The sequence below is a fragment of the Phycicoccus jejuensis genome (assembly GCF_000720925.1).
In the GTDB taxonomy this organism is placed as follows: domain Bacteria; phylum Actinomycetota; class Actinomycetes; order Actinomycetales; family Dermatophilaceae; genus Phycicoccus; species Phycicoccus jejuensis.
The window spans coordinates 112,543-168,899 of sequence record NZ_JOEE01000004.1 but is presented as its reverse complement, the minus strand read 5'-3'; the positions used below and the strand labels follow the sequence as shown (position 1 = coordinate 168,899).

The 56,357-nt window shown below is 74.0% G+C and carries 55 protein-coding genes (1 of these 55 running past the window's edge); 25 read left to right on the top strand and 30 right to left on the bottom strand.

Annotated elements, in window-relative coordinates:
* Window positions 1-23: 23 nt before the first annotated feature.
* Both IG69_RS22510 and IG69_RS22505 read left to right on the top strand, forming a co-directional pair.
* Window positions 24-239, top strand: a complete 216-nt coding sequence (locus tag IG69_RS22510; protein WP_169742050.1) for a hypothetical protein — start codon at window positions 24-26, stop codon at window positions 237-239.
* The gene (locus tag IG69_RS22505; protein ID WP_030527885.1) at window positions 185-808 is read left to right on the top strand and encodes an FUSC family protein; all 624 of its coding nucleotides are present in this window, start codon (window positions 185-187) and stop codon (window positions 806-808) included. The genes IG69_RS22510 and IG69_RS22505 overlap by 55 nt, the downstream gene beginning before the upstream one ends.
* Here IG69_RS22505 and IG69_RS0109270 read toward each other — a convergent pair.
* Genes IG69_RS0109270 through ilvD form a run of 3 tightly spaced genes read right to left on the bottom strand, consistent with a single transcriptional unit; the run spans window position 793 to window position 4,838 of the window.
* Window positions 793-2,364 carry a hypothetical protein gene (locus tag IG69_RS0109270; protein ID WP_030527884.1) on the bottom strand — a complete coding sequence of 524 codons (1,572 nt, stop codon included), beginning with the start codon at window positions 2,362-2,364 and terminating at the stop codon, window positions 793-795. The genes IG69_RS22505 and IG69_RS0109270 overlap by 16 nt on opposite strands.
* A gap of 7 nt (window positions 2,365-2,371) precedes the next feature.
* Window positions 2,372-3,145 (bottom strand): ABC transporter ATP-binding protein, encoded by a 774-nt coding sequence (locus IG69_RS0109265; RefSeq protein WP_036829637.1) that lies wholly within the window; start codon window positions 3,143-3,145, stop codon window positions 2,372-2,374.
* Window positions 3,138-4,838, bottom strand: a complete 1,701-nt coding sequence (gene ilvD, locus IG69_RS0109260) for a dihydroxy-acid dehydratase (RefSeq protein WP_084696702.1) — start codon at window positions 4,836-4,838, stop codon at window positions 3,138-3,140. Before ilvD ends, IG69_RS0109265 begins: the two co-directional genes overlap by 8 nt.
* A 172-nt stretch (window positions 4,839-5,010) precedes the next feature.
* On the opposite strand from ilvD, the gene IG69_RS0109255 reads away from it, so the two are divergent.
* A complete protein-coding gene (locus tag IG69_RS0109255) occupies window positions 5,011-5,601 on the top strand; it encodes a fasciclin domain-containing protein (protein WP_030527882.1) in 591 nt (196 codons plus the stop codon).
* Window positions 5,602-5,674: 73 nt separating this feature from the next.
* On the opposite strand, the gene IG69_RS0109250 is transcribed toward IG69_RS0109255, so the two are convergent.
* The 4 genes from IG69_RS0109250 to IG69_RS0109235 all read right to left on the bottom strand — a co-directional run bounded on the left by IG69_RS0109250 (window position 5,675) and on the right by IG69_RS0109235 (window position 10,025).
* Window positions 5,675-6,502 carry an anti-sigma factor gene (locus IG69_RS0109250; protein ID WP_030527881.1) on the bottom strand — a complete coding sequence of 276 codons (828 nt, stop codon included), beginning with the start codon at window positions 6,500-6,502 and terminating at the stop codon, window positions 5,675-5,677.
* Window positions 6,489-7,067 (bottom strand): RNA polymerase sigma factor, encoded by a 579-nt coding sequence (locus IG69_RS0109245; RefSeq protein WP_245616120.1) that lies wholly within the window; start codon window positions 7,065-7,067, stop codon window positions 6,489-6,491. The genes IG69_RS0109250 and IG69_RS0109245 overlap by 14 nt, the downstream gene beginning before the upstream one ends.
* A 109-nt stretch (window positions 7,068-7,176) precedes the next feature.
* A complete protein-coding gene (locus IG69_RS0109240; RefSeq protein WP_030527879.1) occupies window positions 7,177-7,827 on the bottom strand; it encodes a fasciclin domain-containing protein in 651 nt (216 codons plus the stop codon).
* 119 nt (window positions 7,828-7,946) lie between these two features.
* Window positions 7,947-10,025 carry an MMPL family transporter gene (locus IG69_RS0109235; RefSeq protein ID WP_084696701.1) on the bottom strand — a complete coding sequence of 693 codons (2,079 nt, stop codon included), beginning with the start codon at window positions 10,023-10,025 and terminating at the stop codon, window positions 7,947-7,949.
* Window positions 10,026-10,099: 74 nt separating this feature from the next.
* Here IG69_RS0109235 and IG69_RS20140 point away from each other — a divergent pair, with 74 nt between their 5' ends.
* Together IG69_RS20140 and IG69_RS0109225 are read left to right on the top strand one after the other, a co-directional pair.
* Entirely contained in the window at window positions 10,100-10,588 is a 489-nt protein-coding gene (locus IG69_RS20140; RefSeq protein ID WP_242525820.1) for a MarR family winged helix-turn-helix transcriptional regulator, read from the top strand.
* Window positions 10,585-11,568 (top strand): SDR family NAD(P)-dependent oxidoreductase, encoded by a 984-nt coding sequence (locus IG69_RS0109225; protein ID WP_030527876.1) that lies wholly within the window; start codon window positions 10,585-10,587, stop codon window positions 11,566-11,568. Before IG69_RS20140 ends, IG69_RS0109225 begins: the two co-directional genes overlap by 4 nt.
* Before the next feature lie 4 nt (window positions 11,569-11,572).
* Here the strand turns inward: IG69_RS0109225 and IG69_RS0109220 are convergent, their stop codons facing one another.
* The 5 genes from IG69_RS0109220 to gatC form a co-directional block, all read right to left on the bottom strand.
* Complete coding sequence (locus IG69_RS0109220) at window positions 11,573-12,448, bottom strand: DUF3626 domain-containing protein (protein ID WP_030527875.1); 876 nt, start codon at window positions 12,446-12,448, stop codon at window positions 11,573-11,575.
* Window positions 12,435-12,965, bottom strand: a complete 531-nt coding sequence (locus IG69_RS0109215) for a SixA phosphatase family protein (RefSeq protein WP_030527874.1) — start codon at window positions 12,963-12,965, stop codon at window positions 12,435-12,437. Before IG69_RS0109215 ends, IG69_RS0109220 begins: the two co-directional genes overlap by 14 nt.
* Window positions 12,966-13,043: 78 nt before the next feature.
* Window positions 13,044-14,570, bottom strand: a complete 1,527-nt coding sequence (gatB, locus tag IG69_RS0109210) for an Asp-tRNA(Asn)/Glu-tRNA(Gln) amidotransferase subunit GatB (RefSeq protein WP_030527873.1) — start codon at window positions 14,568-14,570, stop codon at window positions 13,044-13,046.
* Window positions 14,567-16,084: an Asp-tRNA(Asn)/Glu-tRNA(Gln) amidotransferase subunit GatA gene (gene gatA, locus IG69_RS0109205; RefSeq protein WP_036829635.1), complete on the bottom strand. Its 1,518-nt coding sequence runs from the start codon at window positions 16,082-16,084 to the stop codon at window positions 14,567-14,569. The genes gatB and gatA overlap by 4 nt, the downstream gene beginning before the upstream one ends.
* Window positions 16,085-16,092: 8 nt before the next feature.
* Window positions 16,093-16,389, bottom strand: coding sequence for an Asp-tRNA(Asn)/Glu-tRNA(Gln) amidotransferase subunit GatC (gatC, locus tag IG69_RS0109200; protein WP_030527871.1), 297 nt, complete (start codon window positions 16,387-16,389; stop codon window positions 16,093-16,095).
* A gap of 132 nt (window positions 16,390-16,521) precedes the next feature.
* On the opposite strand from gatC, the gene IG69_RS0109195 reads away from it, so the two are divergent.
* Window positions 16,522-17,193, top strand: coding sequence for a trimeric intracellular cation channel family protein (locus IG69_RS0109195; protein ID WP_030527870.1), 672 nt, complete (start codon window positions 16,522-16,524; stop codon window positions 17,191-17,193).
* A gap of 10 nt (window positions 17,194-17,203) precedes the next feature.
* Here the strand turns inward: IG69_RS0109195 and IG69_RS0109190 are convergent, their stop codons facing one another.
* Entirely contained in the window at window positions 17,204-17,755 is a 552-nt protein-coding gene (locus tag IG69_RS0109190) for a hypothetical protein (protein WP_030527869.1), read from the bottom strand.
* A 62-nt stretch (window positions 17,756-17,817) separates the two neighbouring features.
* Here IG69_RS0109190 and IG69_RS0109185 point away from each other — a divergent pair, with 62 nt between their 5' ends.
* Both IG69_RS0109185 and IG69_RS0109180 read left to right on the top strand, forming a co-directional pair.
* Entirely contained in the window at window positions 17,818-18,237 is a 420-nt protein-coding gene (locus tag IG69_RS0109185; protein WP_030527868.1) for a YbaB/EbfC family nucleoid-associated protein, read from the top strand.
* Window positions 18,234-18,689, top strand: coding sequence for a hypothetical protein (locus IG69_RS0109180; RefSeq protein WP_030527867.1), 456 nt, complete (start codon window positions 18,234-18,236; stop codon window positions 18,687-18,689). The genes IG69_RS0109185 and IG69_RS0109180 overlap by 4 nt, the downstream gene beginning before the upstream one ends.
* 19 nt (window positions 18,690-18,708) lie before the next feature.
* Here the strand turns inward: IG69_RS0109180 and IG69_RS0109175 are convergent, their stop codons facing one another.
* Entirely contained in the window at window positions 18,709-19,059 is a 351-nt protein-coding gene (locus IG69_RS0109175) for a hypothetical protein (protein ID WP_030527866.1), read from the bottom strand.
* A gap of 127 nt (window positions 19,060-19,186) precedes the next feature.
* Here IG69_RS0109175 and IG69_RS0109170 point away from each other — a divergent pair, with 127 nt between their 5' ends.
* Together IG69_RS0109170 and IG69_RS20970 are read left to right on the top strand one after the other, a co-directional pair.
* Window positions 19,187-19,486, top strand: a complete 300-nt coding sequence (locus tag IG69_RS0109170; RefSeq protein WP_030527865.1) for a hypothetical protein — start codon at window positions 19,187-19,189, stop codon at window positions 19,484-19,486.
* Window positions 19,483-20,484 (top strand): hypothetical protein, encoded by a 1,002-nt coding sequence (locus IG69_RS20970; RefSeq protein WP_051750394.1) that lies wholly within the window; start codon window positions 19,483-19,485, stop codon window positions 20,482-20,484. The genes IG69_RS0109170 and IG69_RS20970 overlap by 4 nt, the downstream gene beginning before the upstream one ends.
* Before the next feature lie 18 nt (window positions 20,485-20,502).
* On the opposite strand, the gene ligA is transcribed toward IG69_RS20970, so the two are convergent.
* Genes ligA through IG69_RS0109150 form a run of 3 tightly spaced genes read right to left on the bottom strand, consistent with a single transcriptional unit; the run spans window position 20,503 to window position 23,583 of the window.
* Complete coding sequence (ligA, locus tag IG69_RS0109160) at window positions 20,503-22,656, bottom strand: NAD-dependent DNA ligase LigA (protein ID WP_036829633.1); 2,154 nt, start codon at window positions 22,654-22,656, stop codon at window positions 20,503-20,505.
* Between the two features lie 40 nt (window positions 22,657-22,696).
* Entirely contained in the window at window positions 22,697-23,062 is a 366-nt protein-coding gene (locus IG69_RS0109155; RefSeq protein ID WP_030527862.1) for a hypothetical protein, read from the bottom strand.
* A 44-nt stretch (window positions 23,063-23,106) separates the two neighbouring features.
* A complete protein-coding gene (locus IG69_RS0109150) occupies window positions 23,107-23,583 on the bottom strand; it encodes a mycothiol transferase (RefSeq protein WP_030527861.1) in 477 nt (158 codons plus the stop codon).
* Between the two features lie 107 nt (window positions 23,584-23,690).
* Between IG69_RS0109150 and IG69_RS0109145 the strand changes: the two genes are divergently transcribed.
* On the top strand, window positions 23,691-24,047 hold the full coding sequence (locus IG69_RS0109145) for a YciI family protein (RefSeq protein WP_030527860.1): 357 nt from the start codon (window positions 23,691-23,693) through the stop codon (window positions 24,045-24,047).
* A 111-nt stretch (window positions 24,048-24,158) separates the two neighbouring features.
* A complete protein-coding gene (locus tag IG69_RS0109140) occupies window positions 24,159-25,652 on the top strand; it encodes a long-chain-fatty-acid--CoA ligase (RefSeq protein WP_030527859.1) in 1,494 nt (497 codons plus the stop codon).
* A 12-nt stretch (window positions 25,653-25,664) separates the two neighbouring features.
* On the opposite strand, the gene IG69_RS0109135 is transcribed toward IG69_RS0109140, so the two are convergent.
* The 3 genes from IG69_RS0109135 to IG69_RS22500 are packed head-to-tail and all read right to left on the bottom strand — an operon-like array spanning window position 25,665 to window position 28,539.
* Window positions 25,665-26,633: a DMT family transporter gene (locus IG69_RS0109135; RefSeq protein WP_051750393.1), complete on the bottom strand. Its 969-nt coding sequence runs from the start codon at window positions 26,631-26,633 to the stop codon at window positions 25,665-25,667.
* Window positions 26,633-27,634, bottom strand: coding sequence for a uroporphyrinogen decarboxylase/cobalamine-independent methonine synthase family protein (locus tag IG69_RS0109130; RefSeq protein WP_245616119.1), 1,002 nt, complete (start codon window positions 27,632-27,634; stop codon window positions 26,633-26,635). Before IG69_RS0109130 ends, IG69_RS0109135 begins: the two co-directional genes overlap by 1 nt.
* Window positions 27,631-28,539: a DUF1272 domain-containing protein gene (locus IG69_RS22500; protein ID WP_084696698.1), complete on the bottom strand. Its 909-nt coding sequence runs from the start codon at window positions 28,537-28,539 to the stop codon at window positions 27,631-27,633. Before IG69_RS22500 ends, IG69_RS0109130 begins: the two co-directional genes overlap by 4 nt.
* A 79-nt stretch (window positions 28,540-28,618) precedes the next feature.
* Here IG69_RS22500 and pdxR point away from each other — a divergent pair, with 79 nt between their 5' ends.
* Complete coding sequence (gene pdxR / locus IG69_RS0109120) at window positions 28,619-30,040, top strand: MocR-like pyridoxine biosynthesis transcription factor PdxR (RefSeq protein WP_036829631.1); 1,422 nt, start codon at window positions 28,619-28,621, stop codon at window positions 30,038-30,040.
* Window positions 30,041-30,112: 72 nt separating this feature from the next.
* A complete protein-coding gene (locus tag IG69_RS0109115) occupies window positions 30,113-30,394 on the top strand; it encodes an excalibur calcium-binding domain-containing protein (RefSeq protein WP_030527854.1) in 282 nt (93 codons plus the stop codon).
* 66 nt (window positions 30,395-30,460) lie between these two features.
* On the opposite strand, the gene IG69_RS0109110 is transcribed toward IG69_RS0109115, so the two are convergent.
* A complete protein-coding gene (locus IG69_RS0109110; protein ID WP_030527853.1) occupies window positions 30,461-31,435 on the bottom strand; it encodes a pirin family protein in 975 nt (324 codons plus the stop codon).
* Window positions 31,436-31,544: 109 nt separating this feature from the next.
* Here IG69_RS0109110 and IG69_RS0109105 point away from each other — a divergent pair, with 109 nt between their 5' ends.
* Window positions 31,545-31,739, top strand: a complete 195-nt coding sequence (locus IG69_RS0109105) for a hypothetical protein (RefSeq protein ID WP_030527852.1) — start codon at window positions 31,545-31,547, stop codon at window positions 31,737-31,739.
* Between the two features lie 5 nt (window positions 31,740-31,744).
* Here IG69_RS0109105 and IG69_RS0109100 read toward each other — a convergent pair whose 3' ends face one another.
* The 5 genes from IG69_RS0109100 to IG69_RS0109080 all read right to left on the bottom strand — a co-directional run bounded on the left by IG69_RS0109100 (window position 31,745) and on the right by IG69_RS0109080 (window position 36,265).
* On the bottom strand, window positions 31,745-32,089 hold the full coding sequence (locus IG69_RS0109100; RefSeq protein WP_030527851.1) for a TraR/DksA family transcriptional regulator: 345 nt from the start codon (window positions 32,087-32,089) through the stop codon (window positions 31,745-31,747).
* Window positions 32,079-33,161, bottom strand: a complete 1,083-nt coding sequence (gene mnmA / locus IG69_RS0109095) for a tRNA 2-thiouridine(34) synthase MnmA (protein WP_030527850.1) — start codon at window positions 33,159-33,161, stop codon at window positions 32,079-32,081. Before mnmA ends, IG69_RS0109100 begins: the two co-directional genes overlap by 11 nt.
* Window positions 33,161-34,345: a cysteine desulfurase family protein gene (locus tag IG69_RS0109090; RefSeq protein WP_030527849.1), complete on the bottom strand. Its 1,185-nt coding sequence runs from the start codon at window positions 34,343-34,345 to the stop codon at window positions 33,161-33,163. Before IG69_RS0109090 ends, mnmA begins: the two co-directional genes overlap by 1 nt.
* A 139-nt stretch (window positions 34,346-34,484) precedes the next feature.
* Window positions 34,485-35,444 carry an electron transfer flavoprotein subunit alpha/FixB family protein gene (locus tag IG69_RS0109085; RefSeq protein ID WP_030527848.1) on the bottom strand — a complete coding sequence of 320 codons (960 nt, stop codon included), beginning with the start codon at window positions 35,442-35,444 and terminating at the stop codon, window positions 34,485-34,487.
* Between the two features lie 32 nt (window positions 35,445-35,476).
* A complete protein-coding gene (locus IG69_RS0109080) occupies window positions 35,477-36,265 on the bottom strand; it encodes an electron transfer flavoprotein subunit beta/FixA family protein (protein ID WP_030527847.1) in 789 nt (262 codons plus the stop codon).
* A 247-nt stretch (window positions 36,266-36,512) separates the two neighbouring features.
* Here IG69_RS0109080 and IG69_RS0109075 point away from each other — a divergent pair, with 247 nt between their 5' ends.
* Both IG69_RS0109075 and IG69_RS0109070 read left to right on the top strand, forming a co-directional pair.
* The gene (locus IG69_RS0109075; RefSeq protein ID WP_030527846.1) at window positions 36,513-37,346 is read left to right on the top strand and encodes a DUF4394 domain-containing protein; all 834 of its coding nucleotides are present in this window, start codon (window positions 36,513-36,515) and stop codon (window positions 37,344-37,346) included.
* Between the two features lie 182 nt (window positions 37,347-37,528).
* Window positions 37,529-38,797: a DUF2254 domain-containing protein gene (locus IG69_RS0109070; RefSeq protein ID WP_051750392.1), complete on the top strand. Its 1,269-nt coding sequence runs from the start codon at window positions 37,529-37,531 to the stop codon at window positions 38,795-38,797.
* Between the two features lie 28 nt (window positions 38,798-38,825).
* Here IG69_RS0109070 and IG69_RS0109065 read toward each other — a convergent pair whose 3' ends face one another.
* The gene (locus tag IG69_RS0109065; protein WP_030527844.1) at window positions 38,826-39,605 is read right to left on the bottom strand and encodes an enoyl-CoA hydratase/isomerase family protein; all 780 of its coding nucleotides are present in this window, start codon (window positions 39,603-39,605) and stop codon (window positions 38,826-38,828) included.
* Entirely contained in the window at window positions 39,602-40,072 is a 471-nt protein-coding gene (locus IG69_RS0109060; protein WP_030527843.1) for a T3SS (YopN, CesT) and YbjN peptide-binding chaperone 1, read from the bottom strand. The genes IG69_RS0109065 and IG69_RS0109060 overlap by 4 nt, the downstream gene beginning before the upstream one ends.
* A 195-nt stretch (window positions 40,073-40,267) precedes the next feature.
* Here IG69_RS0109060 and IG69_RS0109055 point away from each other — a divergent pair, with 195 nt between their 5' ends.
* Window positions 40,268-41,689, top strand: a complete 1,422-nt coding sequence (locus tag IG69_RS0109055) for an aspartate aminotransferase family protein (protein ID WP_030527842.1) — start codon at window positions 40,268-40,270, stop codon at window positions 41,687-41,689.
* A 59-nt stretch (window positions 41,690-41,748) separates the two neighbouring features.
* Window positions 41,749-43,878 (top strand): glycogen debranching protein GlgX, encoded by a 2,130-nt coding sequence (gene glgX / locus IG69_RS0109050; RefSeq protein WP_051750391.1) that lies wholly within the window; start codon window positions 41,749-41,751, stop codon window positions 43,876-43,878.
* Between the two features lie 20 nt (window positions 43,879-43,898).
* Here glgX and IG69_RS0109045 read toward each other — a convergent pair whose 3' ends face one another.
* The gene (locus tag IG69_RS0109045; protein ID WP_030527840.1) at window positions 43,899-44,426 is read right to left on the bottom strand and encodes a hypothetical protein; all 528 of its coding nucleotides are present in this window, start codon (window positions 44,424-44,426) and stop codon (window positions 43,899-43,901) included.
* Between the two features lie 110 nt (window positions 44,427-44,536).
* On the opposite strand from IG69_RS0109045, the gene IG69_RS0109040 reads away from it, so the two are divergent.
* The 6 genes from IG69_RS0109040 to glgB all read left to right on the top strand — a co-directional run bounded on the left by IG69_RS0109040 (window position 44,537) and on the right by glgB (window position 56,035).
* On the top strand, window positions 44,537-45,850 hold the full coding sequence (locus tag IG69_RS0109040; RefSeq protein ID WP_030527839.1) for an alpha-hydroxy-acid oxidizing protein: 1,314 nt from the start codon (window positions 44,537-44,539) through the stop codon (window positions 45,848-45,850).
* A 130-nt stretch (window positions 45,851-45,980) separates the two neighbouring features.
* A complete protein-coding gene (locus IG69_RS0109035) occupies window positions 45,981-48,521 on the top strand; it encodes a glycogen/starch/alpha-glucan phosphorylase (protein ID WP_030527838.1) in 2,541 nt (846 codons plus the stop codon).
* 66 nt (window positions 48,522-48,587) lie between these two features.
* Window positions 48,588-50,615 carry an alpha-1,4-glucan--maltose-1-phosphate maltosyltransferase gene (locus IG69_RS0109030; RefSeq protein ID WP_030527837.1) on the top strand — a complete coding sequence of 676 codons (2,028 nt, stop codon included), beginning with the start codon at window positions 48,588-48,590 and terminating at the stop codon, window positions 50,613-50,615.
* Window positions 50,616-50,629: 14 nt separating this feature from the next.
* Complete coding sequence (gene treS, locus IG69_RS0109025; protein ID WP_030527836.1) at window positions 50,630-52,363, top strand: maltose alpha-D-glucosyltransferase; 1,734 nt, start codon at window positions 50,630-50,632, stop codon at window positions 52,361-52,363.
* A complete protein-coding gene (locus IG69_RS0109020) occupies window positions 52,356-53,813 on the top strand; it encodes a maltokinase N-terminal cap-like domain-containing protein (RefSeq protein WP_030527835.1) in 1,458 nt (485 codons plus the stop codon). Before treS ends, IG69_RS0109020 begins: the two co-directional genes overlap by 8 nt.
* The gene (gene glgB, locus IG69_RS0109015; RefSeq protein ID WP_051750390.1) at window positions 53,810-56,035 is read left to right on the top strand and encodes a 1,4-alpha-glucan branching protein GlgB; all 2,226 of its coding nucleotides are present in this window, start codon (window positions 53,810-53,812) and stop codon (window positions 56,033-56,035) included. The genes IG69_RS0109020 and glgB overlap by 4 nt, the downstream gene beginning before the upstream one ends.
* 61 nt (window positions 56,036-56,096) lie before the next feature.
* Here glgB and IG69_RS0109010 read toward each other — a convergent pair whose 3' ends face one another.
* Window positions 56,097-56,357, bottom strand: partial view of a DsrE/DsrF/DrsH-like family protein gene (locus IG69_RS0109010; RefSeq protein WP_030527833.1) — the 3' end only. It continues 279 nt past the right edge of the window; 261 of the gene's 540 nt are visible here — the last part of the coding sequence; the start codon falls outside the window, past its right edge; the stop codon is at window positions 56,097-56,099.

Below are 56,357 nucleotides of genomic sequence, written 5' to 3'. Positions count from 1 at the left end.
CCGGGCCGCGCTCGCCTCGCGCCGTGTCCGTCCCGTGGCCACCACGCCGCGTCCTCGCCCTCGCGGCCGCGCTCGTCGTCGCCGTCACGGCCCTCGCCGCGCTCGTCGTCGCGGTGCTCTGCGCCGCCTCCTTCGGTCTCGGTGTCCTCTCCGCGGGGCCGGCCGCCTCGCGACCTTCCTCCCGGTGCTCGCGGCCCTCGGCGCCGGGCTGCCGCTGGGGCGGACCGGTGGCGTCGTGACCCTGTGGGTTGGCGTCGGCGCGCTGCTCGTCTTGGCGGCCGCCACCGCGGCCCGGGCCGGCGCCGCCCCGCAGCCGGTCCCCCTGGCCGAGGCCGGTCGGCACGCGCTGGCCACCGCCGTCGTCGCCGGGGTCGGCACCACCGTGACGAGCGCCCTCGGCCTCGGGCACGGCTACTGGCTCGTCGTCGCGGTCGCGACGGTGCTGGCGGTGTCGCGTGACGAGACCGCCGGCCAGGCCACCGCGCGTTTCGTCGGCACCGTCGTCGGTGTGGTGCTCGCCGTCCTCGCCACCGCCCTCGCCCCGACCGCCGTCGTCCTCGCGGGGGCCCGCGTCCTCGGCGTGCTCGCCCTCGCGTGGACGGCCGTCCGCGAGACCCGCTGGATGGCCGGGGCGTCGAGCGCGGCGATCGTCCTCGTCGGCTCGAGCGGCCTCGTCGGCCGGGCCTCAGGCGTCGCCCTGGAGCGGCTGCTCCTCACGGTGGCCGGGGCGGGGCTCGCCGCGCTGCTCGCGGCGCTGCTCTGGCGGGTCGAGTCCGCGGGGCCGGACCGGCGTCAGACCTGGACCTGACCGAGGCGTCCGAGCATCTCGGGGGCGGTGCGGTCGAGGTGGCGCCCGCCGAGCACGACCCCTGCGGCGAGCAGGCCGGCGCCGTAGAGGACCGAGACCACCACGACGACGGCACCGAGCAGGGCGCTCCCCCGCGACAGCACCGCGCCGACGACGACCGGGAGCACGAGCACCACCGGGCCGACGAACGACACGAGGGCCGTGAGGCAGCCCTGGGCGGCGCCGCCGGACGACGCGGCGAAGGGGTTGCCGCCGGTCCGCGGGGCGGTGCCCGGCAGGACGGCCCCGACCCCGGCGGCGAGGCCGAGGCTCGCGCCGAACGCCGCCACGACCACGGCGAGCCAGGCGAGCACCGCCTCGATCGCGCCGATCCCCACCGACACGACGAAGGTGAGGGCGACCACCGGGCCGAAGACGACGGCCGAGGCCACGACCCGCCCGAGCCGGTCCTCCCACCCCCGCACCCCGGTGCTCACGTGCATCCACCACGCCGGTCCGTCGAAGGCGAGGTCGTTCATGAGCGTCAGCCCGGCGAAGACCGCGAGGGTCACCACCCCGGTCCCGGCGAGGGCCCCCGTCCCGGTCACGGCCGCCTGCACGACGAAGAAGACCGGCAGCACCGCCGTGCGCAGCGCGATGCTCACGAGGCGGCTGTCGCGGTACCAGGCCCGCACCCGGCGCGCGGCCACCGCGGCCGTCGGCGAGTGCCCGAGCAGGCGCGGCAGGAGCCGGCCGCGACCGATGTGCTGGCCGCCGCCGCTCGTCATCGGGGAGGTGAGCACCCGCTCGAGCTGCCGCACCCACACCCGCCAGAGGACGGCGAGCAGGCCGAGCGCGAGGGCGAGGTGGACGACGGCGGAGGCCCAGCGGCCGGTCGCGACGTCGAAGGGCAGGCCCCAGGCCCAGCCGACCGGTGTCCACGACGCGACGACGGCGGCGCCGCGGGCGTCGAGCGAGCGCAGCGACAGGCCCGGCTCCCCCGACGTGACGAGGAGGTTGAGGACGAGCGGCAGCAGGGTCGCGAGCGCCACGACGGCCGCCCCGAGCAGCCGACCGGTCCGGCTCGTCATCACCCCGGCGAGGGCGCTGGTGACCGCGCGCGTGAGGAGCACGGCCGTGAGCGGGCCGAGCACGGCCGCCGCGAGCGCCGCCGGGACCGCCGCGGTGTGCGAGGACCACGCGAGCACCTGGGCGAGCGCGAGCAGCGTGAGCACGACGGCGGGGATGCCCGTGAGGGTCGCGGCGAGCAGGCCCCGCGCCAGCTCGGGCGCGCGCAGCGGCAGGACGGTGAAGCGGGTGGGGTCGAGGACGTTGTCGACGCCCGTCGCGACGAGGCTGAGCACCAGCCAGAGGAGCGTGACCCCGGCGAAGAGCGGCACCGTGACCGCCGTGAGCGCGAGGGGGCGCGCCGCGAGGAGCGCGATGGACGGCCCGAGGAGGCCGACCGCACCGAGCGCGACCAGCCCTCCGATGATGGCCGACACCAGCTGGACCGAGCTGCGCGAGAGGGCGGTCCGCCACATCCGCAGCCGCAGCCGGACGATGAGCAGGGTCATCGGCGGCTCACCCCCCGAGCCAGGTGAGGCCGTCCTCCGAGACGTCGCCCGCGCCGACGAGCTCGAGGAAGCGCTGGTGCAGGGAGCCGGTCGCGGTGAGTGCGGCCACGGTGTCCTCGGCGAGCACCCGGCCGCCGGCGACGACCGCCACCCGGTCGCAGAGGCCCTCGACGAGCTCCATGACGTGGCTCGACATGACGACCGTGCCGCCCGTCGCGACGTACCGCCGCAGGATGGTCCGGATGGCCTGGCCCGACACGGGGTCGACGGCCTCGAACGGCTCGTCGAGCACGAGCAGGCGCGGGGCGTGGATGAGCGCCGCCGCGAGGCTGATCTTCTTGACCATCCCCGCGCTGTAGTCGGCGACGACCGTGTCGGCGTCGACGGCGAGGTCGAGCACGGTGAGGAGCTCCTCGGCCCGCGGACGGCTCACGTCCTGGGGCATCCGGCGCAGGTCGGCGACGTAGTGCAGGAGCTCGCGCCCGCCGAGCTGCTCGAACAGGCGCAGCCCGTCGGGGGCGACCCCCATGACCGCCTTGGCCGCCAGCGGGTCCGCCCACACGTCGTGACCGAGGACGCGCGCGGTGCCGGCGGTCGGGCGCAGCAGGCCGGTCGCCATCGACAGCGTGGTCGTCTTGCCGGCGCCGTTGGGCCCGACGAGCCCGTAGAGGCAGCCCCGGGGCACCGCGAGCGAGAGCCCGTGGACCACCCGCCGCCCCCGGAACTCCTTGACGAGGCCGACCAGCTCGAGCGCCGGCCCCTCCCCCGGTGCGTCAGTCACACACCGCCCCCGTGCTGGCGCTCTGCACCAGCCGGCGGTACTTGGCGAGGACACCGCGGGTGTACTTCGGCTCGGGGTGCGTGACGCCCTCGGACCGCCGGCGCTCCATCTCCGCGTCGTCGACGAGGAGGTCGAGCGTGGCGTTCGCGACGTCGAGGCGGATGCGGTCGCCGTCGCGGACGAACGCGATCGGGCCCTCGTCGACGGCCTCGGGCGCGACGTGGCCGACGCACAGGCCGGTCGTGCCGCCGCTGAAGCGGCCGTCGGTGAGGAGGAGGACGTCCTTGCCGAGGCCGGCGCCCTTGATGGCCCCGGTGACGGCGAGCATCTCGCGCATCCCCGGACCGCCCTTGGGACCCTCGTAGCGGATGACGACGACGTCGCCGGCGGTGAGGGCGCCCTGCTCGACGGCGTCCATCGCGGCGCGCTCGCCGTCGAAGACGCGGGCGGTGCCCTCGAAGACGTCGGAGTCGAAGCCGGCCGACTTGACGACCGCGCCCTCGGGGGCGAGCGAGCCCTTGAGGATGGTCAGGCCACCGGTGCGGTGGATCGGCTCGTCCATCGCGCGCACGACGTGGCCGTCGGGGTCCGGCGGACGGATGTCGGCGAGGTTCTCGGCGACGGTGCGACCGGTGACGGTGAGGCAGTCCCCGTGCAGCAGACCGGCGTCCAGCAGCGCACGCATGACGACGGGGACGCCGCCGACGCGGTCGATGTCGGTCATCACGAAGCGGCCGAAGGGCTTGACGTCGGCGAGGTGCGGGACCTTGGCGCCGATCCGCTGGAAGTCGTCGATGGTGAGGTCGACCTCGGCCTCGTGGGCGATGGCCAGGAGGTGGAGCACCGCGTTGGTCGAGCCGCCGAAGGCCATGACGACGGCGATGGCGTTCTCGAACGCCTCCTTGGTCATGATGTCGCGTGCGGTGATGCCGCGGCGGAGCAGCTCGACGACCGCCTCGCCTGACTTGCGGGCGAAGCCGTCGCGGCGGCGGTCGGTGGCCGGCGGGGCGGCCGAGCCGGGCAGCGACATCCCCATCGCCTCGGCGACGGACGCCATCGTGTTGGCGGTGTACATGCCGCCGCAGGCGCCCTCCCCCGGGCAGATGGCGCGCTCGATGGCGTCGACGTCCTCACGGCTCATCTTCCCCGCGAGGCACGCTCCGACCGCCTCGAAGGCGTCGATGATCGTCACGGTCTTCTCGGTGCCGTCCGACAGCTTGGCGATGCCCGGGAGGATCGAGCCCGCGTAGAGGAAGACCGACGAGAGGTCCAGGCGCGCGGCGGCCATGAGCATCCCCGGCAGGGACTTGTCGCAGCCGGCGAGCAGGACCGAGCCGTCGAGGCGCTCGGCGCTCATGACGGTCTCGACCGAGTCGGCGATGATCTCGCGGCTGACGAGCGAGAAGTGCATCCCCTCGTGGCCCATCGAGATGCCGTCGGAGACGGAGATGGTGCCGAACTCCAGCGGGTAGCCGCCGCCGGCGTGCACGCCGTCCTTGACCGCCTTGGCCAGCCGGTCGAGCGAGAGGTTGCACGGGGTGATCTCGTTCCACGAGCTCGCGACGCCGACCTGGGGCTTCGCGAAGTCGTCGTCGCCCATGCCGACGGCGCGCAACATCCCTCGGGCGGCGGTCTTCTCGAGACCGTCGGTGACGTCGCGGCTGCGGGGCTTGATGTCGGGCGTCGTCGTCATGCCGGTCATCCTAGGTTCGCCGCCGGGGTCTCGCCCGGGTGTCCCGCCGATCGACCCACGACCGCCGCCGCCGCAGGTCGTCGAAAGTTTGTCGAAGGAAGTGCATCCACGGGCACGGTGACGACGGAAGAGGGGGTGTCAGGAACACCACCCCCTCCGGAAGGACCCCGTCATGCGACGCACCCTCGCCGCCACCGCCGCCCTCTCCCTCGCGCTCGTCGTCAGCGCCTGCGGGTCGGACTCCGACACCGACGCCGGGGCGAGCACCCCCGCCACCTCCTCGGCCGCGCCGACCTCGGCCTCGCCGAGCGCCTCGGAGTCCGCCGCCGCCTCCGCCGACATCGTCGACACCGCCGTCGCGGCCGGCGGCTTCACCACCCTCGCCACCGCGCTCGAGGCCGCCGGCCTCGTCGAGACCCTCAAGGGCGAGGGGCCGTACACGGTCTTCGCCCCGACCGACGAGGCGTTCACGGCCCTTCCCGACGGCACCCTCGACGACCTGCTCGCCGACCCGCAGGGCGCGCTGACCGACGTCCTCACCTACCACGTGGTGCCGGGCAAGGTCATGGCCGCCGACGTCGCGACGATGGACGGCCAGGAGGTCGAGACGGTCAACGGCGAGAAGCTGACCGTCGGCGTCGACGGCGACACCGTCACCCTCACCGACACCTCCGGTGGCGAGGTGACGGTGACGCAGACCGACATCGAGGCCACGAACGGCGTCATCCACGTCATCGACGGCGTGCTCGTCCCCAAGGGCTGAGCCACCGACCGACGCGGACGGGCCCCGGGTGCACCAGCACCCGGGGCCCGTCCGTGTGTGCGGCGGACTCTCGTCAGAGGGCGAGGGTGCCGCGCGCGATGCTGTCGCCGGAGTGCTCGGGCCTGTCGTCGTACCCCTCACGGGAGATGTCGACGATGACGTAGCCCTGGTCGATGAGCGACTGGTCGATGGCGAAGCGCTGGTTGCCCTCGCCGGGCCGGAGCACGCCCACCGAGACCATCCGCTTGAGGTCCTTGTTGATGAGCCACACCTCGAGGTATCCGGTGCCCGGGTCGAGCGCCGGGGTGTCGACGTCGAGGTCGAGGTGGCCGTCGACGCGGACGGCGCTGGCCGCCCCGAGGACCTGCTGCGTGTCGAGGGTGTCGAGCTTCGTCTCGCCGAGCACGACCGCGGACGGTGTCGGCTGCGGCTCCGGACCGTCCAGGGCGCGCACCCCAACGCCCCCGACGACGACCCCGGCAGCAGCGGCGGCGACGAGCCACCCGCCGGCGACGCGGCGCCGGCGCGACCGGGCGGGCGCCAAGGAGGCCGCGGGTGCCGGGTCGGGCAGCGGAGCGACGACACCGCGCGGCGGCGCGGGCGGGGTCGCGTCGTCGGCGACCGCGCCGTCGACGACCGCGCCGTCGACGACCGTGAGGACGGGACGCCCCTCCTCGTCACGGTCGATCTCGGCGGCGACCTTGTCCCAGAGGCCGGCCGGCGCGGCGACGAGGTCGACCGGGTCGCGCAGCAGCTCGGAGACGGCGCGCAGGGCGGCGACCTCGTGGGCGCAGCGGGGGCAGGTCTCGACGTGGGCGGACACCTCGGCCGGGACCGGGTGACCGGTCGCGTGCAGCACGAGGTCGTCGTCCGGGTGGACGGCGTGCTCAGGCGTGGTCATCGGTCACCTCCTCCAGGTGGCGTCGCAGGGTCGTGAGTCCTCGGCGGATGTGGCTCTTGACGGTGCCGAGCGGGAGGCCGAGCCGCTGCGCGACCTCCTCATGGGTGAGTTCGTCGACGAGGGCCAGACGGATGGCGCTCGCGCGGGGTTCGCCGAGACGGTCGAGCGCGTCGGCCAGCAGGAGCCGCGCCGCGAGCCGCTCCTCGGGGGGCGGAGCGTGCGTGTCGGGCAGGGACTCGCGCGCCGCCGCCTCGGCGTCGCGGGCCTGACGGGCCCGCTGGGCGTGCAGGTCCGCGACCTTGTGCCGGGTGATGCCGACGAGCCAGCCGGGCACCGACCCGCGCGTCGGGTCGAGCGTGTGCCGGCCCCGCCACGCCGCGACGAACACCTGCTGGGTCACGTCCTCGGCGTCGTGGTGGTTGCCGAGCGAGCGCACCGCCAGCGTGTGGACCAGGCCCGACCAGCGGGCCCAGGCCTCCTCCAGCGCCTCGCGCGACCCCGCCACGAGACGGGCGGCGACGTCGTCGACCTGCGCCTCGGCCCCGGTCTCCGCGTCCACGCTCACGCCACCCACCCTAGGGCGTGCCGCCCGGTACGGCACCGACGGCGGCGCCGCACCGATGGTGGGGTCCTGTCCCCCCACCACCGGCGCGACGCCCGTCGCGAGCGACACCTCAGAGGTCGAGGGGCCGCAGGACGAAGACGATCCCGTGGGCGATCTGCTTGTTGCCCTTGTTGATGTCGAACCGGCGGGGGTTGACGAACGGGTTGACGTCGTTGCGGTCCTGGTCCTTGAGCTCGATGATCGGGATCCACTTGTTGAGGACCTTGACCGTCACCGTGCCGCCCTGGGCGGTCGTCAGGGCCGCGCCGTTGGCCTTGACGGCGTCCCGCTTGGTGATCGTGGCGCCCGGCACGACGTGGTAGAGCAGCACCTGCTCGATCGCGTCGACCCCGACGGCCGCGACGAGGGCCTCGAAGGTCTTCTTCTCGGTCGAGGGCCAGCGCTTGGTGAGGTCGTACGCGAGGACCTGGAACGAGCGGTCGTCGGGCAGGAACGCGGTGACCGGCGTCGTGCCGTCCGCCAGCACCTTGACCGGGCTGTTCGGCTTCGCGGCGAGCACCGCGAGGACCGCCTCGGTGACGATGTCGTAGTCGTACCAGTTGTGGTCGAACGTGTTGCCGTCGCTCGTGAGCACGGCCGCGAGGCTGCGGGTGCCGGTGGGCTTGGACGATCCGGACGACGCGCTCGCCGGGGCTGCGGCGAGGGTGGTGGCACCGAGGGCGACGGCCACGGCGGCGGTGACGAGGCGACGGGTTCGCATGGAGGACCTCCTGGTCGAGGGAGGGTCGCCCCGGTGGCGACCCACCCCCTCTTCCGCCGCGCCCCCCGGCCCGGATGCACCGGGCGGGAGGAAATTTCTCCTCCCGCCCGGGCGTGGCCTCAGGCGCTCGGCGCCCCCGCGGCGACGGGCTCCTCGTCGCGGCCGGCGCCGCGCTCGTCGTCGTGGCGCCGGAGCCTGCGCGGCCACCAGAACCGCTCGCCGAGCAGGACCGCGGCGGCCGGGACGAGCAGGGTCCGCACGATCAGCGTGTCGAGCAGGACACCGACGCAGATGATGACGCCGAGCTGCGCGAGGACCACCAGCGGCAGCACGCCGAGCACGGCGAAGACCGCGGCGAGCAGGATGCCCGCGCTCGTGATGACGCCACCGGTCGCCGCGAGGGCGCGGAGCATCCCCTCGCGCGGCCCGTGCCGCCGGGCCTCCTCGGACGCCCGGGTCACGAGGAAGATGTTGTAGTCGACGCCGAGCGCGACGAGGAAGACGAACGCCAGCAGCGGGACGCCCTCGTCGAGCCGTCCGAACCCGAGCACCTGGGTGAAGAGCACCCAGCTGATGCCGAGGCTGGCGAGGTAGGTGCCGACGACGGTCGCCACGAGGACGACCGGGGCGACGACGCTGCGCAGGAGCCCGCCGAGCGCGAGGAGCACGAGCCCGAGGATGAGCGGCAGGATGAGGGCACGGTCGCGGGAGGACGCCTCGGCCGTGTCGACCGCCTCGGCCTCGGTGCCTCCGACGTAGGTGTCGGGCTGGTCGGCGAGCGCCTCGCGCAGGGCACGGACGTTGTCGCGGACCTCGTCCGAGCCGGGGTCGCCGGAGAGCACGGCGTCGACCTCGGTCACCCCGCCGCCACTGGCCGCGACGCGGGCGGACTCGACGCCGGGGACCTGCCCGACCCGCTGCGCGAGCGCCTCGCCGTCGCCGCGCGTCATGACGACGACGGGGTCGACCGAGCCGGCCGGGAAGGACTCGCCGTAGCGCTGCGAGGCGGTGATGGACTCGGGGGTGTCGAGGAACTGGTCGGCCGTCGAGAGGCCTGCCTTGACCTGGCTGATGCCGCCCGCGGCGACCGCGAGGCCGACGACGACGACGGCGACGACCGCGACGGGTCGACGGGCGACCGCGTCACCGACCCGGCGCCAGGCCGAGTGACCGTCGGCGAGGCCGGTCTGGCCGACCCGCGGGACCTGGGGCCAGAAGATCCACCGGCCGAAGACGACGAGCGCGGCCGGCAGGACGACGAGCACGAAGAACGCCGCGACGACGACGCCGACGGCGCAGGCGAGCCCGAGCCCGCGGGTCGCGGGGAAGGCCGACAGCAGGAGGGTGAGGAGGCCGAGGACGACGGTCGAGGCGCTCGAGAGCACGGCCTCGGTGGTGCGCCGCAGCGCGTGGGCCATCGCCGCGCGCCGGTCCTCGGTGGTGCGCAGCTCGTCGCGGTAGCGCGAGATGAGCAGCAGCGCGTAGTCGGTGCCCGCACCGAAGACGAGCACCGAGAGGATGCCCACGGTCGACTCGTCCCAGGCGACGTCGAAGAGGGCCAGCGTGTGCGTCGCGGCGACGGCGGCGAGCTGGTCGGCGACGCCGACGACGGTGAGCGGCACGAGCCAGAGGACCGGGCTGCGGTAGGTGAGGACGAGCAGCAGCGCGACGACGCTCGCCGTCGCGAGCAGCAACCGGGTGTTGGCGCCGTCGAAGACACCGGCGAGGTCGGCCTGGATCGCGGCCGGACCGGTGACCTGCGCGGTCAGCCCGTCGGGCAGGTCGGCCTTCGCGGCCTCCCGGATCTGCGCGACGGTGTCGGCCGTCCGGGTCGCGTCGCCCTCCTGCACCGGGACGACGACGACGGCGGCCGTCCCGTCCTCGCTGCGCTGCGCGGGGATGCCGGCGGCGCCCGGCAGGTCGCGGGCCTTGGTCTCGATGGCCTGCGTGTCGGCGTCGGTCAGCCTGCCGTCCCGCGCGAAGAGGACGACGGCCGCCGACCCCTGCTCGTCGGGCAGCTGCTGGCGCAGCGCGGCCGCCTCGCGGCTCTCGGAGTCGAGCGGCAGGGCGGTGAGCGTGCCGTCGGGCTTCTCGGCCTGCCCGACGACGCCGACGACCGCACCGGCGGCGAGGAGCGCGACGAGCGCCAGCAGGCCGGCGACCCACCGGCGGGTGACGAGGTCGGCGATGCGTCCCACGGTTCAGCCTCCGTTGCTGTTGACAGGAATTGCTAGGATCGGAGCAACAGGTGATTCACCTAATTGCTAAGTTGGTGAGTGATATTACGGACCACGACCCCCAGGACGCAACCCGCGCCGTCACCGAGCTCGTCCCGGCCTGGACCGGCTCGAGCACGCTCGACACGCTCCAGGAGCTGACCGACGTGGCCGCCCAGGTCCCCCACGAGGTGGCCCGGCGGGCGGGCCTGTCGACCTCCGAGCTGCACTCGCTGCGGCACCTGGCGATGGGTTCGATGGGCCCGGTCGACCTCGCACGCGCGCTCGGCGTCACGTCGGCGGCCTCGTCCCAGGTCATCGACCGCCTCGTCGCCCGTGGCCACGCAGAGCGCCGCCGCCACCCCGCCGACGGCCGGCGCACCGAGGTCGTCATCACCGAGTCCGGTCGCCGCGAGGCCGTGCGTCACCTCGCCCCGATGTTCGAGGGCCTCGCCCGCACCGACGCCTCGCTGACGCCCGCCGAGCGCGAGGTCGTCGAGCGCTACCTGCGCGGCGCCATCGCCGCGATGAGGTCCCTCACGTGAGCGGCCCGCTCCCCCGGGCCGCCGCCCGGCTCGTCGACACCGCCCTGGACCGCACGGTCGCTCCCGGTTTCACCGCGCTCGGCCTCGCCGTGCGCCGGCGGCTGCCGGGCTGGCCCGCCGACCCCGCCGTCGGGGCCCTCGCCGGCCGGCACGTCGCCGTCACCGGCGCGACGTCGGGCCTCGGCCGGCGCACGGCCCTCGACCTCGCCACGCTCGGTGCCACCGTCCACCTCGTCGTCCGCGACGCCGAGCGCGGCGAGCGCGTCGCGGGACAGGTGGCCGCCGCCGTCGGACGACCGGACGCCGCCCGCGTCTGGCGCTGCGACGTCGCCGACCTCGACTCGGTCCGGACCTTCGCGGGTCGCTTCGCCGCCGCCGACGTGCCGCTGCGCGGGCTGGTGCACAACGCCGGCGCGCTGCCCGCGGAACGCACGGCGTCACCGCAGGGCCACGAGCTGACCCTCGCCCTGCACGTGCTCGGCCCGGTCCTCATGACCGAGCTGCTCCTGCCCGTCCTCGAGCAGGACGCCGGCCGCGTCGTCCTCGTCACCTCCGGCGGGATGTACACCCAGCCGCTCCCTGTCGACGACCTCGAGTACACGACCGGCCGCTACAGCGGGTCGGTCGCCTACGCCCGCAGCAAGCGCGGCCAGGTCGAGCTCCTCCCCGTGCTCACCGACCGCTGGGCGTCGCGCGGGGTCACGGTCCACGCCACGCACCCGGGCTGGGCGCGCACGCCCGGTCTGGACGCCTCGCTCCCGTCCTTCTCGAAGGCATTGCGCCCGGTCCTGCGCACCGACGCCGACGGCAGCGACACCACCGTCTGGGTCGTGGCGACCGAGCCCGCCCCGGAGCCGGGCCGGCTGTGGCACGACCGACGGCCACGGCCGACGAGCGTGCTGCCCTCGACGCGCACGACCACCGCGGACCGCGTGCGCTACTGGACCGGCGTCGCGGACGCCCTCGACCTGCACCCCTGAACCCTCAACGCTCCCGGGGCGACCCGAAGCGCGCGACGTGGTGCCAGACCTTCTTGAGGTCCTGCGGGTCCTCGCGTCCGGTCTCGACGGCCCGGCCGACGACCGCGGCGTCCAGCCGGCCCTCCTCGGCCACCCGCCGGCCGACCTCGACGACGTGGGGCCCGCGGTAGTCCGGATGGCGTTCGAGCTCCGCGACCTCGAGGACGCGGCCCTCGTGCCACTCGACCGGCACCCCCAGGGCCGCGGCGTGGTGCTCGGCCTCGCTCCCCCGGAAGCAGGGGTCGAGGACGAGGGCCTCGACGTCCTCGGGGATCCGGACCGGCCCGTGCACCTGGGCCTCGACGTAGTCGTCGAGCAGCCCGCCCTCCTCCCGCTCGAGGGCGTCGCTCAGCGGCCTCGCCGCGAACGCATCGGCCGGACCGATGAGGTCGCAGCGCTCGACCGTGCCGACGGCGGTGGGCAGGAAGACGGAGTCGGGGAAGCAGAAGGTCGTCCGCGGCAGGACGGACGAGGCCAGCCGGACGTGGGCCGAGCCGAAGCGCGGGGCCCCACCGAGACCCCGCCGTCGGTGGTCCAGCGCCCCGTAGCGCGGCCGCTCCGCCGCGGGCGCGTCGTCGTAGGCGCCCCCGAACATCCGCCGCTCCCACCGCCAGCGGCTGCCCCCGGGGTGGGCGGTCAGCCCGCCGTTGCTCGTCCCGGTCTCGAACTGCGAGCGGTACACCCGGTCGTGGCCCAGGTGCTCGAGCACCGTGCGGCCGGCCGACCTGCGCTCCGGGTGGAAGTTCGCCGTCACCCGGAGGGTCGGGTCCAGCGGCCCTCCGCGGGCGAGCCGCCGGACGTGCTCGAGGGCCCGCAGCCGGCGGTCGTCAGCGCCCGTCACGGGCGACGTGGAAGCGCTCGAGCTGCGCGTCGCCGAACGCGAGGTCGGACCACCGGCCGGCGTAGTGCAGGACGGCGAGCGCGCAGGTCGGGAAGCCCTCGGCCATGGCCCGGTGCCCCTCGGCGCTGCCCTCGCCGTCGGCGAGCAGCTCGGCGAGGGCGGGGATGCCGGGCGCGTGGCCGACGACCATGACGACGTCGGCGTCGTCGTCGGCCTCGTGCACGACGTCGAGCAGCGCCTCGGGCGAGGCGTTGTAGATGCGCCGGTCGTGGTGCACGTCGGCCTCGGGGCAGCCTGCCTCCCAGACGAGCTCGCACGTCTGCCGGGTCCGCTCGGCGGTCGAGCAGAGCACCTCGTCGATACCGATGCCGTGCTCGTGCAGCCAGCGACCGGCGGCGCTCGCGTCGCGCCGGCCGCGGCCGGTCAGCTCGCGCTCGTGGTCGCCGCCCGGGTTGGTCTCCTCCGTCTTGGCGTGCCGGAGCAGGACGAGGACGCGGTCTCGGGCGGCGCTGGTCATGCTCCGATCATGCACCCGTGGGGCACGCGGGTCATCCCCACGCGCCCCCGCGGGAGGAGGGCGACAGGACCTCGCAGGTCAGGCCTGGCCGAGCCGCTCGAGGATGATGGCGCGAGCCGCGCCGGCGTCGGCCTGACCCTTCATCTCGCGCATGACCTGGCCGATGAGCGCACCGACCGCCTGCACCTTGCCGTCGCGGATCTTCGCGGCGACGTCGGGGTTGGCGGCGATGACGGCGTCGACGGCCGACTCGAGCGCCCCGGTGTCCTGGACCAGCTCCAGGCCGCGGGCGTCGGCGACGGCGGTGGGCGTGCCCTCGCCGTCGAGGACGCCCTCCCAGGCCTGCCGGGCCATCGAGTCGTTGAGGCGGCCACTCGTGACGAGGCCCTCGAGCTCGACGACGTGCGCCGGGGTGACGCCGAGGCGCGCGGCGTACGACGGCACGTCCTCGCCCTCGGTGTTGGCGCGGCGCGCGATCTCGCCGGACCACCACTTGCGGGCGGCCGCGGGCGAGGCGCCGGCGGCGACGGTGTCCTCGACGAGCTCGACGAGCCCGGCGTTGACGACGTCGCGCATCTCGAGGTCGCTGTAGCCCCAGTCGGCCTGGAGCCGCTTGCGGCGGGCGGCCGGCGGCTCGGGCAGCGTGGCCCGCAGCGCCTCGACCGTCTCGCGCGAGGGTGCGACGGGCACGAGGTCGGGCTCCGGGAAGTAGCGGTAGTCCTCGGCGTCGGACTTGACGCGGCCCGAGGTCGTGATGCCGGTGTCCTCGTGCCAGTGGCGGGTCTCCTGCGTGATGGAGCCGCCGTCGGTGAGCACCGCTGCGTGCCGGCCGATCTCGTAGCGGACGGCCCGCTCGACCGAGCGCAGCGAGTTGACGTTCTTGGTCTCGGTGCGCGTGCCGAAGGTGTCGCCGTCGCGCGGCATGAGCGAGAGGTTGACGTCGCAGCGCATCGAGCCCTGCTCCATCTTCACGTCCGAGACGTCCATCGCCTTGAGCAGGTCGCGCAGCGTCGCGACGTAGGCCTTCGCGACCTCGGGGGCCTTCTCGCGCGTCGCGACGATCGGCTTCGTGACGATCTCGATGAGCGGGATGCCGGCCCGGTTGTAGTCGACGAGCGAGTGGGTGGCGCCGTGGATGCGACCCGTCGCGCCGCCGACGTGCAGCGACTTGCCGGTGTCCTCCTCCATGTGCGCGCGCTCGATCTCGACGCGGAAGGTCGAGCCGTCCTCGAGCTCGACGTCGAGGTAGCCGTCGAAGGCGATCGGCTCGTCGTACTGCGAGGTCTGGAAGTTCTTCGGCATGTCCGGGTAGAAGTAGTTCTTCCGGGCGAACCGGCACCACTCCGCGATGGAACAGTTGAGCGCCAACCCGATCCGGATGGCCGACTCGACCGCGACCGCGTTGACGACCGGCAGGGCGCCGGGCAGGCCGAGGCAGACCGGGCAGACCTGCGTGTTCGGCTCGGCGCCGAACTCGGTGGGGCAGCCGCAGAACATCTTCGTGTTCGTGCCCAGCTCGACGTGCACCTCGAGGCCCATGACGGGGTCGAACGAGGCCAGCGCCTCGTCGAACGAGAGCGTGCGCTCACCGGTCGTCGTGCTCATCGGGACACCTCCGTCAGGTCGGGCGCGCGGTCCAGCAGGGGGCCTCCCCAGGCCGCGGCGAGGCGGGCCTCGAGGGCCGCGCCCACCGAGTACAGGCGCTCGTCGGCCATCGCCGGGGCGAGCACCTGGAAGCCGGCCGGGAGGCCGTCCTCGTCGGCGAGGCCGCTCGGCAGCGACAGGCCGGGGATGCCGGCGAGGTTGGCCGGGATCGTCGCGATGTCGTTGAGGTACATGGCCATCGGGTCGTCGAGCTTGTCGCCGAGCCTGAACGCGGTGGTCGGCGCGGTCGGCGTCACGAGGACGTCGGCCGTCTCGAAGGCGGCGGCGAAGTCGTCGGCGATGAGCCGGCGCACCTTCTGCGCGGAGCCGTAGTACGCGTCGTAGTAGCCGCTCGAGAGCGCGTAGGTGCCGAGGATGATGCGGCGCTTGACCTCGTCCCCGAAGCCCGCGTCGCGGGTCGCGGCCATGACCTGCTCGGCGCTCGGCGCATCGATGCCGTCCGGCGTGACCCGCAGGCCGTAGCGCATCGCGTCGAACTTGGCCAGGTTGCTGCTCGCCTCGCTCGGGAGGATCAGGTAGTACGCGGCGAGCGCGTAGGTGAAGGACGGGCAGGAGACCTCGACGACCTCGGCCCCGGCGTCGACGAGGTGCTGGACGGCCTCGTCGAAGCGGGCCTGGACGCCGGGCTGGAAGCCCTCGCCGGTCAGCTCGCGGACGATGCCGATGCGCATCCCGCTGACGTCGGCGCGGCGCGCGGCCTCGACGACGGCGGGCACCGGGGCGTCGACGGACGTCGAGTCCATCGGGTCGTGCCCGGCGATGACCTCGTGCAGGAGAGCCGAGTCCAGCACGGTGCGGCTGCACGGGCCGGCCTGGTCGAGGGAGGACGCGAGCGCCACGAGGCCGTAGCGCGAGACCCCGCCGTAGGTCGGCTTGGTGCCGACCGTGCCGGTGACCGCGGCCGGCTGGCGGATCGAGCCGCCGGTGTCGGTGCCGATGGCCAGCGGCGCCTGGAACGAGGCGACGACCGACGACGAGCCGCCGCCCGAGCCGCCGGGGATGCGGTCGAGGTCCCACGGGTTGTGGCTCGGCCCGAACGCGCTGTGCTCGGTCGAGGAGCCCATCGCGAACTCGTCCATGTTCGTCTTGCCGAGGATCGGCATGCCGGCCTCGCGCAGGCGGCGCACGACGGTCGCGTCGTACGGCGGCACCCAGCCCTCGAGGATGCGGCTGCCGCAGGTCGTCGGCAGCCCGCGGGTCGCCATGACGTCCTTGACGGCGATGGGGACGCCGGCGAGGGCGTGCAGCTCCTCCCCCGCGGCGCGACGGCGGTCGACGTCGTCGGCGGCGGCGAGCGCGCCGTCCTCGTCGACGTGCAGGTAGGAGCGCACCGCGCCGTCGACGGCGGCGGTGCGGTCGAGCAGCGCGCGGGTCACCTCGCGGGAGGAGACCGAGCCGGCGCCGAGGAGGTCGGCGAGCTCGGCGGCGGTGGCGCGGGTCAGGTCGGTGGTCACGCGATCGGTCACTCCTCGTCCAGGATGCGGGGCACGCTGAAGCGCTGCTGCTCGCTCTCGGGGGCACCGGCGAGCGCCTCCTGCGGCGTCAGCGACGGCCGGACGACGTCCGGGCGGGTCACGTTGACGAGCGGCAGCGGGTGGCTCATCGGCTCGACGTCGGCGATCGGGGCCTGCTGCACCGTCGCGACGGACTCGAGGATGACGCCCAGCTCCCCGACCATGCGGTCGAGCTCGGCGTCCGAGAGGTCGATCCGGGCGAGCCCGGCGAGGTGCGCGACGTCGTCGCGGGTCAGGTCGGCCATGGCGGTCAGTCTATGGGGGCACGCGGTCACGGCCGCGCGGCGCCCGGAACAGCGAGACGCAGGACCGGTCGCGTCGAGGACGGCGGTCGGCCCCTCGTCCCCGCCGGCCCGTGCCGCTGCGAGAATCGGCCGGTGCTCACCGACACCGCGTCGCTCCAGACGGTCCTCGACGTCGTCGGGGTCTTCGTCTTCGCCCTCTCGGGCGCCATCGTCGCGGTCCGTCGGGGGCTGGACCTCTTCGGCATCCTCGTGCTCGGCTGGGTCGCCGGCCTCGGGGGCGGGATCATCCGCGACCTCTTCCTCGGCATCACCCCGCCGGTGGCGGTGAGCGACTGGCGCCTGCTGGCCGCGGCCGTGACCGCCGGCCTCGGGGTGTTCCTCCTCCACGGCACGTGGGAGCAGTCGTCCTCGACCCGCCCGCACGCTCGGCGACGCCGGGTCTCGTCGGTCGTGCGCCTGCTCGACGCGGCCGGGCTCGCGGTCTTCGCCGTGAGCGGCGCCCTCGTCGCCCTCGACCGGTCGGCCGGGCCGCTGGCCGCGACGCTCATCGGGGGCATCACGGCGGTGGGCGGCGGGATGCTCCGCGACGTCCTCGCCCGTCAGGTCCCCGAGGTGCTCCAGCGCGAGCTCTACGCCGTGCCGGCCCTCGTCGGGGCGGCGCTCGTCGTCCTCCTGCACGACCTCGACGCCCTGACGCCCCTCACGGCCTGGCTGTGCGTGGGACTGGTCTTCGTCATCCGGGTCGTGGCCGTGGCCCTGGACCTCAACGCGCCTCGGGCGCTGCGCAGCACCCCCGTCGAGTAGCAGGACCCGCTCAGGCGGGGGTGCGGGGACCGACGGCCCTGAGCAGCGCCGCGGTGTCCTCGTCGCGCACGAGGTCGGGACGGCGTTCCACCCAGCCACGCACGACGGCCAGGGACTCCGGGAAGCCCGTCTCGCTGGGCCGCAGCGCGGCCGCGGTCCGACCGTCCTTGTCGACGAGGAGGACGGCCGCGGGCCGAGGGCCGGTGGGCGAGACGGTCGTCGGCCCGCGGAGCACGACGCGTCGCAGGTCCTGCAGTCCGGTCTCCCGCCGGGTGAACACCGTCCGCCGGGTGACGGTCCACGGCCCGACGCGGACCTCCGTGCGCCAGAGCACGAGGAGCGACCCCGCCATCGCGACGAGGAGGAGGCCGGACACCAGCCAGCCGCCGACGACGTAGCCCGTCCACCCCGAACGGCCCAGCGGGACGCCGGGGTCGCCGGCGCGGGCCGCGTCGACGACCGCCAGGAGGATGCCCAGGCAGAGGGGCGCCATGATCACGGTGGCCAGGAGGCGCAACCCTCGCTGCACCCGGACCACCACCTCGCGCACGTCGTCGACCACCCCCGCACGGTAGCCGTCGCGACCACGCCCCGGGGGAGCGCCGGTCCTCTAGGGTGGCGCCCATGGTGGGGTCATCGGCCGGGAACGGCTACGGAGACATCGACGCCCAGATCGAGGCCGCGCACGAGCGCGCGCAGCGGTCCGGCGTCTGGGTGCGCGAGATGGAGCAGCTCACCGGCCGGGGCACGGCCCTGCGCGGGGGCGTGAGCGTCGAGGTCGACCTGGGCGGCACCGTCGTCGGGCTCGGCATCAGCGACACCGCCGCCGGCCACGGCGGTCAGGCCGTCGCCCAGGCCGTGCTCGAGGCGCACGCCGAGGCCCAGCGCGACCTGCGCCGGCGCACGGAGGAGTCCACCGCGGCGGCGTGGGGACCCGGGTCGGCCACCACGGCCGCGGTGACGGACGAGGTCGAGCGGCTCACCCCCCGCGCCGAGCGCGACGAGCCGGACCCCCGCCCCCGACCGCAGGGAGGTGCCTGGTGAGCGGGTTCGACGACCTCAGCCGCATCGACGGGCTCGGCCAGGCCGAGCTCGACCGGCTCGCCACCCGCGCGCGCACCGCCCTCGAGTGGCGTCGCACCGCCGAGCAGCAGCGAGCCGCCGGCGAGCACGAGGGCGTGCGAGCGACGGTGAGCGGCACCGGAGCCCTCGTCGACCTGCGCATCGCGACGAGCGCCTGCGTCGACGGCGGCGACGCGCTGGCCGCGCGGGTGGGCGAGGCCATCTCACGTGCCCGGGCCGAGGTCGCCCGCCATGTCGTACGCACCGCCGAGGACGCGTTCGGCGAGGACGCCTCCGAGGTCCGCACCGTCCGCGAACAGTGGGAGGCCGGTGCGCTCCACCGGCCGGCCGTGCTGCGCACGGGGACCGACGAGGGCGACCGCGGACCGAGGCGTCCCCCGCCCCCGCCGCCGTCCGGCGGCGGGATGTGGTGAGCCGGAGGCCGGTCGCGTCCTAGCCGACCGCCGACCAGCCTCGGGCCAGGAGACGCAGGACGTTGACGACGATGCTGCCCGCGGCGACGACGAGCAGCACGCTCATGAGGGCCCAGAAGCCCCAGCGCACCGCGAGTCCGCCGGACGACCCGGGGGTCTCGGCGCGCATGGCCGACCACCAGTGGTTCTCGGCCAGCGGCCCGTATCCGCCGGTTGCGTTCGGCAGGAACGGGACCCACCAGTCCCCCGTCGCGCGTGCACGGAGCGCCTCGGTGACGACCGGGCGGACGATGAGCCACAGGGCGAGTGCAGCGATGCCGACCACCCCGATCCCCACCAGCACGAGCAGAAGCCGCAGCCCCCAGGCCATCGGTCGTCCCTTCGGTCGAGATTCCCACCCCGACACCCGGCGGGGAGCGCTCCCCATCGTCAGGGGTGGCGAGTCCGCATATCGTACGGGCGGAGGGGTCGAGGGACCTCGGGAGGGACGGAACACCGTGCAGTACGACGTGAACCCCACGGGCATCCAGCAGCATGCCGTGAGCCTGGCCGGCATCGAGGCCGACGTGCGCTCGAGCTCGACGGCCGCGGAGACGACGCTCGACGGGTCGTCCTTCGGGGTCATCAACCAGTTCCTCGCGAGCACGGTCGGGCTCTTCGCGGGCGCGGTCAACACCGGCATCTCGAACGCCGCCGCCGACCTCGGCGAGACGGTGACCATCCTGCGCACGCAGGTGACGAACTACCAGGACGACGACGCGAGCGCCGCCGGGAACGTCGCGGGGGCCGGCCGATGAGCGACCTCGTCGTCGCCCCGGGCGAGCGGTCGGCCACCTCGGGCGCCGGTCTCATCGACTCGGGCACCTCACTGTGCCAGGCCATCGGCGACCGCAGCTGGGTCGACGCGGCGCTGTCGGGCGTGGCCGTCGGGTTCGACGTCGTGGCGACGGTGAGTGACCCGCTGGGCAGCCTGTTCGCCGCAGGCATCGGGTGGGTCATCGACCACCTGGACCCGATCAAGAGCTGGTTCGACGACCTCGCGGGCAACCCCGAGGAGGTCAGCGCCTTCGCCGGCACGTGGCTCAACGTCGCCAACAGCCTCTCGGCGAGCAACACGACCTTCGTCATGGGGGCGAACCAGAAGCTCGAGGGCATGTCCGGCCCCAACATGACGCGCTACCGCGAGCACGTCGACGAGATGTCCGACCGCCTGTCGTTCTGGTCCGGCGCCGCCCGGGCCATGTCGATCGGCACCGAGGCCGCCGCGGTCATCGTGGGCTTCGTCCACGGGCTGCTGCGCGACGCCCTGGCGCAGATCGCCGGGGCGATCTGCAGCTATGTCGCCGAGCTCGTCATCACCCTCGGCGCGGCGACCCCGCTGGTCATCCACCAGGCGACGACCCGCGTGTCGGCGCTCGTCGCTGAGATCGGTCCGAAGATCACCGGGCTCAAGAACTCGGTCACCGACCTCGACAGCCTCATGCACGAGCTCCGCGACATCCTCAACGACATCCCGCGCTTCCTCGGCAACCGCTACTCGGTGCCGAACCACCCCAACCTGCGGTGGAGCAACGTGGTCAACGACCCCGCCCACCTGCTCAACGGGATGTCCGTGCGCGACGCGATGAACCTCGTCAACGTCAAGCCGCAGTACCGCCACCTGTTCGCCAACGACCCCGCCCTCTGGGCCAAGGTCGTGCGCGAGGCGTTCCGGGACGGGGTGCCGGGCAACGCGAGCGACGCCGGCAAGAACATCAACGCGGCGATCCAGAACCAGATCGAGGGCCACCACTGACGCGCGCGGGCGGGGGCCTCAGTCGGGTGAGCCGGTCTCGAGCAGGCGGGTGAACTGCGCCTCGTCGAGGATGGTCAGCCCGAGCTCGCGGGCCTTGTCCTCCTTGGAGCCGGCGTTGGCGCCGACGACGACGTAGTCGGTCTTCTTCGAGACCGACCCGGACGCCTTGCCGCCGCGCGCGAGGATGGCCTCCTTGGTCTCGTCGCGCGAGTAGCCCTCGAGCGAGCCGGTGACCACGACGGTGAGGCCGGCGAGGGTCTGCTCGACCGACTCGTCGCGCTCGTCCTCCATCCGGACCCCGTCGGCGGCCCACTGCTCGACGATGCGCCGGTGCCAGTCGGACCCCTCGCCGTCGAACCACTCGCGGACCGCCTGGGCGATGACCGGCCCGACGCCCTCGACACCGGCGAGCTCCTCGAGGCTCGCCTCACGCACGCGCTCCATCGAGCCGAGGTGCTGCGCGAGCGCCCGGGCGGCCGTGGGCCCGACGTGCCGGATGGACAGCGCGACGAGCACGCGCCACAGCGGCTGGTCCTTCGCGGAGCCGAGGTTGTCGACGAGCCGCTGCCCGTTGGCCGACAGGACCCGACCGTCGACGACGGTGTCCTCGGGGTCGGTCTTCTTGGCCGCGCGCGTGTAGAGCGGCACGCGGGCGACGTCGGCTGCCGTGAGCGCGAACACCATCGCCTCGCTCGGGCCGCCGAGCTCGGGGTCGTCGAGGACGCCGGACTCCAGCAGCGCCGTCGAGCCCTCCCAGCCGAGCGCCTCGATGTCGAACGCGCCGCGACCGGCCAGCGAGAACAGCCGCTCGCGCAGCTGGCTCGGGCAGGACCGCGAGTTGGGGCAGCGGATGTCCTTGTCGCCCTCCTTCTCGTAGGCGAGCTCGGTGCCGCACGACGGGCAGTGCGTCGGCATCTCGAACTCGCGCTCCGAGCCGTCGCGCAGGGCGACGACCGGGCCGAGGATCTCGGGGATGACGTCGCCGGCCTTGCGCAGGACGACGGTGTCGCCGATGAGCACGCCCTTGCGCACGACCTCGTGGGCGTTGTGCAGCGTGGCCATCGAGACGGTCGAGCCCGCGACGGTGACGGGCTCCATCACCCCGAACGGCGTGACCCGGCCGGTGCGGCCGACGTTGACCTGGATGTCGAGGAGCCTCGTGTTGACCTCCTCCGGCGGGTACTTGAACGCCATCGCCCAGCGCGGCGCACGGCTCGTCGAGCCGAGCTGCCGCTGCACCGAGAGCTCGTCGACCTTGACGACGACCCCGTCGATCTCGTGCTCGACGCTGTGCCGGCGCTCGCCGTAGCCGTCGACGAAGGCTTGGACGTCCTCGACGCTGCCGAGGACCCGGTAGTGCGTGCTCGTGGGCAGCCCCCACGCGTGGAGCAGGTCGTAGGCCTCCGACTGCCGCGTGATGTCGAAGCCGCGCCGGGCGCCGATGCCGTGGACGAGCATCCGCAGCGGGCGGGTCGCGGTGACGCGAGGGTCCTTCTGCCGCAACGACCCCGCGGCGGCGTTGCGCGGGTTGGCGAACGGCGGCCGGCCCTGCTCGACGAGCGAGGCGTTGAGGTCGCCGAACGCCTCGATGGGGAAGAACACCTCACCGCGCACCTCGACGAGCTCGGGCACGTCGTCGCCGTGCAGCTCGGTGGGGACGCCGTCGATGGTGCGGACGTTGAGCGTCACGTCCTCACCGGTGCGCCCGTCGCCGCGGGTCAGGGCGCGGGTGAGCCGGCCGTTCTCGTAGAGCAGGTTGATCGCGAGGCCGTCGATCTTCAGCTCGCACAGCCAGTGGAAGGACGCTCCCCCGGCGTCGCGCTCGACCCGCGCGGCCCACGCCGCGAGCTCCTCGGCGGAGAACGCGTTGTCGAGGCTGAGCATCCGTTCCATGTGGTCGACGGCCGTGAAGTCCGTGGAGAAGGTCGCCCCGCCGACCTGCTGGGTCGGGCTGTCGGGCGTGCGCAGCGAGGGGTGCTCGTCCTCGAGGGCGTTGAGGCGCTTCATGAGCGCGTCGTACTCGCCGTCGCTGACCGTCGGCGCGTCCTTGACGTGGTAGGCGAACTGGTGGCCGCGCGCCTCCTCGGCCAGCGTCTCCCACTCGTGCCGGACCTCGTCCGGGACAGTGGCGGCGGGCTCCTGCGCGGCGGGGTCGGTCGGGGTCTCGCTCACCCGCCCATCCTGCCGCAGACCACCGACGGCCCGGCGCGCGTCAGCCCCGCGGGTACGGCCCGGGCGCCGACGCGGCGGGCGGGGCGGGCTCGTCGTCCCGACGGTCGGCGAGGACGGCCGCGACGCCGAGCGCCGAACCGACGAGCGACACCAGGCCGAGCGCGGTCTGGAGCAGCGAGAGCACCGGGTACACCTCCATCCCCCACGTGCCCCCGAACCAGAAGCTCCCGGTGATGGCGGCCTGCGACACCCCGCTCACGAGGCCGATGCCGAAGGACAGCAGGGCGAAGGTCCGCCACGACGCGCGGGTGCGCCGCCGGGCGACGAGGACGAGCCCCACGAGCGGCGGCACGAGGTGCGCCACCACGAGGAGCATCGACAGCACGCTGGTGATCGAGGCCGACACGACCGTCCCTCCCGGACGGACCCCCCGCCCTCCTGCGACGGACCCTAGCGCTGCCCGGCCTGGCGGCGGGCACGCTGGAGGACGATGTCGCGCGTCACCTCCAGCTGCCCGAGGTGCTGGGCGAGCTCCTCGTGGACGTGGAGCAGGACCGCACCCTGGGTGGGGTACGCGTCCGGCTGGTCCGGCGGGGGTGCGACGGGCGGGTGCCCGAGCCGCGCGGCGCGCACGTCGTCGGCCAGGTCGCGGCGGGCGCGCGCCAGCAGGGCGAGCGCCTCCTCCGCCGTGCCCGCGGCACGGAACTCCGCGTCCCGGTCGCGCGGCACGGGCAGGCCGCGGTTGACGGTCCTCCCCCACCGCGCCATGACTCCCGCGACGTGCGTCACGAGCGCGAAGGCGCTGTTCGACCCGGGCACCTCGTCGAGCCGGGCGTTGACGTGGTGCTCGCCCAGCTCACGGCACAGCGCCTCGTACTGGTCGAGGAGGCCCTCGCAGGAGGCGAGCAGCTCGTCGGCGGCGGTCATCCGGCGAGGCTAGCCCGCCGCCGTGCGAGGTCGTGGGAGGGCGGCTGTCGAGAACCGAGCCGCTCGCTCGTCGTCCCGGTGACCGCCCCCACGAGAGGATGCCCACCGTGCCCGAGTTCATCGTCATGTTCCCCGCCGACGACGAGGCGGCCTGGCTGGCCGCCACCGCCGACCAGCGCCAGGCCACCTACGACACCGACGTCGAGTTCGTCGAGCGGCTGCGCGCCGCCGGCGGGTCGGTGACCGGTGGCGCGGCCCTCGGTCCGAGCGCCGGCGTCGCCACGCTGCGCCGGGACCCGAGCGGGGACGCCCTCGTCACCGACGGGCCCTTCGCCGAGACCGCCGAGCAGCTCTCGGGCTTCTACGTCGTGCAGGCGAGCGATCGGGACGCGGTCGTCGAGGCCGCCCGCGTCCTGCTGCGGGCCCACCCGGTCGTCGAGGTCCGCCCGGTCGACGAGGACTGAGCGGTCCCGCGCCTCGACACGAGGAGAGCCGGGTCGACCGACCTCTGGCGCGAGCGCGCCCCGGCGTACGAGGATGGGGGTCCGTCACCGACGCCGGACCCAGGAGCACCGATGACCAACCTCTCGACCAACCTCACGACGACCGCCGCGGCGCACCCCGAGCAGGACGCGCTGCGGGTCAACGGCCAGGGCGTCACCTATGCCCAGCTGCACGGCATGGCCGCCAAGGTCGCGGGGACGTTGCGCGAGAACGGCATCCAGCCCGGTGACCGCGTCGCCGTCATCCTCCCCAACGTGCCGGCCTTCCCGGTCGTCTACTGGGGCATCCTCCTCGCCGGCGGCATCGTCGTCCCGATGAACCCGCTCCTCAAGTCCGGCGAGATCGACTACTTCTTCACCGACTCCGGCGCGAAGATCGCCTTCGTCTGGCCGGACTTCGTCGACGAGGCGGTCAAGGGGGCGCAGAACAGCGGCACCCGGGTCGTGACGACGGGCGCGATGGGCCCGGAGGACTTCGAGGGCGGGACGCCGGTCCCCGAGCCCACTCCCCGCGAGGACGACGACACCGCGATCATCCTCTACACCTCGGGCACGACCGGCCGCCCGAAGGGCGCCGAGCTGACCCACAGCAACATCCACCTCAACGCGATGCGCTCGGCGCAGGTCATCCAGCAGATGACCGCCGACGACGTCGTCATGGGCTGCCTGCCCCTCTTCCACGTGTTCGGGCTCGTCGTCGGGCTCAACGCGGCGACGATCTCGGGCGCCTCGCTCGCCCTCATCCCCCGCTTCGACCCGCAGGCCGCGGTCGAGGTCATCGAGAAGGAGCGGGTGACGATCATGCAGGGCGTGCCGACGATGTACGCCGCGATCCTCAACCACCCGAGCTCGGACGGGATGGACGCCAGCTCGCTGCGCACCTGTGCCAGTGGCGGGTCCGCGATGCCGCTCGAGGTGATGAAGGCCTTCGAGGAGAAGTTCGGCTGCGTCATCCTCGAGGGCTACGGCCTGTCCGAGACCTCCCCCGTCGCGAGCTTCAACATGCCCGACAAGGAGCGCAAGCCGGGCACCATCGGCGTGGCCATCCCCGGGTGCGAGATGAGGTGCGTCGACCTCGACGGGAACGAGGTGCCGGTCGGCGAGGTCGGCGAGATCGCCATCCGTGGCGACAACGTCATGAAGGGGTACTGGAACAAGCCCGAGGCGACCGCGGAGGCCATCCCCGACGGCTGGTTCCGCACCGGCGACCTCGCGACGATGGACGACGAGGGCTACTTCACGATCGTCGACCGCAAGAAGGACATGATCCTGCGCGGCGGGATGAACGTGTACCCCCGGGAGGTCGAGGAGGTCGTCTACCAGCACCCCGACGTCCTCGAGGTCGCCGTCGTCGGCCTGCCCGACGACCTCCTCGGCGAGCAGGTCGGTGCGGCCGTCGCGCTGCGCGAGGGCTCGACCGCGACGCCGGAGGACGTCATCGCGTTCACGAAGGAGCGCATCGCGGCCTACAAGTACCCCCGGAAGGTGTGGGTCGTCGACGCGCTGCCCAAGGGCCCGACCGGCAAGATCCTGCGCCGCGAGGTCCGCGCCCCCGCCGAGGGCTGAGCCGAGCCCCGGTCAGGCGGTGGTCTGCTCGCGCTCCCGCACGACCGCGGCCTCGGGGGTGCGGGGCCGGCGGTTGACGACCCACGCCGCCCCGAGGACGACGGCGAAGCCGACCACCTGCCAGGCCCCGAGCCGCTCGTGGAGGACGAGGACGCCGAGCAGCACCGAGACGACCGGGATGAGGTAGGTGATCGTCGAGCCGACGACCGGCCCGGCGCCCCGGACGACGTCGAACTGCAGGACGTAGGCGAAGCCGGTACCCACGACCCCCAGCACCAGGACGCAGGCGAGCGGGAGCCATCCGGGGACGTCCGTCGCGGCCCCGTGCGCCCAGAGCGCGTCGAGGCCCTCGGGGCGGGTCAGCGCCCAGCCGAGCGCCGTCGGCACCATGAGCGCGAGCCCGGTGAGCAGCGTGGCGGCAGGCATCGCGAGCCCGCCGAGGTCGGCGCCGGCGAGGAAGCGGCGGTTGTAGGTCCACCCGACGCCGTAGCTGGCGCCGCCCGCGAGGGCCATCGCGAAGCCGACGAGGTCCGGTCCCTCGGTCGAGGTCCACGGCTGCATGATCGTCACGACACCGAGGAACCCGACGCCGACGGCGACGAGGCGCCGTCCCGTGACCCGGGCGCCGGGGAGCAGCGCGAGGGTCGCGAGCACGGTGGCGATCGGGGTCGCGGCGTTGCCGATTCCGGCCAGCGCCGACGAGATCCGCGTCTCGGACAGCGCGAACAGCGTGAACGGGAGCGTCGCGAGCAGGAGGCCGCACACGAGCAGGTGCCCCCAGACGCGCACCCCTCGCGGGAGCCGCCCGCCCCCGGCGAGGAGCAGCGCGGTGACGACGACGGCGCCGGTGACGATGCGCAGCCCGGAGATCTGCACCGGCTCGAGCGACTCGAGCCCGACCTTCATGAGCAGGAAGCTCGAACCCCAGATGAGGACGAGCGCGACGAACTTGACCTGCCAGGCCACCCGCGGGCCGGACATCAGGACGCCTGCTCCGCGAGGCGCCGCGCGGTGTCGAGCGCGGCCCGCAGCACCCCCTGCGCCACCGCGGGGGTGACCCCCGCGAGCCCGCAGGTCGGCGCGACGACGAGCCCCTCGACGGCGGCCGCGTCCAGGCCCGCCCGCCCGAGGCCCTCGACGAGCGCGCGGTGAGCCCCGGTGTCGGTCGTCGAGCCGTCGGTCGCGAGGACGCCCGCGTACACCCCGGTTCCCGCCTCGAGCGTCGCCGCGACGCTCTCCCAGCGCGCGGGCGAGGCGGCGGTGAGGTCGAGCGCGAGCGCCCCGGCCCCGGTCGACCTCAGGAGCGGGACGGGCGCCGCGGGGTGGCAGGAGTGGACCACGGTCGGCCCGTCGTGGGCCGCGAGGAGCTCGCGCAGGCCGGAGGCGACGGTCTGCGGGTCGACCGCGCGCACCCGGCCGTAGCCGGACGCAGTCGGCAGCGAGCCCTCGAGGACGGCCGTGAGGGCCGGCTCGTCGACCTGGAGCACCACCTCGGCGCCGGGCACGAGCCGGCGGACGTCGGCGACGTGGCGGGCCATCCCCTCGGCGAGCGAGGCCCGCAGGTCCGCGGCGGCGCCGGGGTCGGTGACGACCCGCTCGCCGCGGTTCAGCTCGAGGGTGGCGGCCAGCGTCCACGGCCCGCAGACCTGCACCTTGAGCGGGCCCGACCAGCCGTCGTAGGCCTCGGCGAGCTCGTCGAGGTCCTCGCGCAGGAGCGAGGCGGTGCGCGAGGCGTCCCGGCCCGGCCGGTCGACCAGCCGCCATCCGCTCGGCTGGAGGTCGACGGGCAGGTCGACGAGCATCCCGGCGGCCCGGCCGACCATGTCGGCCCCGGGACCCCGCGCGGGCGTCTCGGGGAGGAAGGGCAGCCCGAAGCCGTCGCCGTCGACGAGGAGGTCGCGCACCGTGCGGACGGCCTCGCGGGCCGACGCCCCCGGCCAGGAGCCGATCCCGGTGGCGCGCACCGGCGCCGACGTCGTCACGTCCACCGTCCGACGAGTGCCTCGACGGAGGCCGGGACCGGCGCGTCACCGGCCCACGGCGCGGGCTCGGGCACACCGGCCACGGTCCGCAGCGGCACGACACCGCACCAGGCCCCGGCGGTCTCCTCCTCGGGGGCGCTCGGGCCCCCGGCGCGCGCCTTGAGCAGCCAGCGTCCGTCGGTGATGGGGAGGGCCATCGCGAGCGTCGCGGCCTCCTCGCGGCGGGTCGTCGGCCGTACCTCGCCGGTGCGCCCGGGCAGGAGGCGGTCCGAGAGCCGGTCGAGGGCGCCGGCGCGCTCGGCGCCGGTCAGGGTCACGAGCTCGCCGTGGACGACGGCCGAGCGGTAGTTGGCCGACGACTCGAACGTCGTGTGGGCGACGACGAGCCCGTCGACGGACACGACCGTCAGGGCGGCGGGTGCGCCGGAGGCCACCCGGCGCAGCGCGCCCGCCCCGGTCGAGCCGTGCAGCAGGATGCGGTCGCCGTCGCGGGCGAAGAGCATCGGGACGACCCACGGCCGGCCGTCGACGACGGTCGACAGCGTGCCGGCGAGGACCTCGTCGAGGAGCGCGTCGAGGGCGCCGCGCTCGGTGCTGCCGCGCTCGGCGTGGCGAGCGAGCCGCTCGGGGGCACGGTCGGCGTGCGCGAGACCGCAGTAGCCGGTGCCGGGACACTCCCCCGCGGACACCACGCGCTCGGTGGAGGCGGGGGTGCGGCGCAGCGCGTCGCCGACCCGGGTCGGGCGCGGCACGAGCTCGCCGCCGCAGTTCGGGCACACCCGTTCGAGGTGCTCGGAACACCCCGCGCAGAACGTGCACTCGTGGGAACAGACGACCGCCCCCACGGCGTCGGCGGGCAGGTCGGCGTCGCAGCACTCGCACGACGGGCGCATCTCCAGGGTCACGAGGCCATCCTGCCAACACCACTGGACCACGCGGAAGGACCACTATCGACCGATCGGGCAGGACCGGTATGGTGCGGCCGTGGCCCGATCCCCCCGCGCCCTCGACCTGCCCCTGCGCCTGGCGGACTCGTCCGCGCCGCTGCGCCACCGGGTGGCCGACGCCGTGGTCGACGCCCTGCGCTCCGGCCGGCTGCGCCCCGGCGACACGCTCCCCTCCACCCGGACCCTGGCGGCCTCCCTCGGCGTCTCGCGCGGTCCGGTCGTCGCCGCCTACGACGAGCTCGCCGCAGCCGGGTTCCTCGTCTCGCGCGCCGGGTCGGGCGCCGTCGTCGCCGCCGGCGCGGACGTCGCGGCCCGCGCCGGCGCCGCCACCCACGTCCCCGAGCCGGGCCGCGAGCGCCCCGTGACCGCGGCCCCTCCCGTCCCCGCCGCGCGCTTCGACCTGCGCCCCGGCCGCCCGGACACCTCCCTGCTGGACCGGGCCGCGTGGCGGCGGGCGTGGCGGGCGGTCGGGGACGCCCTGCCCGGCAACGACGCCGGCGAGGTCCCGCGGCACACCCTCCTGCGGGGCGTCCTCGCCGACCACCTGCGCCGCAGCCGCGGTGTGGTGGTCGACCCGGACGACCTCTTCGTCGTCCCCGGGGTCGGCGGCTCGCTGCGGGCACTGCCCGAGGCGTTCGGGCTCGTGGGCCGGACGGTCGCCCTCGAGGACCCGGGCTACGTCGAGGCCTGGACGGCGTTCGGCGCCGAGGGGGTCCGCACACACCCCGTGCCCGTGGACGCCGACGGCCTCGACCCCACCCGGCTTCCCGCGGAGGCAGCCGCCGTCTACGTCACGCCCTCGCACCAGTACCCGCTCGGCGCGCGGATGCCCGTGACCCGCCGCGTCGCGCTGCTCGACTGGGCCCGCACGACGGGCGGCCTCGTCGTCGAGGACGACTACGACGGGGAGTTCCGCTACGACGTCTCCCCGCTCCCCGCGCTCCGGTCGCTGCCCGGTGCGCAGGACCACGTCGCCTACGTCGGCACCGCCTCCAAGCTCCTCGCGCCGTCGCTGCGCGTGGCGTGGGTCGCCGTCCCCCGGCACCGGCGCGACGCCTTCCGGGTCGCGGTCGAGTCGCGCGGCCTCGTCGTCAACGAGGCGACCGGCCTCGCCCTCGCCGAGCTGGTCTCGTCCGGCGCCCTCGCCGCCCACCACGCGCGCGCGAGCCGGACCTACGCGGCCCGCCGCGGCGCCCTCGTCGCCGCGGTGGCCGACCGGATGCCCGACGCGGTCCTCGAGGGCGTCGACGCGGGGCTGCACGTCGTCCTGCGCCTGCCCGACGGCACCGACGACCACGAGGTGGCCCGGCGCTGCGCGCACGTCGGTGTCGAGGTGAGCCCGTTGTCGGCGTACGCCGTCGAGTCGGACGTGCGCGGCCTGGTCGTCTGCTACGCCGGTCTGCCCGAGTCCTGCGCCGGCGACGCCGTCGAGCTGCTCGCCGCCGCGGTCATGCGCTGACCGGTTCGCCTGCGCCGCAGGCGTCCCGACCGCTAGCGTCGGTCCGTCGACACCCAGGGGGAAGGACCCGTCATGTCCCGGAAGTCCGGCGCAGCAGCCGTCGTCGCGGCGGTCGCCGTCGCGCTCACCATCGGACCGGCCGCGCCCGCGGGCGCCGTCACCGGCACGTGGAAGAACTGCACGAGCGTCAACAAGAAGTACCCGCACGGCGTGGGCAAGGTGAAGGCCAGGGACCGCACGTCCGGCCGGCCGGTCACGACGTTCCGCAAGAGCGACTCGCTCTACGCGCAGGCCATGCGGGCCAACAAGGGCCTCGACCGCGACAAGGACGGCATCGCCTGCGAGAAGCGCTGAGCCACAGGTCGGCACGACGACGCCCCCGTCACCTCACGGTGACGGGGGCGTCGCTGTCGTGCGGGGTCAGAGCACGTCGTGGCCCGGGTGCGGCTCGCTCGGGATGGTCCCGAGGCGACCGGCCTGGAAGTCCTCGAACGCCTGGATCAGCTCGGCGCGGGTGTTCATGACGAACGGGCCGTACGCCGCGACGGGCTCGCGGATCGGGCGCCCACCGAGGATGTAGAGGTCGAGGCTCGGGCTGCGGCTCTCCTGGCTCTCGTCCGCACCGACCTCGACGACGTCACCGCCACCGAGCACCGCGAGCTGGCCCATCCGCAGCGGACGCCGGTCGGGGCCGACCGAGCCGTTGCCGTTGAGGGAGTACACGAGCGCGTTGTAGGCCGGGTTCCACGGCAGCCGCACACGCGCGCCGGGCGCCACGGTGACGTGGAGCGCGGTGATGGGCGTGTGCGTGATGCCGGGGCCCTCGTGCCCGTCGAGCTCGCCGGCGATGACGCGCACGAGCGCGCCGCCGTCGGGGCTGGACAGCAGCGCGACGTCGCCGCCACGGATGTCCTGGTAGCGCGGCGCCGACATCTTCTGCGCCGCCGGCAGGTTGACCCACAGCTGGAGGCCGTGGAAGAGACCGCCGCTGACGACGAGCTCCTCCGGCGGGACCTCGATGTGGAGCAGACCGGAGCCGGCCGTCATCCACTGGGTGTCGCCGTTGGTGATGACGCCGCCGCCACCGTGGCTGTCGCGGTGCACGAACGAGCCGTCGATGATGTACGTGACGGTCTCGAAGCCGCGGTGCGGGTGCCACGCGGTACCCTTGGGCTCGCCCGGGGCGTACTCGACCTCACCCATCTGGTCCATGTGGATGAAGGGGTCGAGGGCGGCGAGGTCGACGCCGGCGAACGCGCGGCGCACCGGGAACCCCTCGCCCTCGAAACCCTGCGGGGCGGTGGTCACCGAGCGCACCGGACGGGACACCGCCGTGGGCAGGGGCTCGGAGACCCGCGGCAGGGCCAGGATGTTCTCGACGGTCACGGCCGGCATGTCACTCACGCTCCTCGTGGTCATCCTCCGGGGTGGAGGGTCACCGCGTCCAACAGTAGTTGACAGTTCAACTATTCCGCGACCCGGGGCACGGGTTAGCCTTCGACGCATGAGCCGCTCCGTGTCCGTCGTCCTCGGCGCCGTCCTCGTGCTCGTCGGCCTGCTCTGGATGCTCCAGGGCCTGGGCTACGTCGGCGGCAGCCCGATGACCGGCGTGACCCTCTGGGCCGTCGTCGGCCCGCTCGTGGCGTTCGCCGGGCTCGCCCTGGCCTTCCTCGGCGGCCGGCGCAGCCGCGACGGCTGACCCCGTCAGCGCGCGTGCCGCACGCAGGTGCGGGCCGTCGGCCGCGCCTCGAGCCGGCCCGCCGGGATCGGCTCGCCGCACACCGAGCACACGCCGTAGGTGCCGTCGTCCACGCGTCGCAGCGCGGCGTCGAGCTCGGCGAGGTGCTCGCGCTGCCCGTCGGTCAGGGCCGCCAGCTGCGAGCGCTCGTACGCGATGGTCTGCCCCTCCGGGTCGTGCTCGTCGTCGGCGTTGGAGTCCTGCGAGGCCTCGACGAGGCGGCCCATGTCGGCCTCCATCCCCGCGAGCCGCTCGAGGAGGGCCGCCCGCTCGGCGAGCAGCCGCTCGGCCGGGGTGGCCTCAGGCGGCACGCGAGGTCCCCGTGATCGTCGCGGACCCGACGACCCGGGTGCCGTCGTAGAGCACGAGCGACTGGCCGGGCGCGACCCCGCGCAGCCGTCGCTCCAGCCGCACGCGGACCGCGTCGCCCTCGACTGCGGCCGTCGCGGGCACCTCCTCGCCGTGGGCCCGCACCTGCGCCCCGACCGCGACCTCCCCGGCGGGCGCCGGGCCGCACCAGCGCAGGTGCGCCCCGTCGACGACGTCGACGCCGAGCAGGTCGGCCGTGCCGACGAGCACGCGGTTGCGGGGGGCGTCGACCTCGACGACGTAGCGGGGGTCGCCGTCCAGACGGGAGCGGTCGATGCCGAGCCCGCGCCGCTGGCCGACCGTGAAGCCGTGCGCGCCGGCGTGCTCGCCCACGACCTCGCCGCTCACCGCGTCGACGAGCTCGCCGGGCCGCTCCCCCAGGCGCCGGCCGAGGAAGCCGCGGGTGTCGCCGTCCGGGATGAAGCAGATGTCGTGGCTGTCGGGCTTGCGCGCCACCGAGAACCCGCGCTCCGCCGCCTCCTCGCGCACCTGCGGCTTCGTGAGGTCCCCGAGCGGGAAGAAGGCGCGCCCGAGCTGGTCGGCGTCGAGGACGCCGAGGACGTACGACTGGTCCTTGGCCGCGTCGACCGCGCGGTGCAGCTCGCGCCCCGCCGACCCCTCGACCACGCGCGCGTAGTGGCCCGTGGCCACCGCGTCGAACCCGAGGGCGAGCGCCTTGTCGAGCAGCCCGGCGAACTTGATCTTCTCGTTGCAGCGCAGGCAGGGGTTCGGGGTGCGCCCGGCGGCGTACTCGGCGACGAAGTCCTCGACGACGTCCCGCTCGAACCGGGCGGCGAGGTCCCAGACGTAGAACGGGATGCCGAGGCGGTCCGCGACCCGGCGCGCGTCCCCGGCGTCCTCGAGGGTGCAGCAGCCGCGGGCCGACTCGCGCAGCGTCGCGGCCGAGCGCGAGAGGGCGAGGTGGACGCCGACGACCTCGTGGCCGGCGTCGAGCATCCGTGCGGCGGCGACCGCGGAGTCGACCCCGCCGGACATCGCGGCGACGACGCGCATCAGAGCAGCCCGCCGGCCCGCCGGGCCCGCTCGACGACCCCGGGGAGGGCGGCGAGGACGGCGTCGACGTCGGCGTCGGTCGAGGTGTGCCCGAGGGTGAGGCGCAGCGCGCCGCGGGCCGCGGTCTCGTCGTGGCCCATCGCGAGGAGGACGTGGCTGGGCTGCGGCACCCCGGCCTGGCACGCCGAGCCGGTGCTGCACTCCACCCCCGCCGCGTCGAGGAGGTAGAGCAGCGAGTCCCCCTCGCAGCCGGGGACGAGGAGGTGGGCGTTGCCGGGCAGGCGCCCCTCGGCGTCTCCCGGCCGCCAGCAGCCGCTCACCGAGATGCCGAGGTCGAGCGCGAGCGCACCCTCGACGAGGCGGTCGCGCAGCGCCATGACCCGCTTGGCCTCGACGTCGCGGGTGGCGACCGCGTGGTCGAGGGCGACCGCGAACGCGTGGACCGCGGGGGCGTCGAGCGTGCCGCTGCGGACCTGGCGCTCCTGGCCGCCGCCGTGGAGCTGCGGCACGAGGACGGCGTCGCGACGGGCGATCAGCGCCCCCACCCCGAGGGGGCCGCCGAGCTTGTGCGCGGTGACCGTCATCAGGTCGACGCCGGAGTCGTCGAAGCGCACCGGCAGGTGCCCGACCGCCTGGACGGCGTCGGTGTGGAAGGGGACACCGTGGGCGCGCGCGGCGGCGGCCAGCGCGGCGACGGGCTGGACGGTGCCGACCTCGTTGTTGGCCCACATGACGGAGACGAGCGCGGTGTCGTCGGCGTGCTCGGCGAGCAGGGCCGCGAGGTCGTCCGCCGACAGGTGCCCGCAGCGGTCGGGCTCGAGCCACGACACCCGGGCCCCGCGCCGCTCGACGAGGTGCTCGACGGGGTCGAGCACGGCGTGGTGCTCGATGGCGCTGGCCACCACCCGCACCCGGCGCGGCTCGGCGTCCCGGCGGGCGAGCCAGGTGCCCTTGACGGCGAGGTTGTCGGCCTCGGTCCCGCCTGAGGTGAACACGACCTCCGAGGGTCGGGCGCCCAGGGCCGCGGCGATCCGCTCGCGCGACTCCTCCACGGTCTTGCGCGCGGCGCGGCCCGAGGTGTGCAGCGAGGAGGGGTTGCCGACGCGGCCCGCCGACTCGACGAACGCCTCGACCGCGGCGGGGAGCATCGGCGTGGTCGCCGCGTGGTCGAGGTAGTGCGTCACGAGGGTCGAGTCTACGTTTCGGGACCTGGCGGGCCGGCGGCCGGAGTCGCCCCGGGTACGGCAGAGGGGCGAGCGGATCGCTCGCCCCTCACCTGTCGCGCTCGCGCGCGACGAGACCGCCTCGTGAGCGGTGGTCGGCTCAGCCCTTGCGCTTCTTGACCTCGGTCGTGGCCTGCGGGAGGACCGAGAAGAGGTCGCCGACGACGCCGAAGTCGACGAGCTCGAAGATCGGCGCCTCCTCGTCCTTGTTGACGGCGACGATCGTCTTGGACGTCTGCATGCCCGCGCGGTGCTGGATGGCGCCCGAGATGCCGGCCGCGACGTAGAGCTGCGGCGAGACCTGCTTGCCCGTCTGGCCCACCTGGTTGCTGTGCGGGTACCAGCCGGCGTCGACCGCCGCGCGGCTCGCGCCGACGGCGGCGCCGAGGCTGTCGGCGAACTCCTCGACGGGCGAGAAGTCGCCACCGGTGCCGCGGCCGCCGGAGACGACGATGGCCGCCTCGGTCAGCTCCGGGCGCCCGGTCGCCTTCTTCGGCTGCGAGTCGGTGATGCGGGCCGCCTTCGCGGCGTCGCTGACGCTCACCTCGACGGCCTCGACCGCGCCGGCCTCCGGCGCGGCCTCGATGGAGGCCGAGTTGGGCTTGACGCAGATGATCGGCGTGCCAGTCGTGACCTTCGCGGTCACCGTGTACGAGCCGGCGAAGACCGACTGCGTCGTCTCCGGCGTCCCGTCCTCGCCCGCGCGGACGTCGACGGCGTCGGTGATCATCCCGGAGCCGGCCTTGATGGCCAGGCGGGCGGCGATCTCCTTGCCGGCGGCGTTGCTCGGGATGAGCACGGCTGCGGGAGAGGTCTTCTCGATGAGCTGCGCGAGGACCTCGGCCTGCGGGGCCACGAGGTAGGTCGCGGCGTCGGCGTCGTCGACGACGTACACCTTGTGCGCGCCGTACTTGGCGTAGGTCTTCTGCGCGGTCTCGGCGCCGGGGCCGATGTGCACCGCGGAGGGCTCGCCGAGGCGGCGGGCGAGGGTCAGCAGCTCGGCGGTCGCCTTGCGCAGGCGCCCCCCGGCGTGGTCGGCGAGGACGAGTACTTCAGCCATGGGTCTGTGCTCCTGGTCTCGGGCGGCCGCGGTCAGAGGAACTTCTGGGCGCTGAGGAACTCGGCGAGCTTCGCGCCGCCCTCGCCCTCGTCGGTGACGATCTGGCCCTGCTCGCGCGGCGGGCGCTTGGCGAACGCGACGACCGAGGTCCACGCGGCGCCGAGGCCCACGTCGCCGGCGTCGACGCCGAGGTCGGCCAGCGACCACGTCTCGACCGGCTTCTTCTTGGCGGCCATGATCCCCTTGAAGGAGGGGTAGCGCGGCTCGTTGATCTGGTCGGTGACCGAGACGAGCGCCGGCAACGCCGCCTCGATGGTCTCGGACGCGACGTCGCCGTCGCGGCGGATGGTGACGCGGCCGTCGCCGACGGTCAGCTCCGAGGCGTAGGTGACCTGCGGCAGGCCGAGGCGCTCGGCGAGCATCGCGGGCACGACGCCCATGACGCCGTCGGTCGAGGACATCCCGGTGAGGACGAGCTCCGGGCTGCCGTCGGTCGCCTTCTCGACGGCCTTCGCGAGGACGAGCGAGGTGCCGACGGCGTCCGAGCCGTGGATCGCCTCGTCCTGCACGTGGACCGCCTTGTGGGCGCCCATCTGGAGAGCCTTCTTCAGCGCGTCGGCGGCGGCCTCGGGGCCGACCGTCACGACGGTGACCTCACCGTCGCCGGCGGCCTCGACGATCTTGAGGGCCTCCTCGACGGCGTACTCGTCGAGCTCGGAGAGCAGGCCGTCGACGGCGCGGTCGACGGTGTTGTCGGACTCCTGGAACGTCCGGTCGGACTGGGCGTCCGGGACGTACTTGACGCAGACGACGATGTTCATCCGTCCCTCGTCCCTTCGTGTCGTGGGGGGTCTTGCGCCGGGTGGTCCCCGGCGCACAACGCCTCCCATCCTCTCAGCCGGTGAGCGCTCGTTCACCACCCGGTCGGCGTGACGGTCACCACCCCGTCGAGGGTCCCGCGGCCATCCGGGGCGCGACGGCGCGCCGAAGAAACCTGCGACGGCGTTCAACGGACACGCGCCGGGCCCCGTATCCACCGGTACCAGCCACGGACCGAAGGAGCTCCCGATGCACCGCACCCGCCTCGCCGCCGCCGGCGTCCTCACCGCCGCCCTCGCCCTCCCGATGGCGCCCGCCGCCACCGCCACCCTCCTGCCCTCCCCCGACGCCGTCGGGCTGGCGGGCGCGAGGACGCTGGTCGCCGTCGACCTCGACCGTCCGGGCTCGGCCCGCTCGCTCGGTGCCGTCACCGGCCTGACCCTGGACACGCGCCTCGTCGGTATCGACCACCGTCCGGCCGACGGGCGCCTCTACGCCGTCGGGGACCGCGGCGGCGTCTACACGGTGACCGTCCCCGAGCGGCGCCTGCTCTTCACCAAGGCGCCGAAGGCCACGCTCGCCAACCGGCTCACGGTCGCCCTCGAGGGCAAGCACTTCGGCGTCGACTTCAACCCCGCGGCCGACCGCCTGCGGGTCATCAGCGACACCGGCCAGAACCTGCGCCACGACGTGAACCCCGGAGGCACGACGATCGCCGACACCCCGCTCAACGTCACCGGGGCCACCGGCCCGTCGACGGGCGTGACTGCCGCCGCGTACACCAACCCCGACACCGACGCCGCGACCGCGACGACGCTCTTCGACATCGACACGAAGGCCGACCAGGTGGTCGTCCAGTCGCCGGCCAACGCCGGCTCGCTGGCCCCGACGGGCTCGCTCGGCGTCGACGCGACCCGCGGTGGCATGGACATCGACCGGAAGAACCGTGCGTACGCCGCGCTCGAGGTCGACGGGAAGGCCGGCCTGTACCGCGTCGACCTGCTCACCGGCAAGGCCACCCGGGAGGGCTGGTTCCCGCGCGGCACCCAGGTGCTCGACCTCGCGGTCCCGACGGGTCGCTGACCGGGGCCGTCGAATGCTCGTGCGCCGCCCCCGGACGTCCTCCTCGCTCACCGAGGAGGACGTCCGGGCGGGGCCAGCGGCTTCGAGGTCCTCGGCGACGACGGCCGGGTCCTCGTCCGCTCGTCCTTCCCCCGCGCCTGACGGTCCGCGCCACGCCCCCGACGGTCTGACAGGATCGGTGGATGAGCGACGAGGGCGGTACCGGGCCGGGCACCGTGCGACGCACCGTCGGTCCCGTCGGGGACCCGGTCACCGTCGGCTGGTGGGAGTCGCTGTGGCGCCCCTTCTGGGCGCTCCCCTCCGCCGTCGTCGTCGTGACGGTGCTCGCCGGCGCCACCCTCCCCCTCGTCGACGAGCACCTGCTCGGCGACGTCGACGTCCTCTTCGGCGGCAACGCGGACTCCGCGCGCAGCCTGCTCGGGACGATCGCCAGCGCGATGATCTCGGTGACCGGGCTGGTCTTCTCGATCACGATGGTCGTCATGCAGCTGGCGAGCAGCCAGTTCACGCCGCGGCTGCTCTCCACGTTCCTCGGCAGCCGCGTGGTCCAGGTGACCCTCGGTGTCTTCATCTCCTCGTTCGTCTTCGCGCTCATGGTGCTGCGCGACGTGCGCGGGGGTGACAGGCCGTTCGTGCCCCAGCTGTCGGTGACCGTCGCCTTCGTGCTGGTCCTCGCGAGCGTCGCCCTCTTCCTCGCGTTCATCCACCACATCACCGACTCCATCCGCGTCGACCAGGTCGTCGACCGGATCGCGCGGCTCACCGTCGAGGCCCTGGAGCGCGGGTCGGCGCAGGAGTGGGACGACACCTCCGCGGTGCCCCCGACGTGGTCGCAGGGCGACGGTCCGGGGGTGACGGTGACGACGGGGTCGGAGCACGGCGTCGTCTCGCGGGTGCACCTCAGCGCCCTCGTCGAGTGTGCCGAGCGGACGGGCGCGGTCGTCGAGCTGCGCACCCGCCTCGGCGAGGTCCGGCACCGCGGCCAGGTGCTCGCGGTCGTCCACGGGGGTCGCCGCGACGACGACCTCGCCGAGGCCGTCCGCGACGCCATCGGCCTCGGCCGGGAGCGCAGCATGACCCAGGACCCCGAGTTCGGGGTGCGCCAGCTCGTCGACATCGCCGAGCGGGCCCTCTCCCCCGGGGTCAACGACCCGACGACGGCCGTGCAGGTCCTCGACGAGCTGCACCGCATCCTCCGGGCGGCGGCGCTGCGGCCGGACCGCTCGAACCTCCTCGTCGACGGGTCGGGCGCGGTCCGGGTCGTGGACCGGCCGACGACCTTCGCCCGCCTCCTCGACCTCGCGCTCGACGAGGTCTGGCACTACGGCCGCGACGGGCTCCAGGTGCCCCGACGCATCGAGGACCTGCTCGAGGACCTCGTCGCCGACGGGCGCCCGGAGCACGCCGCGACCGCCGCCGCCAAGCTCGCCGGGCTGCGCCGGGTCGCGTGACGCCTTCAGGTGGGCCGAGGCCGGAGGGTCAGGCGCCCTCGAACGGGGCCGGGCCCTTGCCCTTCTCGACGAAGTGGCGCATCCCGGTGGACTGGTCCTTCGTCGCGAAGAGGCCGGCGAAGAGCACGCGCTCGATCTCGAGACCCGTCTCGAGGTCGACCTCGAGACCCCGGTCGATGGCCTCCTTCGCGGCGCGCAGGGCGTAGGCGGGGCCGCCGACGTAGCGCGCGACGAGGGAGCGGGCGCTCTCGTACACCTCGGCGGCCGGGACGACCCGGTCGACGAGGCCGATGGCGAGCGCCTCCTGCGCGTCGACGAAGCGGCCGGAGAACACGAGGTCCTTGGCCTTCGCCGGTCCGACGAGCCGCGCGAGGCGCTGCGTGCCGCCGGCCCCCGGGATGATGCCGAGGTTGATCTCGGGCTGGCCGAGCTTGGCGTCGTCGGCGGCGACCCGCCAGTCGCACGCGAGCGCGACCTCGCAGCCGCCCCCGAGGGCGTACCCGGTGATGGCGGCGACGGTCGGCTTCGGCAGGCCGGCGAGCGCCTTCGTGAAGTCCTGGAGCAGCGCGGAGTGGTCGACCATGTCGGTGTACGACATCGTCTCCATCTCCTTGATGTCGGCGCCCGCCGCGAAGACCTTCTCGCCGCCCCAGACGACGACGGCGGCGACGTCGCGGCGCTCGGCGGCCTCGCGGCACGCGGCGACGAGGCCGTGCTGGATCTCGGCGTTGAGCGCGTTCATCGGCGGCCGCTCGAGCCGGATGGTGCCGATGCCGTCCGCGACCTCGAGGCGGACGAGGTCGGTCACTGCCCGTCCTCGATCGGCTGGCCGGTCTCGGGGTCGATGCCGAGGATGCGCTGGTGCCACAGGTGCACGGCGGAGAGGACGACCTGGATCGAGACCTGGGTGAGCGTCGAGAGGTCCGCGCCCGGGGTGACGACGTGCTCGCCGGTGACGACGAGGGTCGTGCCCGCGATGCCGGTCTTCACGTGGTTCATGTGCAGGTTGATCTCGTTGCACGTCTCGTGGAGCTTGAGGCGGTCGGCGGTCAGCTCGTCCTGGATCTGCCACTGGCCGAACAGGCGCATGATCTCGACGTCGCCCTCGGTGCAGCGGACGAAGAGCCGCTGGTCGTTGACCGTGAAGGCCACGTCACCGTCGCCGTCGAGGTTCGGGGCGAGCCCGAGGTCGACGAGGACGTCGAGGACCCGGCCGCGCAGCGGGTGCTCGTTCGCGGGCGGCGGGAAGTTGGGCAGCGAGGTGGGGTCGGTCATGGCCCCACCGTATCGACCGCACCCGACGGCGCGACCGGGCCGGGTGGGCCGGACCGGGGCCGCCGTCGAGGCACGATGCGGCCCTCAGGACTCGCCCCGACCCCGGATCCGGTAGTACATTCGGCCCCAGACCTCTGTGATGGGTAGCCTGACGGCCCCGTCGCCACGGATTCCACCACCCCAGGAGCAGCGACGATGTCCGCGACCGAGACCCCGGCCCGCCCGTACCCCGCCCACGACCCGGCCACCTACCGCCGCCTCCCGGCGAGCAGCCGTCCGGTCGACCCGGCGCGCGTCGAGTCCCTCCTCGCGGCCGAGTGGGAGCGCTTCGCGGCGAGCACCCCGGCCTCCGGCGAGCACAACACCCGCGCCGCGCGCACCCTGCCGCTCGGCGTCACCTCCTCCTTCCAGCACTGGGACCCCTACCCCGTCTCGGTCGCCTCCGCCCGGGGCGCCTGGCTGACCGACGTCGACGGCCGCCGGATGCTCGACCTGTCGATGGGCTTCGGCGCGATGCTCGTCGGCCACCTCAACCCGACCGTCGTCGAGCACGTGCAGCGCGCGCTGACCGACACCGGCACCCTGTTCGTCACCCCGTCCCCGCAGGCGACCGAGATGAGCGAGCGGTTCTGCGAGCGCTTCGGCCTCGACATGATCCGCTTCACCAACTCCGGCACCGAGTCGCTGATGTACGCGATCCGCGCCGCCCGTGCCTACACCGGCCGCAAGGCCGTCGTGAAGATCGAGGGCGGCTACCACGGCGGCTACGACGCCCTCCAGGTGTCGGTCAAGCCCGCGCTCGAGGACATCGGCCCGGCCGAGGCCCCCGTGCCCGAGGTGCCGTTCGACGTCGAGGCCGGCACCGTCCACGTCGTCCCCTACAACGACCTCGACCGCCTGCGCGCGATCCTCATCGAGCACGGCCGCGAGATCGCCGTCATGGTCGTCGAGCCCGTCGTCGAGAACCTCTCGATCGTCGTCCCCGACGCCGGGTACCTCGCCGGCGTCCGCGAGCTGTGCGACGAGCACGGCGTCGTGCTGCTCTTCGACGAAGTGAAGACCGGCCTCACCGCCGGGTACGCGGGCGCCGCGCAGCGCCTCGGCGTCAAGCCCGACCTCATCACCCTCGCCAAGTCGATCGGCGGCGGCCTGCCGCTCGCCGCGTTCGGTGGCCGTCGCGAGGTCATGGAGGTCGTCGTCGACGGCCGGATGGCGCACTTCGGCACCTACAACGGCAACCCGCTCGTCATGGCCGCCGCGAAGGCCGTCGACGAGATCTGCACCCCCGAGGCCCTCGCCGCCACCGAGGCGATCAACGTCCGCGCCCTCTCGGCCATCGACGACGTCATCGACACCTTCGAGCTGCCGGCCCACACCGTCGGCCTGGGCGTCAAGGGCTGCGTCACGTGGTCGACCGCGCCGGTGCGCACCTACCGCGACTACAAGGCGACCGACTTCGCGATGGCCGAGCTGTCGTGGCTGTGGGGCGTCAACCGCAACATCCTCACGCCGCCCGGCCTCGACGAGCAGTGGCTGGTCTCGCTCGCGCACACCGACGAGGACATGAACCTCCTCGTCGAGCACGTCCGCGAGCTCGCCGAGGCCCTGCGCGCCTGACCCGCACCGACACCGCCGACACCCCCACGCCCGCGCGACCGCCCGGCTAGGGTCCTGCCGTGCCCACCCGCCCCGCCCCGCCCGGGCCGACGACCCGTGACCTGCCGCCGCCCCCCGGGGTGACGCTCGTCCCGGGCGGCGCCGACGTCGCCGTGTACGCCGGGCACGCCGAGGCCGTCGACGTCTGCCTCTTCGAGCCCGGCGACACCGCCGGCACGAGCGAGCGACGGGTCGCGCTGCGCGAGCGCGCCCACGGCTGGTGGTTCGGCTTCGTCCCGGGGATGGGGCCGGGGACGCGCTACGGCGTGCGGGTGGACGGCCCGTGGTCGCCGGACCACGGGCTGCACCACAACCCGGCCAAGCTGCTCCTCGACCCCTACGCCGGCGCCGTCGAGGGCGAGGTGGCGTGGGGCCCCGAGGTGTACGGCCACCGGGTCGACGAGCGGTGGCGCGGGGACCTCGAGCAGCGCTCGCCGCTCGACAGCCGGGGGCACGTCCCGCGCGGCGTCGTCGTCGACCACTCCTTCGACTGGGGCGACGACGCCCCGCCGCGCCGCTCGCGCAGCGAGACGGTCGTCTACGAGGCGCACGTGCGCAACCAGACGATGCTCCTGCCGGGAGTGCCGGAGCACCTGCGCGGCACGTACGCCGGTCTCGCGCATCCCGCCTCGGTCGAGCACCTGCTCTCGCTCGGGGTGACCACCGTCGAGCTGCTGCCCGTCCACGCCTTCACCCACGAGCCCCACCTCGTGCAGCGCGGCCTGACCAACCACTGGGGCTACAACACGCTCGGGTTCATGGCGCCGCACGCGCGCTACGCCGCCGCGTCCGACCCCCAGGGGGTCGTCGACGAGGTCAAGGGCATGGTCAAGCTGCTCCACGCCGCGGGCATCGAGGTCGTCCTCGACGTCGTCTACAACCACACCGCCGAGCAGAGCCGGTCGGGGGCGATGCTCTCGTGGCGCGGCCTGGACCAGCGCGCCTACTACCGGCTCGACGAGCGCGGGCGCGACATCGACGTCACCGGCTGCGGCAACACCCTCGACCTGCGCCACCCGGTCGTCTGCCGGATGGTCCTCGACAGCCTGCGGCACTGGGTGCAGACCTACCGCGTCGACGGGTTCCGGTTCGACCTCGCCGTCGCCCTCGGCCGCGGTCGCGGTGACGACTACGACCCCGACCACCCGTTCCTCGTCGCGCTGCGCACCGACCCCGTGCTCTCCCGGGTCGTGCTCGTCGCCGAGCCCTGGGACCTCGGGATGCACGGCTGGCGCACGGGGCAGTTCCCGCCGCCGTTCCTCGAGTGGAACGACCGCTTCCGCGACACCGCCCGGCGCTTCTGGGTCGGGGACGTGCGCGCGCAGTCGCTCGGCGAGCGCGGGCACGACGCGCGCGAGCTCGCGACCCGGCTGTCGGGCTCGCGCGACCTGTTCGGGGCCCGTGACCGCGGCCCGACCGCGTCGGTCAACTTCGTGACCGCGCACGACGGGATGACCCTCGCCGACCTCGTCGCCTACGACCGCAAGCACAACGAGGCCAACGGCGAGGACAACCGCGACGGGACCGACGGCAACGGGTCCTGGAACCACGGGGTCGAGGGACCGACCGACGACCCTGAGGTGCTGGCGGCCCGGACGCGCGCCGTCCGCGCCCTGCTCGGGACCCTGCTGCTCTCGCAGGGCGTGCCGATGCTCACCGCCGGCGACGAGATGGGACGCACCCAGGGCGGGAACAACAACCCCTACTGCCAGGACAACGAGGTGTCGTGGGTCGACTGGGAGCTCGCGCCCTGGCAGGAGGACCTCCTCGAGACCACCAAGCACCTGCTGGCTCTGCGCCGGGCGCATCCCGTCCTGCGCCAGCGCACCTGGCTGACCGGCCGCGAGGTCGACGACGAGGGGACGCTCGACGTCGCCTGGTACGCCGCCGACGGCCGGCCGATGGGTGACCGCTGGCACGGCGAAGGCACCCGCGTGCTCCAGATGGCCCTCGCGCCGCCGGTCGACGGCAGCAGCGCGGCGCTCCTCGTCGTCCACGGCGGGGTCGGCGACACCGAGGTGACGCTGCCCACCGGTCGCCACCGCCTGCTCTGGGACAGCGCGTGGGAGCGCCCGCGGGCGCAGGACGCGCCGCACGAGGGCACGGTGCTCGTCGCCGGGCCGTCGGTGCGCCTCTACGCGCCGGCCTGACGGCCGCGGTCGCGGGGGCCTCAGGCGGCGGCGATCCACCCGGCGCGCGCGACGCGCTGAAGGAGGATCACGGTGAGCACGCCGACGACGACGCTCGCGAGGAAGGCCAGGGGGTAGAGGCCGAAGCCGCCGGCGGTGAGCACGAGCGCGACGAGCAGGAGGACACCGACGACCACCGCGGCGACGCGCAGGATGCGCGCCCAGCGGGCCGAGTCGGGGTCGTCGGCCGGGGCCGTGGCCAGGATGCCGGTGCACAGCTGGTGGACGAGCAGCGTGACGACGACGATCTCGACCGTCAGGGCGGTGAGCAGCAGCGTGCCGAACCGCGGTGCGGCGAACAGCGGCGTGCCGAGGAACGCCCAGACCGGGATGCCGACGACGGCGGCCGCCCGCGCCCGGACGAACGCCGGGTGGACGCTCGCGGCGCCGGCGAGGCCGATGATCACCCACGCGTAGCCGACGAGGTCCGGCAGGACGTCCCAGCCGGCGAGCGGCAGGTCGACGACGACGACGAGAAGACCCCAGGCGACCCACACGAAACGCTGCACGGCACGACCCTAGGGCGTCCGGCCCGGGCCCGGTCGCCCGGTTCGCCCGACGGGCCCTCGGACGGGTCGACCGGTCCCCGCCCGGCCCCGCACCGTGTAGACAGTCGGGCATGGCGGCAGCACCCAGGCAGGTGGCAGAGGGCATCGGACGCGTGGCGCAGGCGGCGATCTACCGGGCGGGATCCTTCGGTCGCCGCCCGGCCGTCCCCACCGACGGCACCCGCCTCGAGGAGGCCGCCGAGACGGTGATGTCGCGCCGCGGCTTCGCCTACGTCGCCGGCTCGGCCGGCAGCGCGGCCGGCGCCCGCGCCAACCGCGAGGCGTTCGACCGGTGGCGCGTCGTGCCGCGCCTGCTCGTCGACACCTCCGAGCGCGACCTCTCCGTCGAGGTCCTCGGCCGCCGCCACGCGACGCCGTTGCTCGTCTCCCCCGTCGGCGTGCTGTCCGCCGCCCACCCGGATGCCGACCTCGCCGTCGCCCGCGCCGCCCGGGACGCCTCCGTCACCCCGGTGCTCAGCACCCAGGCGAGCGTCCCGATGGAGACCGTCGCCGAGGCGCTGGCCGGCAGCCCGTTCTGGTACCAGCTCTACTGGAGCCGCGACGACGACCTCGCCGCCTCCCTCGTCCACCGCGCCGAGGCCTGCGGCGCCGAGGCCCTCGTCGTCACCCTCGACACCGCCTACCTCGGGTGGCGCCCCCGCGACCTCGACCTCGGCCACCTCCCCTTCGCACGCGGCGAGGGCATCGCGCAGTACACCTCCGACCCGGTCTTCGCGCGTCTCGTCGCCGAGCGCGTCGCCGCCGTCTCCGCCCGCCCGGCCGGACCGAGCCCGCGCCCCACCCCCGCCGCCGTCCGCACCCTCCTCGCGGTGAGCCGCAACCACCCCGGCGGCACCCGCGACAACCTCCGCTCCCCCGTGCCGCGTGCCGCCATCGAGACCTTCCTCGACGTCTTCTCACGCCCCTCGCTCACCTGGGACGACCTGCCGCGGCTGCGCGGGCTGTCGAGCCTGCCGGTCGTCCTCAAGGGCGTGCTCCACCCCGACGACGCCACCCGCGCGCTCGACCTCGGGGTCGACGGCCTCTGGGTCAGCAACCACGGCGGCCGGCAGGTCGACCGCACCGTCGCCGCGCTCGACGCGCTGCCCGGCGTCGTCGCCGCCGTCCGCGAGCGCGCCCCCGGCACGCCGGTCCTCTTCGACAGCGGGGTGCGCACCGGTGTCGACGCGCTCGTCGCGCTCGCCCTCGGCGCCACCGCGGTCGGCATCGGCCGCCCGCACGTCTACGGGCTCGCCCTCGCCGGCGAGGAGGGCGTCGGCGAGGTCCTGCGCAACATCGCCGCCGAGCTCGACCTCACGGCGGCGCTGACCGGCGTCCGCACGCTCGCCGACGTCACGCCCGACCTCCTCACCCGCGCCGGCTGACCGGCATCCGGTCGAGGGGCTGCGCGCCACCCCCCGAGTGTGCAAGCGTTTCCGCACGAGGTCGCTACCCTGTGTCAGCGCACCACCGTCGCCGCGCCCGACCCACCTCACGCCCGAAGGACGAGCACCGATGACCGACACCGTGCCCACGAGCTCCCTCGTCTCCGACGAGTCGCCGTCGACCGACGCCCGCCGGATCGGCCCGGAGTTCCGCACGACGCACCCGCTGGCCAACGGCCCGGTCGTCCAGCCGGCGACGACGGTCGACGGCTTTGTCGAGACCTTCCTCGCCGAGCTCAACTACAGCCAGGGCACGCTCCTGTCGCAGTCGACCGTCAACGACCAGTACCTCGCGCTGGCCCGGACGGTGCGCCGCTACCTCATGGCCGACTGGCTCGAGACGGGCGCGCGCCGCCGCCAGGCGCAGCAGAAGACCATCGGCTACCTCTCGGCCGAGTACCTGCTCGGCCGCCAGCTCGGCAACAACGTCCTCGCGACCAACCTCCAGGACATCGCCGAGGAGGCGATGCGCCGCTGCGGCATCGACATCGCGACGCTGCGCGCGCAGGAGGTGGAGCCCGGCCTCGGCAACGGCGGCCTCGGCCGGCTCGCGGCCTGCTTCGTCGACTCCCTCGCGACGATGGACGTCCCCTGCATCGGCTACGGCATCCGCTACGAGTACGGCATCTTCCGCCAGACCTTCGAGGAGGACCGCCAGGTCGAGCGGCCCGACTCCTGGCTCTCGCTCGGCAGCCCCTGGGAGTTCCCGCACCCGGAGCGCCAGGTGCTCGTCGGCTTCGGCGGCTCGACGACCACGACGACGGACGACGCCGGCACCGAGCGGACCACGTGGACGCCCGACTGGAACGTCCTCGGGATGCCGTACCACTACATGGTCCCCGGCTTCCGCAACGGCGTCGTCAACACCCTGCGCCTGTGGAGCGCCCGCGCCACCCAGGCGTTCGACCTGCAGATCTTCAACTCCGGCGACTACGCCCAGGCCGTGCGCGCCCAGACCTTCGCCGAGAACATCTCGAAGGTCCTCTACCCCGAGGACTCCACGCCCCAGGGCAAGGAGCTGCGCCTGCAGCAGCAGTACTTCTTCGTCGCGTGCTCGCTGCACGACTTCATCGACAACACGCTGCCGGCGGACTTCGACCTGCGCCGCCTGAACGAGCGGATCATGTTCCAGCTCAACGACACCCACCCGGTGATCGCCATCCCCGAGCTGATGCGCATCCTCATCGACCGCAAGGGCTTCGACTGGGACGAGGCGTGGAGCATCACGCAGAAGTGCTTCGCCTACACCTGTCACACCCTGCTGCCCGAGGCGCTCGAGGTCTGGCCCGTCGAGCTCCTCGGCCGGCTGCTGCCCCGCCACCTCGAGATCATCTACCGGATCAACGAGGAGTTCCTCGAGGAGGTCCGCGCGGCCTTCCCCGGCGACGAGATGCGGGTGCGCCGGATGTCGGTCATCGCGGAGTACCCCGAGCGCTCGGTCCGGATGGCCTACCTCGCGACGGTGGCCGGCTCCAAGGTCAACGGCGTCGCCGAGCTGCACAGCCAGCTGCTGCGCGACAAGGTCCTCCCCGACTTCAGCGAGCTCTGGCCCGAGAAGTTCACCAACGTCACCAACGGCATCACCCCGCGCCGGTTCGTGCGCCTCGCCAACCGCCGGCTCTCCGCGCTGCTCAACGACACGATCGGCGAGGGCTGGGTCACCGACCTCGACCGGCTGCGCGAGCTCGAGCCCTACGCCGACGACGCCTCGTTCCGCGCCGAGTTCCGCCGGGTCAAGCAGGCCAACAAGGAGCGGCTGCACGACCTGCTCAAGGTCCGCGACGGGCTCGAGATCCCCCGCGACACGATGCTCGACGTCATGGTCAAGCGCCTCCACGAGTACAAGCGCCAGACCCTCAAGCTGCTCCACATCGTCTCGCTCTACGACGACGTCGTCTCCGGCCGCGTCGCCGCCGACGACATCGTCCCGCGCACCTTCGTCTTCGGCGCCAAGGCGGCCCCCGGCTACCACATGGCGAAGGAGATCATCTTCCTCATCAACGCCGTCGCCGACGTCGTCAACACCGACCCCGTCGTCGCCGGCCGGCTCTCGGTCGCGTTCCCGGCGAACTACAACGTCACCCTCGCCGAGAAGCTCATCCCGGCCGCCGACCTCTCCGAGCAGATCTCGCTCGCGGGCAAGGAGGCCTCCGGCACGGGCAACATGAAGTTCGCCCTCAACGGCGCGCTGACCATCGGCACCGACGACGGCGCGAACGTCGAGATCCGCCGGCTCGTCGGCGACGACCACTTCTTCCTCTTCGGGATGACCGAGCCGGAGGTCGAGCGGCTGCGGCCGGGCTACTCCCCCTCGAGCTACTACGAGGAGAACCCGCGCCTGCGCAGCACGATCGACCTCCTCGCGAGCGGCCGCTTCACCGACGGCGACCGCCAGGCCGTCGCCCCGGTCATCGACAACCTGCTCCACCAGGACGCCTTCATGGCCCTCGCGGACTTCCAGGCCTACCTCGACGCGCAGGCCCGCGTCGACGCCGCCTACCGCGACGAGGACGCGTGGTCGCGCTCGGCCATCCTCAACGTCGCGCGCTCGGGGTTCTTCTCCTCCGACCGCTCGATGCGCGACTACCTCGAGCGCATCTGGCGCGCCTGACCACGACGCGGACGGGCGGGTGACGCGACCCGCGCCACCCGCCCGCGTCCGTGTAGGTTCGGTGGGGTGAGTGATGCCCTCCGCACCGCCCCGCCCCAGGTCCCGATCGGCCGCATCCCGGTCCAGGACGTCCGCCCCGTCGTCGACCACGGGGCGCGCCCCGCGAAGGCCGTCGTCGGGGAGGATCTCGAGGTCTCCGCGACCGTGTTCCGGGAAGGCCACGACGCGGTCAACGCGACCGTCGTGCTCACCGACCCCGACGGCGCCGAGCACCACGTGCCGATGACGTGCACCAACGAGGGGCTCAACACGTGGGTCGCCCGCGTGACCCCCGACCGCACCGGCTGGTGGTCCTACCGGGTCGAGGGCTGGTCGGACCCCTACGGCACCTGGGAGCACGACGCGACGATCAAGGTCGCCGCCGACGTCGACACCGAGCTGATGCTCGAGGAGGGCGCCCTCGTCCTCGAGCGGGCCCTCGACGAGGTCGACCGCACCCCCGACCAGGAGAAGGTCCTCGTCGACGCCATCCGCACCCTGCGCGACGCGAGCCGCCCCGACCTCGTGCGCCTCAAGGCCGGCACGGACGCGGCCGTCGAGCTCGAGCTCGGCGCCCGCCCGCTGCGCGACATGGTCTCGCCGTCGGCCGAGCACGCGCTGCTCGTCGAGCGCGAGCGCGCCCTCTACGGCGCCTGGTACGAGCTGTTCCCGCGCAGCGAGGGCGCCCGCTACGACGCGGAGGACCACCGCTGGGTCACCGGCACGCTGCGCACCGCCGCCGAGCGCCTGCCGGCCATCGCCGCGATGAAGTTCGACGTCGTCTACCTCACGCCGATCCACCCGATCGGTCAGGCCGCCAAGAAGGGCCCGAACAACACCCTCGACGCACGCCCCGAGGACCCCGGCAGCCCGTACGCCATCGGCTCCCCCGACGGCGGCCACGACGCCATCCACCCCGACCTCGGGACCTTCGCCGACTTCGACGCGTTCGTCGCCGAGGCCGAGCGCCTCGGGATGGAGGTCGCGATGGACCTCGCCCTCCAGTGCTCCCCCGACCACCCGTGGGTCGCCGAGCACCCGGAGTGGTTCACGACGCGCGCCGACGGCACGATCGCCTACGCCGAGAACCCGCCGAAGAAGTACCAGGACATCTACCCGCTGAACTTCGACAACGACCCGGCGGGCATCTACGCCGAGGTGCGTCGCGTCGTCCAGGTGTGGATCGACCACGGCGTCAAGATCTTCCGCGTCGACAACCCGCACACCAAGCCGGTCGAGTTCTGGCAGTGGATCATCGCCGACGTGGCGAAGGACCACCCCGACGTCATCTGGCTGGCCGAGGCCTTCACGAAGCCGGCGATGATGCACACGCTCGCCAAGGTCGGCTTCCAGCAGAGCTACACGTACTACACGTGGCGCAACACCGCCCCCGAGCTGCGCGAGTACCTCCAGGAGCTCTCGGGCGAGGCGGCCGACTACATGCGGCCCTCGTTCTGGCCGACGACCCACGACATCCTCACGCCGTACATGCAGTTCGGCGGCCCGGCGGCGTGGAAGGTGCGCAGCGCCCTCGCGGCGACCCTCGTGCCGACCTACGGCATCTACGCCGGCTACGAGCTGATGGAGCACGTCGCCCGCCCCGGCGCCGAGGAGCAGATCGACAACGAGAAGTACGAGTTCAAGGACCGCGGCTGGGCGGACTACGAGCCCGGCGGCCCGAAGGAGGGCCAGTCCCTCGCGGGTTGGCTGACCATGCTCAACGAGGCGCGCCGCGCCCACCCGGCGCTGCACCGCCTGCGCAACATCGAGTTCCACCACGTCGACGACGAGAACTTCATCGCGTTCTCCAAGCGCCGCGTCCTCGACGACGGCTCCGACGACGTCGTCCTCGTCGTCGCCAACCTCGACCCGCACTCGACCCGGGCCACGACCCTGCGCCTGGACATGCCGGCGCTCGGGTTCCAGCCGGGCGACTCGTTCGAGGCCCACGACCTCGTGACCGGCGAGACGTGGACGTGGCAGCGCGACGTCTACGTCCGCCTCGGCCCGGAGGTCGAACCCTGTCACGTCGTCGAGCTGAGGAGGCCCTGGTGAGCGCGATCCCCGGGATGGGGCACAGCACCCCCGGCCTCGGCATGAACCAGCCGGGCCTGCGGCACGACCCCGAGTGGTTCCGCACGGCCGTCTTCTACGAGGTCCTCGTGCGCGCCTTCGGTGACTCGACGGGCTCGGGCGAGGGCGACTTCAAGGGCATCATCAACCGGCTGGACTACCTCCAGTGGCTCGGCATCGACTGCCTCTGGCTGCCGCCGTTCTACGCGAGCCCGCTGCGCGACGGCGGCTACGACATCTCCGACTACACGCAGGTGCTGCCGGAGTTCGGGACGCTGCCGGAGTTCCGCGAGCTCATCACCCAGGCGCACGCCCGCGGCATCCGCATCGTCACCGACCTCGTGATGAACCACACGAGCGACCAGCACCCGTGGTTCCAGGCCTCGCGCAGCGACCCGGACGGCCCGTACGGCGACTTCTACGTCTGGTCCGACACCGACGACCGCTACACCGACGCGCGGATCATCTTCATCGACACCGAGACGTCCAACTGGACCTTCGACCCGATCCGTCGCCAGTTCTTCTGGCACCGGTTCTTCAGCCACCAGCCCGACCTCAACTTCGAGAACCCGGCCGTGCACGAGGCGATCTTCGACGCCGTCCGGTTCTGGATGGACATGGGCATCGACGGCTTCCGGCTCGACGCCGTGCCCTACCTCTACGAGGAGGAGGGGCACAACTGCGAGAACCACCCGAAGACGCACGACTTCCTCGCCTCGCTGCGCCGGATGGTCGACACCGAGTACCCGGGGCGCATCCTGCTCGCCGAGGCCAACCAGCCGCCGCGCGACGTCGTCGACTACTTCGGCACCGAGGAGTCGCCGGAGTGCCAGATGTGCTTCCACTTCCCCGTCATGCCGATGCTCTACTACGCGCTGCGGGAGGAGAAGGCGTCGCCGATCATCGACGTCCTCGCCGACACCCCGGCGATCCCGGCCGGCACGCAGTGGGGCACGTTCCTGCGCAACCACGACGAGCTCACCCTCGAGATGGTGACGCCGGAGCAGCGCGCCGCGATGTACGGCTGGTACGCCCCGGACCCCCGGATGCGCGCCAACGTCGGCATCCGGCGGCGGCTCTCGCCGCTGCTCGACAACAGCCGCCCCGAGATCGAGCTGATCCACGCGCTGCTGCTCTCGCTGCCCGGCTCGCCGTGCCTCTACTACGGCGACGAGATCGGGATGGGTGACAACATCTGGCTCGACGACCGCGACGCGGTGCGCACGCCGATGCAGTGGACCCCGGACCGCAACGCCGGCTTCTCGACCGCCGACCCCGGCAAGCTCTACCTGCCCGTCGTGCAGTCGCTGGTGCACCACTACAACCACGTCAACGTCGAGGCGCAGATGGCCTCGGGCTCCTCGCTCCTGCACTGGGTGCGCGGCATGCTCGCGGTCCGGCGCGAGCACCCCGTCTTCGGGCTCGGCGACTTCACGGTCTGCGACTCCTCGCACGACCGCGTCCTCGCCTACACCCGGGTCGACCGGCGTGACCGCGACGTCGAGGACCGCTCGGCCAAGGCGGTGCTCTGCATCAACAACCTCTCCTCCCGCCCGCAGGCCACGACGGTGACGCTCCCCGAGGAGCTCGCCGGCTGGGAGACGCGGGACCTGTTCGGCGGCACCGGGTTCCCCGACGTCTCCGCCGACGGCACCCTCACCGTCACCCTCGGCTCGCGCGACTTCTTCTGGCTGGCGCTCGACCCGCCGCCCGGGAGCGACCGTGGCTGAGATCCACACCGGCGCGAGCCTCACCCCCTCGAAGCAGGAGCTCGTCGAGGAGTGGATGGGCGCGCAGCGCTGGTACGCCGCGAAGGGCCGGCGCCCCACGGTGCGTCGGCTCGCGGCGTGGCGGCTCGACGACCCGGCCGGCGAGGTCGGCATCGAGACGATGGTCGTCGTCGACGAGTCCGGCGACGAGCCGGTCGTCTACCAGGTGCCGCTCACCTACCGCGGCGAGCCGCTGGCGTCCGCCGACCACGCGCTCGTGGGCACCCTCGAGCACTCGGTGCTCGGCCGCCGGTGGGTGTACGACGCGCCGCACGACCCGGCCTACGCCGCGCAGCTCCTCGAGCTCGTCCAGGGGCGGGTCCCGGCCGCGTCGTCGTCGGCCTCCGACGCCGTCGACGACTCGGTCTCGGGTGTGCCGCAGCCGAGCTGGACCTCCGCCGTCCGCGTCCGCTCGTCCCGGGTCCTCACCGGCGAGCAGTCGAACACCTCGGTCATCCTCGACACCGAGGACGAGTCCGGCGCCCACGTGCCGCTCATCGTCAAGGTCTTCCGGATGCTCTCGCCCGGTGACAACCCCGACGTCGTGCTCCAGGGCGCCCTCGTCGACGCCGGCTCGCGCCGCGTGCCCGGGGTCGTGGGCGCGGTGACCGGCGCCTGGCCGCACCCCGGCCCCGAGGGCGACCGCCCGGCCCACGGCCACCTCGCCTTCGCGCAGGAGTTCCTGCCCGGCGTCGAGGACGCCTGGCGGGTCGCGCTGCGCGCCGCGGAGGACGGCACGGACTTCACCGGCCCGGCCCGCGAGCTCGGCGAGGCCACCGCCGAGGTGCACCGCACCCTCGCCGGCGTGCTCGGCACGAGCCCGACGACCCCCGAGCAGGTCGACGCCATCCTCGCGAGCATGCGCTCGCGCTTCGACGCCGCCGTCGCCGCCGTGCCCGGGCTCGCGGCCGAGGCGCCGGCCGTCGAGGCCGTCCTCGCTGCTGCCGCGGCGGCCGACTGGCCTGCGCTGCAACGCATCCACGGCGACTACCACCTCGGCCAGGTGCTGCGCTCCCCCGAGCGCGGCTGGGTCCTCCTCGACTTCGAGGGCGAGCCGCTGCGTCCGCTCGCCGAGCGTGTGCTGCCCGACCAGTGGGTCCGCGACGTCGCCGGGATGCTCCGCAGCTTCGACTACGTCGGCGGCACGCTCGAGCGCGTCGTCGGCCGCTCCGCCCGCTCGTGGGTCACCGCCGCCCAGGACGCCTTCCTCGACGGGTACGCCGCCGAGGCCGGCAAGGACCCCCGCCACCGTGCCGCCGTGCTCGCCGCCTTCGAGCTCGACAAGGCGCTCTACGAGGTGGTCTACGAGGCCCGCAACCGACCCGAGTGGCTCGCGGTCCCTCTCGACGCCGTGACCCGGCTGACCGCCCGCTTCTCCCCCGCCACCCCGCCGCAAGGAGATCTCTCGTGACCCCCTCCCCCAGCCCCGAGGTCGGAGGCGCCATCACCGCGCTCGTCCAGGGCCGCCACCAGCAGCCGCACGACCTGCTCGGCCAGCACCTCGAGCCGGCGGGCCTGCGCATCCGCGTCCTGCGGCCGATGGCCCGCTCGGTGCGGGTGCGCTTCGAGGACGGCGAGGAGCTCGCGCTCGAGCACGAGGCCGAGGGCGTGTGGACCGCCGTCCGGCCGGAGACGACGCGGACGATGGACTACCGCCTCCTCGTCGCGTGGGACGACGGCATCGAGCACGAGCAGGACGACCCCTACCGCTTCGCCCCGACCCTCGGCGAGGTCGACCTGCACCTCGTCGGCGAGGGCCGGCACGAGCAGCTGTGGACGGTGCTCGGCGCCCGGGTGCACACCTACCCGGGCCCGATGGGCGAGGTCCGCGGCACGTCCTTCGCGGTCTGGGCCCCGCGGGCCAAGGCCGTCCGCGTCGTCGGCGACTTCAACGGCTGGGACGGGCGCGTGCACCCGATGCGCCACCTCGGCAGCAGCGGCGTCTGGGAGCTCTTCGTCCCCGGTGTCGGCGCGGGTGCGGTCTACAAGTACGAGATCCGCGGCGCCGACGACGTCGTGCGCGCCAAGGCCGACCCGATGGCCCGCCGCACCGAGTGCCCGCCGCGCACCGGCTCCGTCGTCGACGAGAGCACCCACGCGTGGGACGACGCCGCCTGGATGGAGCAGCGCGCCTCACGCGACCCGCACACCGGCCCGATGAGCGTCTACGAGGTCCACCTCGGCTCGTGGCGCCAGGGCCTCGGCTACCGCGAGCTCGCCGAGCACCTCGTCAACTACGTGACCGACCTCGGGTTCACGCACGTCGAGCTCCTGCCCGTCATGGAGCACCCGTACGGCCCCTCGTGGGGCTACCAGGTGACGGGCTACTACGCCCCGACCGCGCGATTCGGCGACCCCGACGACTTCAAGTACCTCGTCGACGCCCTGCACCGCGCCGGCATCGGGGTCATCCTCGACTGGGTGCCCGGGCACTTCCCGCGCGACGAGTGGGCCCTCGCCCGCTTCGACGGCCTGCCCCTCTACGAGCACCCGGACCCCCGCCGCGGCGACCAGCCCGACTGGGGCACGCACGTGTTCGACTTCGGCCGGCTCGAGGTGCGCAACTTCCTCGTCGCCAACGCGGTCTACTGGCTCGAGGAGTTCCACGTCGACGGCCTGCGGGTCGACGCCGTCGCCTCGATGCTCTACCTCGACTACTCGCGCAAGGACGGCGAGTGGATCCCCAACGTCCACGGGGGCCGCGAGCACCTCGAGGCCATCGGGCTGCTCCAGGAGGCCAACGCGACGGCCTACAAGCGGGTGCCCGGCATCGTCACGATCGCCGAGGAGTCGACCTCCTGGCCGGGCGTCACCCGCCCGACGTCCGCCGGCGGCCTCGGCTTCGGCCTCAAGTGGAACATGGGCTGGATGAACGACACCCTGCGCTACCTGCAGGAGCAGCCGGTCCACCGCCAGTACCACCACAACCTGCTGACCTTCTCGCTGATGTACGCCTTCAGCGAGAGCTTCGTGCTGCCCATCAGCCACGACGAGGTCGTCCACGGCAAGGGCTCGCTGCTGACGAAGATCCCCGGCGAGCGGCCCGAGCAGCTCGCGACGCTGCGGGCCTTCCTCGCCTACATGTGGAGCCACCCCGGCAAGCAGCTGTTGTTCATGGGCTCGGAGTTCGCCCAGCCGCAGGAGTGGGCCGACGGGCGCTCGCTCGAGTGGTGGCTCCTCGACCACGCGGCACACCACCGCGTGCACGCCTTGGTCAAGCAGCTCAACGCGCTCTACCGCGCGCACCCCGCCCTGTGGACGCTCGACGAGCAGCCCGCCGGCTTCCGGTGGCTCGACGCCGACGACAACACCGGCAACCTCCTGTCGTACCTGCGCCACGAGCGGTCCGACGGCACCGGCGACGTCGTCGTCACGGCCGTCAACTACAGCGGCGAGGACAAGGAGTGGGTGCGCCTCGGCGTCCCGCGCTCCGGCGACTGGGAGGTCGTCCTCGACACGAGCGGCTACGACGAGGCCGGCAGCCCGAGCCAGGGCGGCGTCGTCGTGTCCGCCGAGCCGACGCCCTGGAACGACCAGCCGTGGTCGGTCACGGTGCGGGTCGCCCGCCTCTCGACGGTCTACCTCGCGCCGGTCCCGGGCACCGAGCGTCCGGCCACCGTCCTCGACATCTGACGACGCGCGAACGGCCCGGCGGGTGACAGGGTCCCGCCGGGCCGTCGTGCGCGCCGCCCCCTCAGATGAACAGCAGCTGCGCGCCGTCGGTGAGCTCGATGAAGTCGCTCGCGGAGATGATGCCCTCGACGCCCTCGTAGAGGTCGTCCTCGGTCACGTGGTTCATGTCGGCCGACATCCGGCAGGCCCACATGTGCACCCCGGAGCCGCTGAGCAGCTCGAGGAACTCCGGCACGTCGGGCACGTCGAGGTCGGCGATCTGCTTCTTCATCATCCTCGTCGCCGCGGCCGTGGCCCCCGGCAGGGCGCCGAGCATGTGGTG

Coding starts and splice junctions, on each gene's coding strand:
- IG69_RS0109140 (WP_030527859.1), top strand. CDS start 24,159: ATGACCAACCTCTCGACCAACCTCACGACGACCGCCGCGGCGCACCCC.
- IG69_RS0109135 (WP_051750393.1), bottom strand. CDS start 26,633: ATGTCCGGCCCGCGGGTGGCCTGGCAGGTCAAGTTCGTCGCGCTCGTC.
- IG69_RS0109250 (WP_030527881.1), bottom strand. CDS start 6,502: ATGACCACGCCTGAGCACGCCGTCCACCCGGACGACGACCTCGTGCTG.
- treS (WP_030527836.1), top strand. CDS start 50,630: ATGGGGCACAGCACCCCCGGCCTCGGCATGAACCAGCCGGGCCTGCGG.
- IG69_RS0109240 (WP_030527879.1), bottom strand. CDS start 7,827: ATGCGAACCCGTCGCCTCGTCACCGCCGCCGTGGCCGTCGCCCTCGGT.
- ilvD (WP_084696702.1), bottom strand. CDS start 4,838: ATGACGACGACGCCCGACATCAAGCCCCGCAGCCGCGACGTCACCGAC.
- IG69_RS0109105 (WP_030527852.1), top strand. CDS start 31,545: ATGAGCCGCTCCGTGTCCGTCGTCCTCGGCGCCGTCCTCGTGCTCGTC.
- IG69_RS0109110 (WP_030527853.1), bottom strand. CDS start 31,435: ATGCCGGCCGTGACCGTCGAGAACATCCTGGCCCTGCCGCGGGTCTCC.
- IG69_RS0109055 (WP_030527842.1), top strand. CDS start 40,268: ATGTCCGCGACCGAGACCCCGGCCCGCCCGTACCCCGCCCACGACCCG.
- IG69_RS0109185 (WP_030527868.1), top strand. CDS start 17,818: ATGGTGGGGTCATCGGCCGGGAACGGCTACGGAGACATCGACGCCCAG.
- IG69_RS0109215 (WP_030527874.1), bottom strand. CDS start 12,965: ATGACCAGCGCCGCCCGAGACCGCGTCCTCGTCCTGCTCCGGCACGCC.
- IG69_RS0109255 (WP_030527882.1), top strand. CDS start 5,011: ATGCGACGCACCCTCGCCGCCACCGCCGCCCTCTCCCTCGCGCTCGTC.
- IG69_RS0109070 (WP_051750392.1), top strand. CDS start 37,529: ATGAGCGACGAGGGCGGTACCGGGCCGGGCACCGTGCGACGCACCGTC.
- IG69_RS0109085 (WP_030527848.1), bottom strand. CDS start 35,444: ATGGCTGAAGTACTCGTCCTCGCCGACCACGCCGGGGGGCGCCTGCGC.
- IG69_RS0109175 (WP_030527866.1), bottom strand. CDS start 19,059: ATGGCCTGGGGGCTGCGGCTTCTGCTCGTGCTGGTGGGGATCGGGGTG.
- IG69_RS0109115 (WP_030527854.1), top strand. CDS start 30,113: ATGTCCCGGAAGTCCGGCGCAGCAGCCGTCGTCGCGGCGGTCGCCGTC.
- IG69_RS0109080 (WP_030527847.1), bottom strand. CDS start 36,265: ATGAACATCGTCGTCTGCGTCAAGTACGTCCCGGACGCCCAGTCCGAC.
- IG69_RS0109035 (WP_030527838.1), top strand. CDS start 45,981: ATGACCGACACCGTGCCCACGAGCTCCCTCGTCTCCGACGAGTCGCCG.
- IG69_RS20970 (WP_051750394.1), top strand. CDS start 19,483: ATGAGCGACCTCGTCGTCGCCCCGGGCGAGCGGTCGGCCACCTCGGGC.
- IG69_RS0109040 (WP_030527839.1), top strand. CDS start 44,537: ATGGCGGCAGCACCCAGGCAGGTGGCAGAGGGCATCGGACGCGTGGCG.
- IG69_RS0109060 (WP_030527843.1), bottom strand. CDS start 40,072: ATGACCGACCCCACCTCGCTGCCCAACTTCCCGCCGCCCGCGAACGAG.
- IG69_RS0109150 (WP_030527861.1), bottom strand. CDS start 23,583: ATGACCGCCGCCGACGAGCTGCTCGCCTCCTGCGAGGGCCTCCTCGAC.
- gatB (WP_030527873.1), bottom strand. CDS start 14,570: ATGAGCACGACGACCGGTGAGCGCACGCTCTCGTTCGACGAGGCGCTG.
- IG69_RS0109075 (WP_030527846.1), top strand. CDS start 36,513: ATGCACCGCACCCGCCTCGCCGCCGCCGGCGTCCTCACCGCCGCCCTC.
- IG69_RS0109270 (WP_030527884.1), bottom strand. CDS start 2,364: ATGACCCTGCTCATCGTCCGGCTGCGGCTGCGGATGTGGCGGACCGCC.
- gatC (WP_030527871.1), bottom strand. CDS start 16,389: ATGGCCGACCTGACCCGCGACGACGTCGCGCACCTCGCCGGGCTCGCC.
- mnmA (WP_030527850.1), bottom strand. CDS start 33,161: ATGCGCGTCGTCGCCGCGATGTCCGGCGGGGTCGACTCCGCGGTCGCC.